This is a genomic window from Streptomyces sp. NPDC042638 (assembly GCF_040647235.1).
Taxonomy (GTDB): Bacteria; Actinomycetota; Actinomycetes; order Streptomycetales; family Streptomycetaceae; genus Streptomyces; species Streptomyces rameus.
The window spans coordinates 1-54,818 of sequence record NZ_JBEZBT010000055.1 but is presented as its reverse complement, the minus strand read 5'-3'; the positions used below and the strand labels follow the sequence as shown (position 1 = coordinate 54,818).

Genomic DNA, 54,818 nt, shown 5'->3' with positions numbered 1-54,818 from the left:
CACCCCCTATAAAAACACCAACCCCCACACATACTCACCCAACCCGCCGCTCTCCCTCGTTGTGCCGGCCGCGGTCCTGGGTGGGGGGGCGCCCCCCGGAAACGGGGGGCCCGCCCCTCACGTCGTACCGCCGTTACTTCTTCTTCGCGCCGCGCTTCTCGCGCACGCGCACCGAGATGTGGATCGGGGTGCCCTCGAAGCCGAACTCCTCGCGCAGCCGGCGCTCGATGAACCGCCGGTAGCCCGCCTCGATGAAGCCGGAGGCGAAGAGCACGAACCGGGGGGGCTTGGTGCCGGCCTGGGTGCCGAACAGGATGCGCGGCTGCTTGCCGCCCCGGACGGGGTGCGGGTGGGCCGAGACCAGCTCGCCGAGGAAGGCGTTCAGACGGCCGGTGGGGACGCGGGTCTCCCAGCCGGCGAGGGCGGTCTCGATGGCCGGGACCAGCTTCTCCATGTGGCGGCCGGTACGCGCGGAGACGTTCACCCGCGGGGCCCACGCCACCTGGCCCAGCTCGGTCTCGATCTCCCGCTCCAGGTAGTAGCGGCGCTCCTCGTCGAGGGTGTCCCACTTGTTGAAGGCGAGGACGACCGCACGGCCCGCCTCCACGGCCATGGTGACGATGCGCTGGTCCTGGACCGAGATGTTCTCGGACGCGTCGATCAGGATGACGGCGACCTCCGCCTTCTCCACGGCGGCGGCCGTGCGCAGGGAGGCGTAGTAGTCGGCGCCCTGCTGGAGGTGGACGCGCTTGCGGATGCCCGCGGTGTCCACGAACTTCCAGGTCACCCCGCCGAGTTCGATCAGCTCGTCGACCGGGTCGCGGGTGGTGCCCGCCAGCTCGTTGACGACGACGCGCTCCTCGCCCGCGACCTTGTTCAGCAGGGAGGACTTGCCGACGTTCGGGCGGCCGATGAGCGCGATACGGCGGGGGCCGCCGACGGCGGCGCCGAAGGTCTGCTCGGGCGCCTCGGGCAGCGCCTCCAGGACGGCGTCCAGCATGTCGCCGGTGCCGCGGCCGTGCAGGGCCGAGACCGGGTGGGGCTCGCCGAGGCCCAGGCTCCACAGGTAGGAGGCGTCGGCCTCGCCGCTCGGGCCGTCGACCTTGTTGGCGCACAGCACGACCGGCTTGCCGGCCTTGCGCAGCAGCCGTACGACCGCCTCGTCGGTGTCGGTCGCGCCGACCTTGGCGTCGACCACGAAGACGACCGCGTCGGCCGCCTCGATCGCGTACTCGGCCTGTGCGGCGACGGAGGCGTCGATACCGAGGACGTCCTGCTCCCAGCCGCCGGTGTCGACGACCTTGAAGCGGCGCCCGGCCCACTCGGCCTCGTAGGTGACGCGGTCGCGGGTGACGCCCGGCTTGTCCTCGACGACCGCCTCACGGCGGCCGATCACCCGGTTCACCAGGGTCGACTTGCCGACATTGGGGCGGCCGACGACGGCGAGCACGGGCAGCGGACCGTGGCCCGCCGCCTCGATGGCGCCCTCGACGTCCTCGATGTCGAAGCCCTCTTCCGCGGCGAGCTCCATGAACTGCGCGTACTCGGCGTCGCCGAGAGCCCCGTGCTCGTACTCGTGCTCGGCCGAGCCGTCGGGCTGGATGTCGTCGTTCATGAAGTCCGTACCTCGTTGTTCATCGTGGTGATCGGTGGAGCACCCCTCGTGGGCTGATCCACTACTCAAGTGTCGCCTAGCGCCCGGTCAGGCGCCTGGCGTTTTCCAGGTGGCTGGTGAGCTGCTTCTGGATGCGTTCGGTCGCCTCGTCCAGCGCCGCGCGGGTGCGCCGCCCGGACCCGTCGCCCGCCTCGAAGGGGTCACCGAAGACGACGTCGACGCCGGAGCGCAGCGGGGGCAGTGCCTTTATCAACCGTCCGGGCCGCTCGGTGCTTCCCAGAACCGCCACGGGGACCACCGGGGCCCCGCTGCGGACCGCGAAGTAGGCCAGCCCGGCGCGCAGCGAGGCGAAGTCGCCCTCGCCCCGGGTGCCCTCCGGGAAGATGCCCAGCACTCCCCCGGCCGCCAGCAGGCCGAGGGCCTGGGTGATGGCGGTGCGGTCGGCGGCGGCGCGGTCCACCTTCAGCTGGCCGATGCCGGTCAGGAAGGCGTCCAGCGGGCCGATGAAGGCTTCCTTCTTGATCAGGAAGTGTGTGGGGCGGGGTGCCACGCCCATCACCATCGGGCCGTCGATGTTGTGGGAGTGGTTCACGGCGAGGATGACCGGGCCGGTGGCCGGCACCTTCCAGGCGCCGAGCACCCGCGGCTTCCACAGCCCGTACATGAGACCGACGCCGATGCGCCGGCCGATCTCGGCGCCCCGCTCGGAGGGAACCGGTGGAAGGCTCACTTCCCGGCTCGCTTCTCCTCGACCAGGGTGACGACGCACTCGATGACCTGGGCGAGGGTGAGCTGGGTGGTGTCCACCTCGACCGCGTCGTCGGCCTTGGCGAGCGGCGAGGTCTTGCGGCTGGAGTCGGCGGCGTCGCGCTTGATCAGTGCCTCACGGGTGGCGTTGACGTCGGCGCCCTCCAGCTCACCGCTGCGGCGGGCGGCGCGGGCCTCGGGCGAGGCGGTGAGGAAGATCTTCAGGTCGGCGTCCGGGAGGACGGTCGTACCGATGTCCCGGCCCTCGACCACGATGCCCCGCTCGGCGGCGCCGGCCAGCGAGCGCTGCAGGTCGGTGATCCGCGAGCGCACCTCGGGCACCGCGCTGACCGCGCTGACGTGGGAGGTGACCTCCTGGGTGCGGATCGGGCCGGCGACGTCCACGCCGTCGACCGTGATCGTGGGTCCGGCCGGGTCGGTGCCGGAGATGATCTCCGGCTTGCCGGCGACGGCGGCGATGGCGGTCGGGTCGTCCAGGTCGATGCCGTTGCTCACCATCCACCAGGTGATCGCCCGGTACTGGGCACCGGTGTCCAGGTAGCTGAGGCCGAGCTGGGCGGCCACGGCCTTCGACGTGCTCGACTTGCCCGTGCCGGAGGGACCGTCGATCGCGACGATCACGGGCTTGGCGGTCGGGGCGGCGCCGTGTTCCACGGGGGACACCTTCCTGGTGAAGGGTGGTGAGCGGGGGTCGGGGGCACGAGGGCGCCCCGGACAAGGTTACTGGCTCGCGGGAGGGGCCCTCGCCGGGCGTCACTGGCGCAGTGCCCAGCCCCGCTCGCGCAGCGCCTCCCGCAGGGAGACCGCCGCCTTCGGCTCGACCATGAGCTGCATCAGACCGGCCTGCTGTCCCGTCGCGTGCTCGATGCGGACGTCCTCGATGTTGACGCCGGCCCGGCCCGCGTCCGCGAAGATGCGGGCCAGCTGGCCGGGCTGGTCGTCGATGAGGACGACGACGGTCTCGTACACGCGCGGGGCGCTGCCGTGCTTGCCGGGTACCCGCACCTGGCCGGCGTTCCCGCGGCGCAGCACGTCCTCGATGCCGGTGGCGCCCTGGCTCCGCTTGGCCTCGTCGGCGGACTGCAGGGCGCGCAGCGCCTGGACCGTCTCGTCCAGGTCGGCGGCGACGTCGGAGAGCAGGTCGGCGACCGGGCCCGGGTTCGCCGACAGGATGTCGATCCACATGCGTGGGTCGGAGGCGGCGATGCGGGTCACGTCCCGGATGCCCTGCCCGCACAGCCGTACGGCGGCCTCGTCGGCGTGCTCCAGGCGCGCGGCGACCATGCTGGACACCAGGTGGGGCATGTGGGAGACGAGGGCGACGGCGCGGTCGTGGGCGTCGGCGTCCATGACGACCGGGACGGCCCGGCAGTGCGAGACCAGTTCCAGGGCGAGGTTCAGCACCTCGGTGTCGGTGTCCCGGGTCGGGGTGAGCACCCAGGGCCGGCCCTCGAAGAGGTCGCCGGTGGCGGCCAGCGGACCGGACTTCTCCCGGCCGGACATGGGGTGCGTACCGATGTACGCCGCCAGGTCCAGGCCGAGCGTCTCCAGTTCGCGGCGGGGGCCGCCCTTGACGCTGGCGACGTCCAGGTAGCCGCGGGCCACGCCCCGGCGCATCGCGTCGGCGAGCACCCGGGCCACGTGGGCGGGCGGGGCGGCCACGATCGCCAGGTCGACCGGCCCCTCGGGGGCCTCGTCGGTGCCGGCGCCCAGCGCGGCGGCCGTGCGGGCCTGCCCGGGGTCGTGGTCCTCGAGGTGGACGGTGACCCCGCGCTGGGCGAGCGCGAGGGCGGCTGAGGTGCCGATCAGACCGGTTCCGATGACGAGAGCGCTTCTCACTGGGCGATGTCCTTGCGCAGGGCCGCGGCGGCGCCGAGGTAGACGTGGCTGATGTCGGCGCGGGGCCGGTCCGACTCGATGTGCGCGAGGACCCGCACGACCCGCGGCATGGCGCCCGCGATGTCCAGTTCCTGGGCGCAGATGAGGGGGACGTCCACGATGCCCAGCCCGCGGGCGGCGGCGGCCGGGAAGTCGCTGTGCAGGTCGGGGGTGGCCGTGAACCAGATGCTGATCAGGTCGTCGGCGGTCAGCCCGTTGCGCTCCAGGACGGCGGTGAGCAGCGCTCCGACCTGCTCCTCCATGTGACCGGCCTCGTCCCGCTCCAGTTGGACGGCCCCCCGGACCGCTCGTACCGCCACGGCGCTGCTCCTCGCTGACGTGCGTCTGTTCTTGGTCCGTCCAGCGTAGTCAGCCCGCGCGGTACGGGCGCGCGCCGCCCGCGCGCTGAGACGATGTGAAAGATCTGGTATTTCCAGTTTGAGAAGCTTGTGCGGAGGTTTGACATGACCCAGCCCGCGACACGGCGCACGGTCCTCGCCACGGGTGCCGGCGCGCTCGCCCTCGGATGCGTGGGATGCGGCGGCAAGGACGGCGGCACCACGGCGCCGGCATCGCCGGCGTCCCCCTCCGGGATGGACACGTCCCACTCCGGCATGGACGGGATGGAGACGTCCCCCGCCGCGCAGGAGGCGGCCCCGACCGGAAAGCAACTGGCGAAGACCAGCGACATCCCGGAGGGCGGCGGCAAGGTCTTCAAGGAGCAGAAGATCGTGGTCACCCAGCCGAAGAAGGGTGACTTCAAGGCGTTCTCGGCGATCTGTACGCACCAGGGCTGCACGGTGAACCGGGTCGCGGACGGCACCATCGACTGCCCCTGCCACGGCAGCAAGTTCCACATCGCCGACGGTTCGGTGGCCCACGGTCCCGCGACCCGGCCCCTGGGCAAGGAGTCGATCAAGGTGTCGGGAAATTCGATCCACCTGGCCTGACCTGGCCGCGTTCTGCGAGCTGGCGCCGCGCGGCGCCTTTCTGTCCCGGCGGGCCTACGACATCACCCTCCCCCTTCGACCGTCACCCGGCGGCCGGAGGGGAAGGTGATCACGGCGTGGTGCTCTAGAGGTCGACTTCCTGCATCAGCATGCCGACCTCGGTGTTCGACAGGCGGCGCAGCCAGCCCGACTTCTGGTCGCCCAGGGTGATCGGGCCGAAGGCCACGCGCACCAGCTTGTCGACGGGGAAGCCCGCCTCCGCCAGCATGCGCCGCACGATGTGCTTGCGGCCCTCGTGCAGCGTCACCTCGACCAGGTAGTTCTTGCCGGTCTGCTCCACGACCCGGAAGTGGTCCGCGCGCGCGTAGCCGTCCTCCAGCTGGATGCCGTCCTTCAGGCGCTTGCCGAGGTCGCGCGGGATCGGGCCGACGATGTGCGCGAGGTAGGTCTTCTTCACGCCGTACTTCGGGTGCGTGAGGCGGTGCGCCAGCTCACCGTGGTTGGTGAGCAGGATGACGCCCTCGGTCTCGGTGTCCAGCCGGCCGACGTGGAAGAGCCGCGTCTCACGGTTGGTGACGTAGTCACCGAGGCACTGCCGCCCCTCCGGGTCCTCCATGGTGGAGACGACACCGGCGGGCTTGTTCAGCGAGAAGAACTGGTACGACTGGGTCGCCACCGTCAGGCCGTCGACCTTGACCTCGTCCTTCTCGGGGTCGACACGGCGGCCCTGCTCCAGCACGATCTCGCCGTTGATCTCGACCCGCGCCTGCTCGATCAGCTCCTCACAGGCCCGCCGGGAGCCGTAGCCCGCGCGCGCGAGCACCTTCTGCAGCCGCTCGCCCTCCTGCTCGGCGCCCGGGAAGGTCTTCGGGAGCTTGACGTCCTTCTTGCCGGCGTACCGCTCCCGGTTGCGCTCCTCGACCCGCGTCTCGTACTCGCGCGAGCGGGCCGGCTCCGTACGGCCGCTCTGCTGGGGCCGCTTCGGGCCGCCCTTGGCGCCGCCGCGGGCCGCGCCGCCGCGCCCGGCCTTGGGGCCGTCCTTGGTGGCCCCGGGGCCCACGTCGTAGCGGCGCTCCTCGGGGCGGGGCTTGCGGGGACGCCCCTGCCCCTGCTTCTGGTCCCTGTCGTTGCCGGCACCGCGGTGGTTACCGCGCCCGCCGCTCTTGCCGCTACCGCTGCTTCGCATCAAGGTTTCCGTCTTAGTCGTCTGCGTCCTGACCGCCGGGCGCGTCGGGCGCGTCCGGGTCGAACGACGGGACCCCTTCCTGGGTTTCGGCCTCGATCGCCTCCGCCTCGGGGAGGAAGGGCGCGAGCTCCGGAAGCTCGTCCAGGCCGCGCAGGCCCATCCGCTCCAGGAAGTAGTTCGTCGTCCTGTACAGGATCGCACCTGTTTCGGGTTCCGCGCCCGCCTCCTCGACCAGACCGCGCTGGAGCAGGGTGCGCATGACGCCGTCGCAGTTGACCCCGCGCACGGCGGAGACGCGGCTGCGGCTGACCGGCTGGCGGTAGGCGACCACCGCGAGGGTCTCCAGCGCCGCCTGGGTGAGCCGGGCGGTCTGGCCGTCCAGCACCAGCCGCTCGACGGCGGGCGCGTACGCGGCGCGGGTGTAGAAGCGCCAGCCGCCGGCCACGAACCGCAGCTCGAAGCCGCGGCCCTGCACGGTGTACTCGTCGGCCAGCTCGCGCAGCGCGTCCGCGACCTGCCGTTTCGGCCGCTCCAGCAGTTTCGCCAGGTGCTCCTCGGTCGCGGGCTCGTCCACGACCATGAGCATCGCCTCCAGGGCGGGCTTGAGGTCGAGCCCGGCCACGGTCCGCAGCCCGGCCTGGATCCCGGCGGTCTCCTCGCTCATGCCTTCTTCTCCTCGGGCTTCTCGGGCGGCCGGTCGAACTCGTCGGTGACCACGGGTGCCCTGTCCGCGTCCCCGCCGGTCCAGCGCACCGTCAGCTCGCCGAGCGCGGTCTCCTGCTCCAGGGCGACGGCCTTCTCCCGGTACAGCTCCAGCAGGGCGAGGAACCGGGCGACGACGGTGAGCGTGTCGTCGGTGTCCTCGATCAGCACCCGGAAGCTCGCCTCACCCAGCTCCCTCAGCCGCGCCACCACGAGCCCCGCCTGCTCCTGGACGCTGACCAGCGGGGCGTGGATGTGGTCGACGTACACCTGCGGCTTGGGCCTGGGCTGCATCGCCTTGACCGCCAGCCGGGCGAATCCCTCGGGGCCGATGCTGATGACGACCTCGGGCAGCAGCTCGGCGTGCTCGGGTTCCAGGCCGACGGTACGGGGGAAACGCCGGGCCTCGTCGTCGAGCCGCTGGTTGAAGATGTCGGCGATCTGTTTGTACGCGCGGTACTGCAGCAGCCGCGCGAACAGCAGGTCCCGGGCCTCCAGCAGGGCGAGGTCGGCCTCGTCCTCCACCTCGGCGGCGGGCAGCAGCCGGGCGGCCTTGAGGTCGAGCAGGGTGGCCGCCACGACGAGGAACTCGGTCGTCTGGTCCAGGTCCCAGTCGGGTCCCATGGCCCGGATGTGCGCCATGAACTCGTCGGTGACCTTCGACAGGGCGACCTCGGTGACGTCCAGCTTGTGCTTGGAGATCAGCTGGAGGAGCAGGTCGAAGGGCCCCTCGAAGTTGGCCAGACGCACCGTGAAGACCCCGTCGGGGACGTCCTGGCCCTCCTGGGGCACCGCGCCCCCCGGCTCCCGCCCGGCATCCCGGCGCTCCCCCTCGGGAAGCCCGGGCCCGCGCCCGGGAATCCGCGTCCCGTCTGCCGGGACCGCCGGGCCGCCCCCGGAGGCCTCCGGTTCGCCCTCGGGAAGCCCGGGCCCGCGCCCGGGAATCGGCGGTTCGTCCGCGGGGACCGCCGGTTTGCCCCCGAGGCCCTGCGGCTGCTCCTCAGAATCCTCAGGATCGCGAGAATCCTCAGCATCGCGCCCGGCGACTCCCGGCTCCGCCCCGGCGGCCTCAGGCCCGTGCCCGGGAGGCTCAGGCCCGCGTTCAGGAATCCGCGGCTCGTGCTCCGGTTCGAGCGGAGCAGCCGTCGGGCCTCGTCCCAGCGCGCGCCGACGGCCGGCGGGTGCGCCGGGGGCAGGGGCTGCGTTCGAGGTCATAGCCCCCGAAGGCTATCGCTACCGCCCGCGCAGCCGTCGTACGAGGATGCTCGCGTCCCCGCGGGACTCCAGGTCGGCCAGGACCACGGCCACCGCCTCGCGGACGATCCGCCCGCGGTCCACCGCGAGCCCGTGCTCGCCGCGGAGCACCAGGCGTGCGTGCTCCAGGTCCATCAGTTCCTCGGCGGAGACGTACACGGTGATCTTTTCGTCGTGCCGTTCGCGCCCGCTGGGCCGCCGGGCCGCCGCCCGCCCGCGCTTGCGCGGCTGCGCGGCGGCCGGGTCCTCCTGCGCCGCCTGGCGGCGCGCCGGGCGGGTGCGGGACTCGGCCGTCTCGGCCGGGTCGGCCTCCGCCGCCGCGTGCTCCGCGCCCTCTCCGTCGCCGCCCTGCACGGGCACCGACTGCGGTGTGTCCTCGGCGGCGGCCGTCTCGTCGCTCTCCCCCGCGGGAGCCGGCACCCGGGCCTCACCGTTGGCCGCACGGCGGGGAGCCGACGGCTGGAGCGCCATCCCCCCTGTCGTGCGGAAGAGTTCGTCGGCCCCCGGCAGACTCACTCGGCGTGACACCGGGCGAGCACCTCCCTGGCGAGCTGGCGATAGGCGGCGGCACCGACGGAGTTGGAGGCGTACGTGGTGATCGGCTCACCGGCGACCGTGGTCTCCGGGAAGCGGACCGTGCGTCCGATGACCGTGTGGTAGACGTGGTCGTCGAACGCCTCGACGACACGCGCGAGCACCTCACGGCTGTGCACGGTGCGCGAGTCGTACATGGTGGCGAGGATGCCGTCCAGCTCCAGCTCGGGGTTGAGCCGCTCCTGGACCTTCTCGATGGTCTCCGTCAGCAGGGCCACACCGCGCAGCGCGAAGAACTCGCACTCCAGCGGCACGATCACCTTGTGCGCGGCCGTCAGCGCGTTGACCGTGAGCAGGCCGAGCGAGGGCTGACAGTCGATCACGATGTAGTCGTAGTCGGGCAGCAGCGGCTTGAGTGCGCGCTGGAGCGTCGACTCACGGGCGACCTCGGAGACCAGCTGGACCTCGGCGGCCGACAGGTCGATGTTGGACGGCAGCAGGTCCATGTTCGGGACCGCCGTCTTCAGCAGGACCTCGTCCGCGGACATGCCCCGCTCCATGAGCAGGTTGTAGACGGTGAGGTCCAGCTCCATCGGGTTGACGCCGAGACCGACCGACAGCGCGCCCTGCGGGTCGAAGTCCACGAGCAACACGCGCCGGCCGTACTCCGCGAGCGCGGCACCCAGGTTGATGGTCGACGTCGTCTTGCCCACGCCGCCCTTCTGGTTGCACATCGCGATGATCTTCGCGGGGCCGTGGTCGGTCAGCGGGCCCGGGATCGGGAAGTACGGCAGCGGGCGTCCGGTGGGACCCACGCGCTCACGGCGCTGGCGGGCCGCGTCGGGCGCGAGCGTGGCCGCGTACTCCGGATCGGGCTCGTACTCGGCGTCGGGGTCGTAGAAGTGCCCCTCGGGCAGTTCGTCGTAGTCGGCGAAGTGGTTGTGGGGCGCGCCACTTCCGTCGCCGGCCATGGCGTTCACGTGATGGCCATCCATGCTCTGGTGTGCTGTCCCGACCACCTGCGGGCCGGAACTCTGGTGGGCTGCGAAGGTGCGCACAGCTACGGAGCCGACAGCCTCGAATCCCGCGGGGCCCTGGCCCCGGACCGGCATTCCTGGTTGACCACCCCCGGGAGAAAATGTCGACTCATTCACAAGTCGTCTTACCTCCTTGGTGACCAGGAAACTTCTAGACAAGGTCAGCGTGGCACCATGCCGACGGTTGGCGACTCTATGGCGTGTCGGCGGTCCGCAGCAACACAATCCGCCGGACCCGGCAGGATGTGTCGGCAATGAAACATCTCGCTGTCAAGGGCGTAAGGCCGTCGCACCGCAGGTTTCACCGGTGTGCGAATCGGTCGAAGGGTTACGTTCGAGGCGAGTTGAGCGAGAGCCGCAAAGTGACCATACACACATCCGGCCGGACCTTGTCGGGCAAGGTCCGGCCGGGTGCGCGCTGTTGACGACGCTTGTTGACGAATCGCCTTTTGGCGTCAGCCGAGCAGGGTCTCCAGCTCGACGTGGTCCAGGCCGTGGGCCTCGGCGACCTCCCTGTAAACGACCTTGCCGTCATGGGTGTTGAGACCCTTGGCGAGCGCGGCGTCGCGGCGCAGCGCCTCCACCCAGCCGTTGTTGGCCAGCGAGACGATGTACGGCAGCGTCGCGTTGGTGAGGGCGTTGGTGGAGGTGTTGGGCACCGCGCCCGGCATGTTGGCCACGCAGTAGAAGACCGAGTTGTGGACCTCGAAGGTCGGCTCGGCGTGTGTCGTGGGGTGGGAGTCCTCGAAGCAGCCGCCCTGGTCGATCGCGATGTCGACAAGAACACTTCCCGGCTTCATACGGGCCACCAGCTCGTTGGTGACCAGCTTCGGCGCCTTGGCGCCCGGGATGAGGACCGCGCCGATGACGAGGTCGGCGTCGAGGACGGCCTTCTCCAGCTCGAAGGAGTTGGACATGATCGCCTTGACCTTCGTACCGAAGATCTTGTCGGCCTCGCGCAGCTTGTTGATGTCACGGTCGAGCAGGGTCACGTCGAAGCCCATGCCGACGGCGACCTGGGTGGCGTTCCAGCCGGAGACACCGCCGCCGATGACCACGGCCTTGGCCGGGGTCACGCCCGGGACGCCGCCGGGCAGCACGCCACGGCCGCCGGCCGCGCGCATCAGGTGGTAGGCGCCGACCTGCGGGGCCAGGCGGCCCGCGACCTCGGACATCGGGGCGAGCAGCGGCAGGGCGCGGTTCGGCAGCTCGACGGTCTCGTAGGCGATGGCCGTGGTGCCGGACTCCAGCAGCGCGTCCGTGCACTCCTTGGAGGCGGCCAGGTGCAGGTAGGTGAAGAGGATCTGGTCCTTGCGGAGGCGGTGGTACTCCTCCGCAATGGGCTCCTTGACCTTCAGCAGCAGGTCGGCGGCGGCCCACACCTCGTCGGCGGTGTCGAGCAGGGTGGCTCCGGCGGAGACGTACTCCTCGTTCGTGATCGAGGAGCCGAGGCCGGCGCCCCGCTCGATGACGACCTGGTGGCCGTTGCGCACCAGCTCGTGCACACCGGCGGGGGTGATGGCCACCCGGAACTCGTTGTTCTTGACCTCGCGGGGGATGCCGACCTTCACGTCGATCACGGTCCTTGGCTCAGAGGGTATGGGGGTGCATTGAAGACGTACCCAGACATGCGGGGGCATACCGGGAGAAGCCGCAGGGGGACGCGGCAGAGCCAGTCTAATGAAGGTGTTCCGGCTGTCTAGCCTTTCATTGCATCAATCTTCGCTGGGTGTGCTACGGATTTCGCAGGCGTTAGCGTCCTGTTCCGGCTCCGCGTCGCCCTTCGGTGTCTCCTCACCCAGCATGCGCTCGGCCGACGCGCGATGCAGACGCGCCGACGCCGGATCGCCGAGCCGGTCCAGGGTGTCGGCGAGCCGCAGCTGGAGTGCCGCCTGCAGCCGGGCGTCCTCGGCCCGGCGCGCCCACTCCACGGCCTCCTGGCAGGTGCGCAGCGACTCCTCCGGCCGCCCCGCGTACTCCTGCACCCGGGCGATCTCGCTCAACGCCCGGGCGCTCGCGGCCACATCGCCGACCCTGCGGTAGCCGGCGAGGGCGGCCCGCCAGTTCCTGAGCGCCTCGCCGTAGCGGCCGGCGTAGGTGTGGGCGGTGGCGATCCGGCCGTACAGCCGGGCGGCCTCCGGGATCTCTCCCCGGGCCAGCCGCTCGGCCAGGGCCCGGCCGAACCAGTCGGCGGCCCGGTCGTGGTCCCCGAGCTCCTGGTGGGCGCCGCCTACGGATTCCATCGCGCGGCCGGTCGCGTACGGGTCGTTCGCCTCGCGTCCGGCGTCCAGGGCGGCCCGGTAGCGGGCCAACGCCTCCCGGGTGCGGCCGGTCTGCGCGTCCAGATCGCCCAGGTTCAGCAGGGCCGCGGCCTTCTCCCGGGGGAGCCCGCGCCGCTCGGCCACGTCCAGCACGAGCCGGTGCACGCCGTACAGGTCCGGTGCGGCCGCCTGTGTGCCGACATGCGCGGCCAGGGCCCTGACCAGCTGGGACATCAGCCGGCGGGCGAGAGTGTCCAGCTCTCCGTCGGCCACCGCCAGGCGCACGGACGCCAGCAGGGCCGGCCGCCGGATGCGCAGCCAGTCGGCGGCGGCCCGCGGGTTGGGGAAGCGCAGCGCCCGGGGCATGCCGCTCAGCTTCTCCCGGGCCTGCGGGCTGTCCGTCTCGGTGATCGCCCGGCAGGACTGGAGCAGCCGCACCGTCCGCTCCAGCATCCGGGCCCGGGCCAGCTGGAGTTCCGCGGGCCGCTCCTGGCTCTCGGCGAGCGCGCACAGCAGCGGGTGCAGACAGCCGGGGACCTCGTACTGGGGCAGCGGGGAGTCCACCGCTCGCAGCAGGCCCAGGGCGACGAGGTCGTCCAGGGTGGCGCGGGCGGCGTCGACCGAGCAGCCGGCCAGGGCCGAGGCGGTGTGCGGGTCGGCCAGTCCGGCCGGGGCGAGGGAGAGCAGTCGCAGCATCCGGGCGGCCGGGCCGGGCAGCTGGTCGTACACGAGCCGGAAGACGCGGGACAGCGGGGTGCCGTCCGCGCCGTCGGCCCCGTCCGCGAACTCCGCGTGCAGCCTCTTGGTGAGGTCGGAGACGGCGGCCTGGGGACGGGCGGCGAGCCACCCGCCGGCCAGCACCAGCGCGGTCGGATGGCCCTGGCACGCCTCCACCAGGCTCTCCGCGGAGCGCGGGTCGACGGTGACGCGGACCGCGCCGGTGTGCCGGGTGAGCAGCTCCACCGCGGACTTGGTGTCGAGCCCGCCCAGTGTGCAGGGGCGGACGTCCGCGATACCGGTGAGCGGGCCCCCGGACACCGCGACGGCCAGGCAGTCCGGGGTGTCCGGGAGCAGCGCGTCGACCTGTTCGGCGCCGGCCGCGTCGTCCAGCAGGAGCAGCGTCCGCCGGCCGGCCAGCGCCGTCCGCAGGGCAGCGGTGAGGTCGTCCTCGGCGGCTCCGGCGGGGGCGGGCAGGTCCAGCGCGGCGAGCAGGTCGCGGGCCACCTGCTCCACGGGCACCGGGGGGCCGCCGGGTTCGCTGAGCCGGGCCCGCAGCACTCCGTCGGGGTAACGGCCGGCGACGCGCCGGACGAGTTCCTCGGCGAGCCGGGTACGGCCGGAGCCGGGGCGGCCCGCGATGAGGAGCACGCGCGCGCGGGGCGCCTTGCGGCCGGAGAGGGTGTCCAGGCCCGCGCGCTCGATGTCGGCGCGCAGCTCCTTCAACTCCCTTGTACGGCCCAGGAAACGGCCCATCGCGACCGGCTGCGCGGACACCTCCACGCCGTCTGGGTCCACCGCCTGATCCGTCACGGGCCACACTCCCGTCCCACCGCACGCGCAAGCCCGCCGGTGTCTTCCGGTACGGGCGTTGATGAGCCTAGTTCACGCTCTGCGACGATCCCGGAGGAGCGCGGCGGACAGATCGCCCGATCGGATCAGGCGATCGTCACACCAGTACGCCGGACGGGTCCGGGTCAGGACGAGAAGGGACGCGCGGGCCACGGCGCGTCCGCGGGGCGCAGCGCGTCCAGGCCGTCCCCGCCCCGCGCCGCCACCAGGGAGAGGACCCCGACGGTCAGGCAGGTGTTGTGCAGGTCTCCGGCCAGGATGCGGCGCACCAGTTCCTCGACCGGCACGCGCGCGTGCTCCATGTCGGTCTCCTCGTGCTCCGCCTCGAAGCGCTCGCCCTCGGCCTCGGCCAGCTCCCTGGCGAGGAAGATCCGGACGGCCTCGTCGCAGCCGCCCGGGCTGGTGTACACGTCGGTCAGCACCCGCCAGTCCCCGGCCTTGACGTGCGCCTCCTCGTACAGCTCCCGCTGGGCGGCGTGCAGGGGGTTCTCGCCGGGCACGTCGAGCAGTCCGGCCGGGATCTCCCACAGCTTGTGCCGCACGGGGTGGCGGTACTGGTTGATCAGCAGGACCCGGTCCTCCTCGTCCAGGGCGAGGACGGCCACGGAACCGGGGTGGACCTGGTAGTCACGGCGGACCACCGAGCCGTCGGGCATGACCACGTCGTCCGTCCGGACGGAGGTCTTGTTGCCGACGAAGGGGGTTTCCGTGGCCCGGATCTCCCATTCCTCGGGGGTGTCCTTGATCGTCATGCCCTGTCCTCCCACACGCTCTTCCCAACAGACCGGCGACAAAAGAAACCGGGGTGCCCACCTTTGAAGGTATGCACCCCGGCCACCGTACAACTGGTCCGTTACTGCGCGATCTTCCGCTCGACCGAGGCCTTCACCAGGCCCGCGAAGAGCGGGTTCGCCCTGGTCGGGCGCGAGCGCAGCTCGGGGTGCGCCTGCGTGGCGACGAGGTATGGGTGGACGTCACGCGGGTACTCCACGTACTCCACGAGCTTGCCGTCCGGCGAGGTGCCGGAGAAGACGATGCCGGCCTTCTTCTCCAGCTCCGCGCGGTAGGCGTTGTTCACCTCGTAGCGGTGCCGGTGGCGCTCCTCGACGTACTCCTTGCCGTCGTAGACCTCACGGACGATGGAGCCCTCGGCGAGCTTGGCCGGGTACATGCCCAGGCGCATCGTCCCGCCCATGTCGCCGTCGCCGGCGACGATGTCCAGCTGCTCGGCCATGGTCGAGATCACCGGGTGGGCCGTGGCCGGGTCGAACTCGGTCGAGTTGGCGTCGGGGATGTCGGCCAGGTTGCGGGCGGCCTCGATCACGATGCACTGCAGGCCCAGGCACAGGCCCAGCAGCGGGATCCGGTTCTCGCGGGCGTAGCGGATGGCGCCGACCTTGCCGAGCACACCGCGGTCGCCGAAGCCGCCGGGGATGCAGATGCCGTCGACGTCGCCGAGCTGGGCCTTGGCGCCGGCCGGGGTCTTGCAGTCGTCGGAGGTGACCCACTTGATCTTCACGCGGGCGCGGTTGGCGAACCCGCCGGCCCGCAGCGCCTCGGTGACCGACAGGTAGGCGTCGGGCAGGTCGATGTACTTGCCGACCAGGGCGAGGGTGACCTCGTGGTCGGGGTTGTGGACGCGGTCCAGCAGGTCGTCCCAGGTCGTCCAGTCCACGTCGCGGAAGGGCAGGTCGAGCTTGCGCACGACGTAGGCGTCCAGGCCCTCGGTGTGCACGACCTTCGGGATGTCGTAGATGGAGCGGGCGTCGGGGCAGGCCACCACGGCCGCCTCGTCGACGTCGCACATCAGGGAGATCTTCCGCTTGATCGCGGTCGGGACCTCGCGGTCGCAGCGCAGCACGATCGCGTCCGGCTGGATACCGATGTTGCGCAGGGCGGCCACCGAGTGCTGGGTGGGCTTGGTCTTCAGCTCACCGGACGGGCCGATGTACGGCAGCAGCGAGATGTGCACCACGAAGACGTTGTCCCGGCCGACCTCGTGGCGGACCTGGCGGACGGTCTCCAGGAACGGCAGCGACTCGATGTCGCCGACCGTGCCGCCGACCTCCGTGATGACGACGTCGACCTCGTCCGTCGCCATGCGGCGGATACGGTGCTTGATCTCGTTGGTGATGTGCGGGATGACCTGGACCGTGTCGCCCAGGTACTCGCCGCGGCGCTCCTTGGCGATCACCGTCGAGTACACCTGGCCGGTGGTGACGTTGGCCGAGCCGTCCAGGTCGCGGTCGAGGAAGCGCTCGTAGTGACCGATGTCCAGGTCGGTCTCCGCGCCGTCGTTGGTGACGAACACCTCACCGTGCTGGAACGGGTTCATCGTGCCGGGGTCGACGTTCAGGTACGGGTCGAGCTTCTGCATCACGACACGCAGGCCGCGGGCCTTGAGCAGCATGCCCAGGCTGGAGGCGGTCAGACCCTTGCCGAGCGAGGAGGCGACACCCCCGGTGACGAAGATGTGCTTGGTCGTCGTAGATTTCGGCGGCATGGCCAAGAGGGGGCTCCCGTGGTCGCTGTCTGTGATGCGGTGCGGCTGCCGGTCCGGAGGTTCCCGGAGGTGCCGTCGCTGCGGTTCGGGGGTTTTTCTCCACCGGTCCACGGGCTACCAGGGTATCAGCGCCTGGGCGGGATGGCTCCCGGCAACGCTCCGCGCCCGGCCGTGCACAGGGCGGTTACACCACGCCGGTCCCTGCCGAGACTCTTCACCCTCTGGTCACTCGTTCGGCCCACACGGGTTGCCCACAGCGGCGCGCACATCATCTACGTGCGTCGTATCCTGCTCGGACACTCGCTGCCGAGCCCGGCCGGAACGACGGCACCACCCCCGCCACCATCACCCGGAACAACGAGAGCGCGGCAGTTCGTTGAGCAAAGACTGTCGTTTTGCCTCAGGGCTCGGCGGGCTGCTTTGCTTCACCGCTCAACGACGCACAACAACGACCCCTTGACCGCACTAGCGACAGCCCCCCTGTGCGGGGGTGACGTGGCCGTTCGACTGGAGTTGCACGTGGCCGGGCGCATCGAAGACTACGCACTCATCGGAGACATGCAGACCGCGGCGCTGGTCTGCCGGGACGGCACAGTCGACTGGCTGTGCCTGCCCCGCTTCGACTCGCATGCCATCTTCGCCGGCCTGCTGGGTACCGAGGAGCACGGCTTCTGGCGGCTCGGCCCGGCACACGCCGCCGAGTCCGAGCCGCCCGCGGCCGCCCGGCGGAGCTACCGCGGCGACTCGCTGATCCTGGAGTCGGAGTGGGACACCCCGCGCGGCACCGTCCGCGTGACCGATTTCATGCCCCCGCGTGACGGTGCCCCGCAGCTGATCCGGATCGTGGAGGGCGTCACCGGCCGGGTGCCGATGCGCTCGGCCCTGCGGATGCGGTTCTCCTACGGCCGGGTGGTGCCGTGGGTGCACCGGCACGAGGGCCGCACGGTGGCCGTCGCGGGGCCGGACTCGGTGTGGTTCGACACGGAGGCCGAGACCTACGGGAAGTCGCTGACGACGTACGCGGACTTCACGGTCGCCCCGGGTGACCGGATCGCCTTCACCATCTCGTGGGAGCCCTCGCACAAGCAGCCGCCGCCGCTGCCGGAGCCGGAGACCTCGCTGGAGGCGACGGAGACCTTCTGGCGCGAGTGGGTCGAGCACTGCACGTACCACGGGCCGTACCGCGAAGCGGTGGTCCGTTCGCTGATCACCCTCAAGGCGCTGACGTACGCCCCCACGGGCGGCATCGTGGCCGCCCCCACCACCTCCCTGCCGGAGGACATCGGGGGCGTGCGCAACTGGGACTACCGCTACACCTGGCTGCGGGACGCGGCGATCACCCTGTCCTCGCTGCTGCGCACGGGCTACCGCGAGGAGGCCCGCGCCTGGCGCGAGTGGCTGCTGCGGGCGGTCGCCGGCGACCCGGAGAACCTGCAGATCATGTACGGCATCGCGGGCGAGCGCGAGCTGGGCGAGGCCGAACTGGACTGGCTGCCGGGCTACGAGGACTCCGCCCCGGTCCGGGTCGGCAACGGCGCCGCGCACCAGCTCCAGCTGGACGTGTACGGCGAGGTCACCGAGGCCCTGCACCTGGGCCACATGACCGGCCTGGCGCGCAACGACTACGCCTCCCTGCTCCAGCTGAAGCTGATCCGCTACCTGGAGGACCACTGGCAGGAGCCGGACGAGGGCATCTGGGAGGTGCGCGGGCCGCGCCGGCACTTCGTGCACTCCAAGGTGATGGCCTGGGTCGCGGTGGACCGCACGATCAAGCTGATCGAGTCCGGTGACGCGGACGGCCCGCTGGAGCGCTGGAAGGAACTGCGCGACGACATCCACCGGGACGTGTGCGAGAAGGGCTACGACAAGGAGCGCAACACCTTCACCCAGTCCTACGGCTCCCAGGAGCTGGACGCCTCGCTGCTGCTGATCCCGCAGATGGGGTTCCTGCCGCCGGACGACAAGCGGGTGATCGGCACGATCGAGGCCATCCAGCGCGAGCTGTCCACCTCCGACGGGTTCATCCTGCGCTACCCCACGGAGGGCAAGGACGAGGGTGTCGACGGCCTGCCCGGCGACGAGGGCGCCTTCCTGGCCTGCTCGTTCTGGATGGCGGACGACCTGGCGATGATCGGCCGGGTGGACGAGGCCCGCAAGCTGTTCGAGAAGCTCCTCGGGCTGCGCAACGACCTCGGCCTGCTCGCCGAGGAGTGGGATCCGCGTCTGAAGCGCCAGGTGGGCAACTTCCCGCAGGCGTTCAGCCACGTCCCCCTGATCGACACCGCGCTGCGGCTGACCGCCTCGGGGGCGTACGGCGGCTGAGCGCGTGTAGGTTTCCAGATCCCGTGGCCACTTTCCATCAGCGATGGCCACCGCGTGGCCAATAGGCCACGGACATGGAAATCACGCTCCGTGGACGAGTAGTTCCCCTCTTCGTGTACAGGACTTCCCCGGTCGGCGTCTCCACTGCCGACCGGGGCAGAACCCCAGCGTTCGGCGGCGGCCAGTGGGGCCGCCTCGGAAATCCCGAGGGTTGGTGGTCCGATGGGTACAACGGTGGCCGCGCCGGTACGGCTGAGTGTCCGGCGTGGCGACGGGGCCGTGGTAGAGGACCTGGAGTGGTCGTCGGTGCCGCTCGGGCTGCTGCGGGAGGCCCGGCCGTGGAGGACGTTCCGCTGGTTCAAGGGGCAGCAGCACTACTCGGGCATCTACTGGTCGGCCACCGTGGGCGATCACGTGATCTACGAGTCGCGGCTGGAGCTGGGGCGGCTGATGTTCGCCGACTTCGCCCCGGAAGTGCGGCACATCGTCGCCCAGCCGTTCCTGCTCAAGGCCGATATCGATGGCAAGGTCCTCAAGCACATCCCGGACTATCTGCTGCTGACGGACGACGGTCTGGTGGTTGTGGACGTCAAACCGCGGCACCGGCTTGAGAAGCCGGAGGTCGCCTGCACCTTCGCCTGGACGCGTGAAGCGGTCACGTCGCGCGGGTGGCGGTACGAGGTGTGGAGCGAGCCGGATCCGCACGTGTTGGAGAACGTTCGGTTCCTGGCCGGCTATCGCCGCGCCTGGCTGTTCGACCCTGGCCTGGTGGCCGCTTTGCGGGCCGCTGATCTGGACGGGATGCCTTTGGGCGATGCCCTCCGGCTGCTACCGGAGTGTCCCCGGCCGCTGGTGAAGTCGGCGGTGCTGCACCTGCTGTGGTCCGGGCATGTGACGACCGCGCTGGACCAGCCGCTGAGCGCGGGGCACGTGCTGCGGAGGGCCGCATGAGCGGTGCGGGGACGAAGCTGGGGGTCGGGACGTACTTCCGGCTGGACGGCGAGACGGTCGAGGTCGTGGAGTTCGCCAGCCTGGCCACGGGCATGGAGGTCGTCCTCAAGGATGGCCGTGACCGACTGGCCCGGATGTCGCTGCGTGAGTTGCTGACCTCCGATCGCGCCGAGCTGATCCACGACACATCGGGCCCGTCTTCCACCGACGACGAAGACCTCGCGGCCGTCGTGCTGAACCGGCTGACCAAGGACGAGAAGAAGGCGGTCTTGGAGCGGGCCGAGCATGTCCGGGAGATGCTGACGGGTTACCGCTCCGGCAGCGAGGACCTTCCCCGGCCCGACGAGCCACGGCCTCAATATGCCCCTGGTCTGCCGCTGAAGGTTCGGTATGAGGCCAAGGCGGCGGAACTGGGGGTGTCCGCCCGGTCGACGCGCCGGTGGGCACAGGCCTTCCGCGAACACGGCGAGGCTGGCCTGGTGCCGAGGACGGCGGGGGCGGACGGCGGGCTGAGCAATGCCGATCCGCGCTGGGTCGAGGCCGCGGAGGAGGTGCTGAACGAGTACGAGGAGGAGTCACGGCCCTCGGTGAAGGTGGTGTTGGAAGAAGTCGAGGCCCGCGTCAAGACCAAATTCAAGCTGGTCAAGGTACCGGTGCCGCCTCAGACAACGGCCTACCGGTGGATGCAGGAGCTGGAGCGGCGCCATCCGACGTTCCGGCTGAGTACCCAGCGAAACCGAGACATCGCCGACCGCCCGCGGGGCGTCTACGGGAAGCTGCGGCCTACGCGTCCGGGCGAGTACGTGCTGATGGACACCACGCGACTGGACGTGTTCGCACTCGACCCGGTGACGCTGCGGTGGATGCAGGCGGAGCTGACCGTCGCAATGGACTGGTACACCCGCTGCATCGTCGGTCTGCGGGTGACTCCCGTGTCGACGAAGGCCATCGACGCGGCAGCCGTCCTCTACCAGGCCTATCGCCCCCAGCCGGTTCCTGAGAGCTGGCCGAGCGAAGCGGCCTGGCCCGAGCACGGCATTCCGCGCGGGGTGCTGCTGGAGGCCGAGGCCGTCCACGGACCCCTCACCGGAGTCTGGGGCCCGAAGGTGGCTCCGGAGACGTTGATCGTCGACCACGGCAAGATCTACCTGTCGGCGCATTTGACCAGCGTCTGCCGCCGGATGGGCATCTCGGTGCAGCCGGCGAGACTGCGCACGGGCCGGGACAAGGGACCGGTGGAGCGGTTTTTCCGCACGCTTCGGGAAGATCTGCTGCAGCGGCTGCCCGGCTACAAGGGACCAGACATCCACTCGCGCGGCCTGAACCCGGAAAAAGACGCCTTCTTCTTCCACCACGAGCTGGAGGCGATCATCCGCGAGTGGACAGCAGTGACGTATCACCGCAGGCCACACGAGGGCCTCCTCGATCCGCACCTGCCGAAGGTGGAGTTGTCTCCTGCGGCAATGTTCGAGCATGGGCTCGCGCGGGCGGGTTACATCGAGGTGCCCCGCGACCCGCACCTGGCCTACGAGTTTCTCGACGTCACGATGCGCACCGTCCAGCACTACGGCGTCGAGATCAACAGCCGCCGCTACAACGGCGACTGCCTCGACGGGCTGCGGGACATGGCCGGCTCCGACATCGACCTGGACAAACGACGGCTGCCGTTCTTCGCAGACCCCGACGACGTCACCCGGATCCACTTCAGGGACCACGAACGCGTCTGGCACACCCTTAAATGGGAGCACGCGCCCAGCCTGGCCATGCCGCTGAGCGAGGAAGCGCTGCAGTTCGCCCGGCGTCTGGCGGCGAAGGAGTACACCTACCCCGATGACCGGCTCGCCATCGCCCTGCTGCTGAAGCGCTGGAACCTGGGGCTGGGCACTTCCCTGGTCGAACGGCGGATGGCGCTGCGACTCTCCCGCGAACAGGTCGCCCTGGAACTTCCCGAGCAGCCAGCCGACGACGTTAGTTCGCTGCCCTCGGTCGCCCGCGTGCTGTCCCTTCCCGAGCAGCCGGCGCCTCCCGTGATCGAGGCCGTCCAGGACCAGGAGCCAGAGGCGGGCGATGACGACGCCGACGGCCTGGAGGAACTGGAACAGGAACTCGACTTCTACGCCACGGCCTTGAAGGACATCGATGACGACGAGTAGGCCGACCCGCGCACAGGCCGAGGAAGCCGATCTGCGCTCCCGGCTGGATCACCTCACGCTGTCCCGCAAGGAAGGCTTCGGCCGCCTCGCCGAAGCCCCGCGCAGGAAGCGTCCGGAGCATCTGTCCCGCCGCCAGCTGAAGAAACTGAGTGAGGCGGCTCTCGCTGAATACAACCGCGACCGCCGCAAATGGCACGCGAACCTCGGCCCGCTGCGGACCCCGCAGATGAAAGCCCTGCACGAAGACCTCTGGGACATCTTCGACAGCAACGACCAGGACAGCGACAAGGTGAAAGGTGGCATCGCCCTCGACGCCTTCCCCGGGCTGGGAAAGACCACAGCCGTGCTCGCCTTCGCCAAAAAGGTCCACCGCCGCATCATCCAAGAAGAAGGGAAATACACCGAAGAGGGTCACGAACGCTGGCCTGTCTGCCGTGTCGGCTTGACCAGCAACACCGGTATGCGCGATTTCAACCGTGCCATTCTGGAATATTTCGCACACCCCGGCCGTTTCCGCGGAACCGCCGCCGAGTTCGGCTACCGAGCTCTCGATTCGATCCTGTCGGCGGAAACAAAACTTTTGATCGTTGACGACCTACACTTCCTGAAGTGGCGGAACAAGAACGGGATCGAAGTCAGCAACCACTTCAAATACATTGCCAACGAATTCCCGGTCACCTTGCTCATGATCGGCGTCGGCCTGGAAAAGCGGGGCCTGTTCAGCGAAGGGTCAAGTTACGAGGACGCAGTCCTCGCGCAGACCGGACGCCGAACTACCCGGCTCAACATGGACCCGTTCACCATCTCCTCCGAGATGGGACGGAAGGACTGGCGCGACACCCTCCTCGGGATCGAGGAACGCGTCGTTCTCGCGGACAAATACCCCGGAATGATCGCGGACGATCTATCCGACGAGCTCTTCGCCCGCAGCACCGGACACATCGGCTCGCTTATGACGCTGATCAACCGAGGCTGCCAAAGAGCAGTACGCACCGGCGCCGAACGCCTGGACAAGGAACTGCTGGACCAGGTGAAGAACGACGCCGCGTCCGAGCAGGCACGCGAGGAACTCCAGCACGCCCTCGCCTCCGGCCGGCTGGTCAGCCGGCCAGGGAACCGGGTCGCGTGAACGAACTCCGCACCCTGGCCATCCGCGTCCTGCCGCTGCCCGGGGAAAGCATCGACAGTTGGCTGGAAAGCCTCGCCCGACGCTCCTGGACATCGCTGTCGACATTCCTGGAGGCTCTCGGCCTGCCCATCTACGAGCGCACCCACCACCTACTCATCGCCCCGTCCTCCGAGATGCTCCGTCAGCTGGAGATCCAGACAGGACTGGTCCCAGGACACCTGGGTCAGACCGTCATCGCGGCCGGCCTTGTCGGCCGTTACGCACCTCGCTGGCGGTTCTGCCCGCAGTGTTTGCGCGAGTCGGACGGACGATGGCTCACACGCTGGTGGCTGCCCTGGTCCCTCGCCTGCGCTAAACACGAGGCGCTCCTGCACAGCATCTGCCCGAGCTGCCGCAAGGAGCCACGCGAGTTCCTGCCCAGACCAGTGCACCTCCACCCACCCGGGCACTGTATGCGCCCCACCGGCCGGCGGAGCGTCTGCGGAGCCGATCTGAGTGCCGTCCCGGCCCTGGGCCTCAAGCAAGGGCACCCCCTCGTCCAGGCCCAGCTCGAACTCGACCGTGTCGCGATCGACAGAAACACGAACCCCGACTTCGTATTCATGCATACGGAAGAGCGCCTCACCCGGCTGACGCAGGTGATGGAAAACTCGGACCTTCCGGCTCTAGACAGCGTTCTCGGAGAGGCGTGGGATCGGCTATTCAGCACGACGCCCATCCCGCTCACCGAGTTCGCCGCCTGGCGACTGCGCGAGCATGGAAGCAAGACCCTCACCCGTGAATTCCTCCAACAGGAATACCAAAAGGGAGGCAAGCCGCTTCGCCAGATCGCCGATGATCATTCACTGCCCCGCAAATATGTGGTCCAGCGAGCCAGAGAACTCGGCATCCCCGTCTATCGCGGTAACCGTCCACACATCTTCGATGATGAATGGCTGCAAGATCAGTACGTCAACCAGGCTCGCTCGACCGAAGACATCGGCCGAGAAGCAGGAACGGACGGCAACGTCGTCCGCCGGAGGCTCGAACACCTCGGAATCCCGCGCCGCCTCTTCGGTGTTCACAGTTGGCCTGCCATGAGCAGGAAACTCGGCGATTCCGTGCCAGCCGACATCCGGCAGGCAACGGAAGGAAACCTATACGGGTGGCTCCGCCTTCGCCGCTTCCAGATCCTCATGGCCTTTCCCACGCTCACGACCGCTGCCAGCTATCTCGAGGTCAGGCCCAGCAGACTCACCGGGCAGTTCAACCGCCTGGAATCAGATCTCAACGCTGAACTTTTCCACCGCTCCGTTCGCCATGCAGCACAACGGCCAACCAACCGCGGCGCTTCACTGCTGCGGGATCTGAACGATCCACAGGTTGAGATGCTCATGCGTGAAGCCCTCGGGCCGAAACTCGAACCAATGCCCGGGCGCGAGGAACTCGAAGCCGCCGCTGCGGTGGCCGACGGCGCGGATGCACGTTTGACCGCCCTGGATTCCCGCCTACCAATCCCTGCCCACCTCCACGTTCCACCGCCCATACTCCCTTTGCTGGAACACCTCTTCGAACATGCTGGCCGAGAGACCTACGCAGCGCAGATCCACGCTCTCACCGGCATGCACGTCGCCACCATCCAGCGTCAACTCAAGCGCTTCGCAGAAGCTGGCTGGCTCACCGCTCGCGAGGAGCCCCGCAAGGAACGTCCGCACGGCGGGCGATGCCGCATCTACTACTCACTGACCGCCCCTGCAATCCAAGCCGCCCGTCTGCACAGACAAGATCGCTGAAGGAAGAGGGGATGCAATGCTGCCCTCCCACAAAAGGGATCAGGTCCAAGCACACGGTCTTCGGCCAGACAGCAGACCTCGAACCCTGCGCTGCACCCAACCCGCACACGCTAATCGGGCTTTCCTGGCATTGTCTGGGCTCGTCGGGCCCCTGGGGCCGTCCGACCTACGGAAGATGAGCGCCGCCTACCGTTCCACTTGGGAAACCGCGTTCACGGACGCCACCGACTCACAGTCGCCGTTGGGCGGCTGACGCTTCCATGAACGCCGTGTCCGGATCCTGACGCCCGAATTCCTGCAGCGCGAGTACACCGAGGGCGAGAAGAGCTTCGCCACCAGCTCGTCGATCAACTGGTCATCCACAATTTCGCACGTCCCATCGGTGCACCCTCCATGATCGGGAGTTACAGGAACCACTTAATATCCCGGAGCACCCTTATTGGCATCGTCACATGCGAGTGCCGGAGCCGAAGATGATTACGGGACGGCGCTTCAGTATCTCGCGGTTCGCGATCGTTAAATGCTCGAAGCCGCAGATGGAGCAACGGCCCAAGACAATCCCCCTAGATCGAGTCGGTGGCGCGCACGTGTTACGGCCACGTATGCGAGGCGGGCGTCAGTGTCCTTGACGGGTTCCGGGATTGGGCGGCCCTCTGCGTCCTGTTGGTCGGTGTCCTTAGGGGGCGGAAAGTCCTCACCAATGCGGACAGTCAGCCATTCACGGCCCTTGGCTTTATGGGCAGTGGACACAATGACGTCGGCCTGGTCCTCGTCAGTGAGCTCATCGACAGCTGTGAGAATGGCGTCCGGACCATGCGTGTCGACGAGGTCGACGAAGGGCTGGAGGTCTCCGCCGGCAGGATCATATGCCGCGTAGTCCTGCACCTCCCCCCAAGAGGCGAAGAGGACGAGCTCCGGATGGTTGGTACGGCGGCCTTCCTTGAGGTCGCGAGCCGCCAGCGCGAGTGCGGCCAGCGTGTGGCCGCCGCGGGCCAGGGCGACCCGGCGGCCTGCGGAGAGGAGGCGCATGATCTCGGCCATGGCGCCGATGTTGGTGCGGCACAGCACCGCGTCCGGGTGTGTGACGTCGCCGACCTCGGTGGGGATCGAGTCACTGCCGGTGAGACGGATGGGTGCCTCGGCAAGTTCGAGCCAGTGGTTGGCATGTTCGGCAAGACGTGGGCCGAAGCGGAAGGAGCGGGTGAGCGTGAGCGCTGTGGCGTCGAAGTCGGTCATCACGTCGCGCGCGCCGCGCCAGCCGTAGATGGCCTGGGCTGAGTCGCCGACCATAACGAGCTGGGCATGGCCGCGCTGGGAGTTGAAGACCTGTTCCAGCACCGGGTTGGTGTCCTGGGCCTCGTCGAGGAAGAGGAAGTCCGCCTCGATCTTGGGCTGGGTCAGGGCCCACATCTTCAGGTAGTGGTCGTGTTCGAAGCGGACAGCGCCTTGGTCGGGGTCCTGTAGGTCAGCCCAGGCCTTGGCCGCGAACGGCAGGACGACGTCACTTAGCTCGGCGTGTTCGGCGGGTGCCACCAGTCGACGAAGACGCGGCACGTGGTGGCGGGCCAGAGCTCGGTCGGCGGAGTAGCAGAAGCGCGTCACGGCACGTAGCACCGTGTGGGAGAGCGTCTTGTGGCTGATGTCGTGATCGCCGATGCGGATGGGTCGGGTGATGCCGAGGGCCTGCCCAGTCTTCCAAGCCGGTTGGCGCGGGCCGTGGAGTCGACTGGCATAGCGGTGCCCGAGTGCCGCGTACGCGGTCGCGTGGGCCGTCTTACACATCACCGTTCGGGGGAAGCGTGTGGCGGCATCATGAGCGATGTCCTTGTTGAAGGCGAGGTAACGACCGCGACGTTTGTTGCCAGCGGCGAGCATCGCGAGAGTTGTCGTCTTGCCGGTACCGGCTCCCGCTTGCAGGACGAGGTGGTCTCCTGCTCGGAAGGTGTCGGCGGCTTGGACCTGTTCGTCGGTCGGGGTAGGCACAAGGGCTCCTCAGAAAGATGCGGAGGATGACTTACCGGTTCGCGGGCGGCTGTGGCGGCTGAGCAGAGGACTCGCGCACAGCAGGAGGTCTTCAATCGCGCGGTGGGCGGTCACGGTTGGGGCGCCTTCCTGCCATAACCGGCATGCCCCTGACGTCGGGCGAGCGTCGGGAGCCGGGTGTGGATGTGCTCGTGGTGGATGAGCGGGTCAAAGGACTCCCACTCGGCCAACGCCACATCGGCGGCTGCCGGGATGGCGGCGTGCTCGGGGCAGCGTTGAGCCCGCCAGCGCAGCTGTTCGGCATAGGGCAGGCCGACGAGCGAGTAGACGACCATATCCTCGCCAGGCAAGGGGAGTTGGCCACGCGACCTGGTGGCGGGCACGAGAGTCCAGACGCCTGCTCGGGTCTCAGGCCTGAGCACTGGGCTCGTGCAGCGGCGGCGTCGGCGGGTCTGGGCGACGCACTGGATCTGATCCACCGGATGACTGGCGAGGTAGTGGAGATACAGAATTTGCACGACGGGACGGGCCGGACGGCAGGTAGGGCTCGGTGAGGCTTCGGTGTTCGGCAGGACGGGAGGGGGAACGAATCTGCCGCTGTCGATCAGGCGGCGCGTGCGGACCGCCAGAGCGCGGCGCAGTCCTGCCAGTTCCGGTGCGGCCGGAAGGGAGTCGCGGGCCGGACACACCACGGCGTGCGGCAGGCGACACCATCCGCTGCCATCGCCCGCTGGATGTGCGATGCCGCCGCTGACATGCCAATGGCATGTTGGCGGCACCTTCTCGACAGGCAGCTCGTGAGGATGCAGGCGGACGGGCCGCTCATTGGGGCGGTGGTACCACTCGATTCGATTACCGCAATCCCGGCAGTGGTCACCCTGACCGCATCGCAGCAGACGGCTTGCGCTGTCGTTGCTTACGCGTAGGGAACGTCTCGCACTGACACGGAGGAGGCTGCCGTCCCAACGACGTGAAGGAGGGGGTGTGGAGCGCATGCAGGCGAAGCTGCCAGGCAACACGCGGTCCAATCGGAGTCACGCCGCTCGTGTCCCCCGGACTACCGCATCCAGTGATACTGACGTTCGAGCACACGATCGCGCGTTCGTGTCGAGTCACCAATCCGGGCGGTTGGTGATTGCCTCTTCGGAGGCCATCATCCGTCGGCGTTCCCCGGAGGCTGGTGCCCATTACACAAAGCGGCGAAGAGCTCGTCGAGTGGGGTGCCCAGGGCGTGTGCGAGGGCGTGCCAGGTTTTCAGAGTTCCGATGGTGCGACCCTGCTCGATCTCGATGAGAGTCCGCCGGGCGAGGCCACTGCGGGCGGCAAGCTCGTCATAGCTCCATCCGCGGGCCGCCCGGAGGCGCGCGAGCTCCAGGCGCAGGGCCTCGAAGTCCGGATCGGGCGGGAAGATCGTCACCTGACCATCCGACGGGGCAGACCCCTGCCCTGTCAGTGCAGACCTCTGCCCTATTTCACCTGGCGGCGGCGCGGGCGAGAGGGCAGAGGTCTGCACTACCGTGTGCGGCCGTCACTCCCTCAGGAGTGGGCGGCAGCGCGGGACTGAATCGGGAGGAGCGCGCCCTATGAGGCTCCGCACAACACGCCCAGCAGCGCGGCGTGCCTGGACCGTGGAACTGCGGCCCGGTTCCAGCGGACCGCAGCTCGTGTGTCAGCAGTGTGATTATCAGGGCGTGCTGCTCACTGCCGTGTCCGGCCGCTCAGCGGCGCTCGAGCATCTGGCGGGACATGCCAGGCGCGATGTGCTGCCGCCGTACATGCGGACCTGCCAGTGCCATGAGCGAGGCTGCCGCTGGCACCCCCGTCACCGCGGTTGCGCCGGCCCTGTCCGTTTGCTTCTCGCCCGCGAACGCGGCGGACGGCTCTGGCGACTTGCCGATGCATGTACGGCCTGCGCGTCGGTGACGGAGCAGGCCGCCGTGGTTCCGGAAGTTTTCCTGCGTGTGGTCATGACGTCGTCGGGCTGCGCCTCGCGGCGTCGCAAACGACGGCCCAAGGGGCCGGGTGACCAGATTCGAGTGCGGGAGATGCTCAGCTACCTGGCCGCAACTCTGCCGAACCGCACTGCGGCTGCGGCCCGACTGCTCGCAGTGCAGTGCGCACTGCGCATGGACTCGGAAGGGAAGGTCCGGTTGCCGGCTGGGGTGCTGCGCAGTCTTCGTATCGGCCGTGACCCGCTCCCATGGAGTGAGTTGGAGCAGGCACGATGGCTCTGCAGAACGCCGACTGCCCCTGGGGCTGCCGACGGCGCGGTGGTCGCCCAGATCCTCGATGAGGTGTTGTTTGCTCAGTGTCCCGCACGCCCGGATCGTCAGAGTGCTGCTGACTGGGCCCTACGCATGGCGCGGGGCGGCCGTGCGGGCGCCAGCGACCCATCCTTGCGGCTGACCGCCCTCTGCCTTGCGGCGCACACAGACTCTGCCGGTCGAGGGTGCGTTGAAGTGGACTTGATCGCACGTGAGTGCGGACTTGTTCCTGCGGTTCTGTTCCCTGTGCTCGACCAGTTGGCGACATCCTTCGCCTCCTGGCGAGTTGCACCCGGCTCAGGAGATCTGTACTGGCAACTGCTACCTGGGTGCGGTCTGCGTCAGCGGGTTACCGACCAATCCGAAAAGGATGTGGCTTCGGAGGGCTGAGGCAATCCGGCGGCTGCCACACTCCGCTGCCTTGCTGCTCCGCCTCACCCTTTGAAGAGATCTGTGACCTGTTGGCCGAGCGGACCTGCTTGCAGCGCGGGATGGCCGTGTCTGCGCGATCGGTGCGTGAGCTCGGGCTCGACCACCTGCCGTGGATCCGGCCAATGCTTCCGAACACCACCGCTGACACAAGAGTCACCGCGGTGACACGGGTGCAGTTGAGCACGTCGATCGGAACGGATCGAACCAGACGCAATCTGACGCATCGCCAACCACTTTGAGCCAAAAGGGAACTCTGACCCCGTCCGCGTCGGATACTGCTTTGGCTCTTCGAAGCTGCAGGCATATGCCGCCACGGGAGCAGGGGTTGGGAACGATTGTCGGGAGTGCGATGCAGCTGACCTACGCCAAAGTGATCAACTTCCGTGCCCTGGACAAGGCAGAGGTACGGATTGATCCGAAGACCACTCTCATCGTGGGACGCAACAACAGCGGCAAGACGTCGTTCGTCAACCTCTTCGAGAAGTTCTTCGGCGAGGACGACACACGGTTCGTGCTGGAGGATTTCTCCACCTGCCGCATCCCCGACATCGAGCAGGCACTGCAGATCTTCGCCGAGGCGCAGGGACACGCAGCTGCGGGCGACCAGGAGACGAGCGAGGGCCTGCTGACCAAGGCGTACGACCTCGTCCCAGCCATCCGGTTGGAGCTCACGATCGAGTACGGCGAGGACGATGACCTCGCTCCTCTGGCGGACGTGATCCTGGACCTCGACGACTCCTGCTTCACGGTCAAGATCGAAGCGGTCCTCGAGGCGGCGAGGCCGCAGGAGTTCCTCAAGGACTTCTGGACAGCGAGTCAGAGGCAGAACTTCGACCCCCTCAAGTGGCTGCGCAAGAACTTCGCAGACTACTTCTCCCCCGTCTATCGCGCGGTCAGCCCGGTGGACGAGAAGGTGACGAAGGAGATCAAGCGCAGCGCCGCACAGGCGATCATCTCGGTCAAGTTCGTCTACGCGCAGACAAAGGTCGACGACACCCCGGGAGACAAGGCCCGCACGCTGTCCAAAACGTTCGAGACCTACTACAAGGTCAAGAGCGGCCCGGACGGCCGTCACCAGAGCGTCGAGCAGATCGAGGACGCCCTGACTGCCGCGTCGCTGGCGCTCGACAGCAGCTACGAGTCGCTTTTCGACCCCGTTTTCGAGGACCTGCGGAGCTTCGGGGTGGGAACCATCACGCCCGTTGAAAAGCCCCGCATCGTGTCCCTCATGGAGGGCTCAGGCATTCTGCGGGGCAGTACGCGGCTCCAGTATCCGTCCGGAGACGGCGGCTTCCACCTTCCCGAAGGCCACAACGGGCTGGGCTACAGCAAGCTGATCTTCACGATCCTACAGATGATCAGCTTTCACCAGGCCTATGAGCGCGCCGCCCCGAAGCCGGCGCTGCAGGTGCTGTTCATCGAGGAGCCGGAGGCCCACCTGCACCCCCAGATGCAGGAGGTCTTCATCAAAAACATCCAGGACTTCATCAAGCGCAAAGCCCCATGGACGGTGCAGGTCGTCGTCACCACGCACTCCTCTCACATCGTCGCAAGCGGCGGCTTCCACACGGTGCGGTACTTCGACCGTTCCGAACCCGATGGCAAGGTCAAGGACCTCTCCACGTTCCAGGCCAAGGTCAAGGCGACCCCGCACGGAGACGAGACCCTACGGTTTCTGCATCAGTACATGGTGCTGCACCGGTGTGACATGTTCTTCGCCGACAAGGTGATCCTGATCGAGGGCACCGCGGAACGGCTGCTGCTGCCCGAGATGGTCCGCAAGTGCGCCGAAGGGCTCCTGCACCAGTACGTGTCTGTCATCGAGGTCGGTGACGCCTACGCCGTCCGCTTCAGGGAACTGCTGGAGTTCCTCAACGTGAAGACCCTCGTCATCACCGACATCGACTCCATCCGTCCAAGAGATCAGAAGGCCTGCCCGCCGGGCACCGATCAGGCGGTCACCTCGAACTCGACGCTCAAGAAGTGGCTTCCAAGGGAATCCAGCATCTCCAAACTCCTTGCCGCAGACCCTGCTGCCAAGGAGCACGGCCACGTGCGCGTGGCCTACCAGGTCCCTGAAGAAGACGGAGGCATCTGCGCCCGAAGCTTCGAGGATGCCTTCATCATCGCCAACGCGGAGATCCTCGCCCGAGACCTCAGACATCTGGCGCTGAAGAGAGCCTTCCTGCAGGAGGTCGGGGCCGACCCCACGACGGCGGAGATCGAGGCCGGCGCGTTCGCCATCGCCAAACGGCTCTCGAAGCACAAGACCGACTTCGCGTTCGACGTCATGCTCCTTGAAGGCTGGTCGGTCCCCCGCTACATCGCCGAAGGACTTCAGTGGCTCGCCTAGACACCCTCACAGCCGTTATTGAAGAGCTGGAGGCCCGGCGCAGCTTCCTCTTGGAAGCCGGAGCAGGCGCCGGCAAGACGACGACTCTCGTCCGCGCCTTGCAGCACCTCCTCAGCCACCGGCGCACAGAGCTTGAGGCAAGCGGCCGGCGAATCGCCTGCATCACGTACACGAACGTGGCCAAAAAGAAGATTCTCGAACGCATTTCGGCGGACCCGCTTGTCGCTGTCGGCACCATCCACGAATTCCTCTGGAGCGTTATCCAGGCCTATCCGCGTGAGCTCTGGCAGCAGGTCCTCGACTACAACAAGGGACTGTCCAAGCCCGAAGACCTCGACGAGGTAACCACTCCCCCAGTCATCGAGTACTCGGACCGGGGGCGGAGACTGAGCGAGGGGCGCATCTCCCACGACGATGTCATTGCACTGTCCCTCCGCCTCATCGCAGCCCATCCAAAGCTCATACGCATCATCACCAGCAAGTATCCCGTCATCTTCGTCGACGAGTACCAGGACACCTCACCCAAGACGATTGAGCTGTTGCTGGACCACCTGGCAGGCGCAGGTCAGGTCCCCTGTGTGATCGGTCTCTTCGGCGACTCGATGCAGAAGATCTACCGGTCCGGCGTCGGCGCGGTTCAGCATGCAAAACTTACGCCGATCACCAAACACGAGAACTACCGGTGTTCGCGCCCCGTTATCGACGTTCTCAACAGAATGCGACCCCAGCTCATCCAGCGGGCCTCCGGAGAACAGCAAGAGGGCGAGGTGTACCTGTTCCTCAACACGCACGCGCCTCCCGGCCCACCCCGGCTTGCTGCCGCAGAAGCGACTCTCGCAAGCAGAGGCTGGTCACGCGAGAACACCAAGTACCTCCTGCTCACCCACCGCGGCATCGCCGGCACGCTGGAGTACGCCAGCTTGCTGGAGCAGTACCGGCAGCTTGGCAGCCACGGCCCCGATGACCTCATGGCGCGCAACGAGCCGTACATCCAATACCTCACAAGGATCGAGGCGCTGTGCAGGGCCTACCACACCAGGGACTTCGTGGAGCTGACCAGCCTGCTGAACCAAGGTAGGCGGCGCATCGCCAAGCATGCTGACAAGCGGACCATCAGCGAGGCCATCCGCAAACTCGACACCGTACGCACGGCTGGGACCATCGGTGACGTACTGGATCTCATGGCCGACGGTCACCTTCTGGCCGTTCCAGGAAGGGTGCGGGATCTCGAACGCCGCAGAACTGCGACCGGCCTGGACGAGCGCCAACAGCAAAAGGCCGACTTTTCCAACAACCTACGCGGCATTCCCTATCGTGAGGTCATCAACGTCACCCAGTTCATCGAGGAACTCACCCCCTTCTCCACTCAGCACGGTGTGAAGGGAGATGAGTTCGGGAACGTTGTCGTGGTGGTCGACGACTCCGCGTGGACGATGTACAACATCGGCAAAATGCTCGCCGGCACCGACAAGCCCGACCGCACCGAACGGTCACGAAACCTGTTCTATGTCTGCTGCTCACGAGCCAAGCGCGGTCTGGCAGTGGTCTTCCTAAACGACCTGCCCGAAGGAGGAGAATCAACCGCTCGTGACTGGTTCGCTGCCGGGACTGTCCATCCCTGACGTCCGATTCTCCCCTCGTGAGTCGTTTCACCGACTGCCACAACGGTGTGACCCAGATGTTGCGCTGCTCGACGCGATCCCGCCGGTCTGCGGCCGGGTCGGCCGCTGAATGGCTTCCGGCGCCCGGATCCGTCGGGAGCGACGAGCCGACATCCAGAAGCGTTCCTGAACCTCGCCTGCTTCCTCATCACTTACCGACAGCTGGGCCTACCGCGTCGCCGTTGGTAGAGGCCGTCTCCGAACCCCTATGGGAACGCCACATCATGCGGACGTTTACACCTGTCGTGCTGGAGGGACAGTCGGCGGAGGTCCCGCAGTGCAGCGACGGAGTTACAGTCGGCACGGACTGTCGACACGCCATCGTCCCATCGATCTCGACGGGTGGATCAGGTCTCACCTCGGTAACAGAACAACCTTGCCATCTGGGACGATGACCGAACCCGTGCACGGTCGGGCAACGGAAATGAGGGTAGGAGAGAACGATATGCAGCTGGTCTTCATCGACGACAGCGGGCAGCGGCAACCTCGACGGGAACACCTCGGCGAGCTCATCTCCGTAGGTGCGGTCATGTTCCCGGAAGACCAGGTCGCAAAATACAGCCGCGAGGTCGACAAGCTCCGCGTGGAGATCGGGATGCCCGATAAGCAGGAGTTCAAGTGGAACTCTCCGAAGGGCAGCTTCATGGCGCAGGCCAGCGGTGAGGTGGTGAAGGCCACCCGGCGCCGAATGCTCGAGATCGCTGCGGACTGTGGCGTCCGTACAGCTGTGGTCATCTGGGATCGCGGCATGGTGCCGTGGACGAAAGAGGACGTGGCGACGGAAATACTGGGCTACTTGTATGAGCGCATCGAGATACACCTGGAGTCGAGTGAGGAGCGAGGGATCGTCATCGCTGACATCCCTGGCGGCGGCAGCAAAGACCACTCGAAGTGGTTGTCACAGGCACTCGACCTCACGACGCTCGGAACTCGCTACGCCAAGCCCGAGCGGGTAGTGATGCCCATCGTCACGGCCCCGTCCGACCACGTTCCGCACCTACAACTGGCGGATCTGGTGACAGCTGCGACCACCGCAGCGGTATCAGGGCGTGAGGCCGGCCTGGAACTCATCGACGCTCTCAAGCCGCTCGCTCGGCGCAACGCCTATGGGTACATCGGAGGAGCGGGGTTGGTGCTCTGGCCACCGAATCTCAACGACCTCTACTACTGGGTTCTCGGAGAAAGCACTTACGTCAAGAGCGGCACAGGCCACCCCATCGGGCCGACGCATGAGCTGTTCGCGCAGCCCGGACGCCCTTTCCGGAGCAGCAACGGAATGCCGCAGCAGGATTTGCGGTAGCCCGACATTCTGTCCACTGACCAGTCCGATTGAGGCTGGAACCCCATGTCCCCGGTCGCTGGCCCGGCATCGTCGAGGCAGCTCGGCGCGGACGCGGTTGCGAACGCCGGACGTTCACAGCAGTCGCCGGGACTGTCAGCACACCGGAGTTCCCTGCCGGTGTTTCCAGGGCCGCGGTTTGACTAAAGCGACCGCCGCTGAAGGTGACGGTCACGAGCGCGTGTCAGCTCCGATCTCCAGTCTCAATTCGCAACTCGTTGTCAGTGGGAATGGAGCGATCGTCGGTGACTTACGCCAACCGGGCTGTCTCGTCTCACCGAAGGCTGAGCGTTCTCACCGAACTCTGACCGCCTTGCGGGCCTACTGAGCCAGGGGTACCACGCAGGTCGGAGTTGCTCACCACCGACGGCTCGCAGGTCAGGACCGCATAGCCCGGCTTGCCGGCTGACAGCCCTCCGCCGCGACCGCGCTTGTACCTTAAATCAGCCTGTGGGCGGCCCGGTTGATTGCTTGTTCACCTGATCTACTGAACTCCGCCGTCCTGGTTCGGCATTGCGCGGGAGCGGGTGGCAGATTCCGTGGTGCACGTCGGTGGCTCATTACCGGCGTCCGCCTCATGCCGCCGTCGGCGGAGCAGGAGCAAGCTGCGAGATGTCCAGGCGCCACCGAGGCGCTGTTGGGGGCTGATCGTTCTTCGGACGTTGGCAGATGGGCTGTACGGGGCGAGGACCGCCGCACACCCTTCTGCAAGGGGTGTCTGCCTGTTTCTCGTCGGCACGAGGCTTCGGCGCTCGGGCGCGTGACACGCTCCCGAGAGACGGGAGCTTCTGTGTTCGCCCGGCCGGCCCGGGTGGAAGGACAAACACCATGGTCGCGAAACGACCTGACGGCATTTTCCCGCGCATCGGCACCGACACCTACGGTGGCCGCCTTGCGGAAGCCATCGAGAACACCTGCGCTGAACACGGGGTCGTGCCCCCTCCTCGGCAGGCGATCACCGAGGGGCTGGCCACCGCTCTCCCGGACACCGAGATCAAGGGCCTGATCGCCAGCCGGAACAACAAGAAGGTGCTCAAGCCCTCGGCCTACCGTCTCGTGCAGGCTGGCGACGAGCAGGTACTCCTGCTGATGTGTGACGTCCATGGCGCTGCGGTAGTCCCGTGGGACCTCAACGACCGCACCGTCAACTGCTGGTCGCCGCCCGTCGCTGAGGCCAGCCAGCGCGTCAAGGACCTCATCGCCGCCGAGCTGGCGCTGCACGAGGCCAGGAAGGCCGAAAAAACTGCGGAGAAGGAGCGGGAGAGCTGCCGCCGCGCGGCCGGCGACGACACGTACGCCGCACAGGCCCTGGCGGCGGCCACGCAGAAGCACGAGGACGCCGAGCGCCTCGTGAGGCAACTCGAAGGCGAGCGCCAGGCCCTCCTCACCGCCCTCGGCGGCCGGCGGCCACGTCCTGTGGTCCGGGCCGCCGAGGAGGACGGGGAACCGAAGGCGGCGCTCACTCTCGCCGAGCAGCCGTACGAGGTGGCCGTTCACATGCAGCGGTACGCCGCCGAGAATCTGGAGCGTGCCGGCAAGACACGCGGCTACGACCTGGCCGAGTCCCTCGTAGACGCGGGTCAGCTCTCCAAGGGCATGAACGTCCTGCAGCAGTGGCAGATCACCCGCCCCGACGGCACGGTGTCGAAGCTGTGGAGGCTGGCCGCCGTGACCGGGAACAACCGTGCACTGGCCCGTCTCAACATCTTCCGTGTGCGTCCGGAACACCTGGTCACGGGGATGCCCCAGTCCCTCCTGCCCATGCCGAAGGGCAAGAAGGCCGATCCCGAGCTGCTGCTGCTGAGCCAGCGGGAGATCCTGAACCGGCTCTCCGACCGGCTCAACGAGGCCGCCGCCAAGCCGGAGCCGGAGGCGACCGACCCGTCGGTCCGGGCCCAGAAGATCGCCACGGTCTCCGCGGAGATCGTGATCGGCTGCACCAAGCCGGCGGCGCTGGAACATGTCCTGCGGACGCTGAACGTCAACGACCACCTGCGCGGCATCCAGCCCTACGACGAGGATGCCCGCCTGATCGCCCTGTTCGCAACGCTCGTCGACGCCTACGCCAGGGAGTCGCTCCTCGCGGACGCGCTCGCCGAGGCGTTTCCCGACGCGCGCAGCGCGGATCTGCTCGACCTGGTCGGGGTACGCGACGCACTGACCGCCAACGGACCGCTCGACCCGCTCGAGCCGCTCGTGCCCGCGGGCGACGACATCTCCCCCAGCGTGCTCCGTGACATCGCGGTGCGCGCCATCACCGCGCTCGTGTTCCCCGAGATCCCGCCCGAGGCCCCGAAGCGGACAAACGCACGCACCGTCCGCGACACGGGGCGCTTCTGGCCGATCGTCAGGGGCACGCTGCAGGAGCCGGCGTGGAGCCAGACCAAGGCGAAAACAGCAGAGGCACGCACCCGCCTGTGGTCCGCCGCCATCGCCCAACTGTTCCTGCACCGGGGCAACATCCTCTCCGCCCTCGGCCTCTTCGGCGTCCCGGAGACCGCCAAAGGCGCCGGGCAGGACCCGCGGTCACTCAAGGTGCTCCTCCTCAGGTCAGAGGCCGGCGACGCGACCGCCTGGGCCGCCCTCGTCCAGCGCATGGCACCGGCGCTGATCCACGCTCCGCAGCCGTTCATCACCGCTGGCCAGGGCAGCGAAGCAGGCGAAGGACGCAAGGGTGTGCGGCGCACCCCCAAGAGCGCCCTCGCCGCCCTCACCCTGGCGTACACGGCAACCAGCGCCCCGAACATCAGCCGGGCGCTCCTCCTCGCGTTCGCGAAGGCCGTGCTCGAGCACCCGGACGCGAGGCAGCCGCCCGAGGCGGGAGGCGGTGAGCCTCTGGTCTGCTACGGGGAACGGCACTGGGTGGAGGGCCGGACGCCGATCACCGCGGGGATGGTGATCGCTCCCGACACCGAGGGCCGGCCCACCCATTACGTCGCCGACAAGGCTTGGTTCGACGAGACGTTCCCCGTGGAGCTCGGCCGCCCGGCCCCGGGCAGCCCCGGAAGCACCACCACATCCCCCACGGCCGGGACCAGCACGGATCCCACTGCCACCGTGAACGGCGCTCCGCCAGCCGACCCGCAGGACCAGCTGGCCACGCTGCGCCGGGAGCTGCCTGCTCGTGTGGAACTCGTCGAGAGCGGCTACCAGCAGGCCGTGGACTCCGCCCACACCCTGATGACGGATTTCGAGGAGGCGCACCGCCTGCGAGTCCAGCTCGGAGAGGACGCGCTCCCAGCCGAGCAGCGGATCGAGTGGATGGAGAAGCTGACGAAGGTCCGGGCCGCAGCCCAGGCCAGCGTGACGACGCTCGAACAGGTGGAAGCGCTGATCCTTCAGGTCTGACCGGCGCGGTAGAACCCGAGACCGGCATTTGCCGGCGGGCTCCTCAAGGCAGTTGAGGAGCCCGCCTCCTGTTCTCGCCAGCCGCGTGACCGGGCGGTCATGCGGCTGGTTCTGGTTCAGCCACGTGCCGAGAGCGGGCAGACCCGACCGAGGCAGTCAAAGCTCGGTGAGAAGGCTCAACCTTCGGTGATGACCTGTAGCGTCAAAGGTTGAGCGATTCTCATCAAAGGGTGAGTGAGGGCACGGTGCAGGTGAGCTCTCCGGTTACCGGCTGCCGAGGCGGCCGACCTGCCAGTGCCCCCGGCCTGTGACGTCCACGAACATCGCGTGGGAGGTCAGCACGTCCCGGACAGCCGCCATCCGCTCGGTGTGCCCGGCACCGGGGACAGCCTCCCCCAGTCGCTCCACGATTGCCGTACGGGTCAGAGGCTCCCGCGACCTGACCAATGTCCGTGCGACCCGATGCAGCAGCGTGTCGCCGGGCGCCCCCAGCTCCGCCTGCCGCCACCGGTCTTCGCCGCGGGTGTGCCGCTCGGCGTGGGCGGCCATCCGCGTCGAGGCGTGCTCCAGGATCACCGGCCACACCGGCTGCCGCTGCGGGGGGACTCGTGGGTGCTTCTGCTGCCGCCAGTACAGCGCCCCACCCACCGCCCCGGCCACCACCGCCGCGGCCGCCAGATGCTTCGGGCTGCTCTGCCGGATCACCCCTTTCACCAGGTACTCCGTGATATTCAGGAAGACGCTGGCCTGCCGTTCCAGGTCGATCATCTTGCCCTCCGTCACCCCCACGTCGCCCAGGGCCGAACGCAGCTCCCGCCACTCCTTGACCGCGAGCCCGCTGTCGACCAGGTCCGCATCGGTTCCGATGATGACCACCGGGGCGATCACCCCGGCCAACAGCAGCATCGGCACATCGGAGGCATCCCGTCCGGCGAGAACCTGAGCCTGCGGGGTCATCGGCAGGCCGGCGGTGTCCACGACGTACAGGATGGGCGCGTACCGGGACTGCCACAGCGCCAGTGCCCGCCCCAGGTCGAACCGCCCGCCCTCCTGGTGCCGGTCGGCCAGCACCCGCGGCACTTCCTCCCACACGTGAACAGGGATCAGACACCGCACCGTCCCCGCCCGCGCCCCAGCGACGAACGACGACGGGTCCCGCCGACGGGTGGCCGCGATGATGTCCGTGGTCAGCACGGAGGTGTCCAGCAGCGCGCGGCGCAGCGGCCCGCGCTTGTACAGGGTGCGTCGTATGGACGGCATCAGCTCGTTCATCCGCGCATCGTAGTGCGGGCGTTGACCCCGCCGGTGCGGAATTCCGACGCCTTGCGCGGGCTGCATCGAGCCCTTCTGAGAGCGCTGAGCCCTACCTCCAAAACCGGTTCCGGCGCTCCCGGGACCCCTACAGTCCCTTGCCGGTCAGCGAGCAGGCTACGGCCTCGGCGCAGGCCGCGAGGGCAAGCGCTCAACCTTCGGTGGGAAAAAGCCCTTCTCCCAACCTTCGGTGAGAACGCTCAGCCTTCGCTGCGAAGGGACAGATGAGACGGGACACGGGCGGCCGCAAGCTGCGGTGCTTCCAATCCCTCCAGGGAACCGCCGAAATGTGCTGATCAGCGGGAAGATCGAAAGCGCCAAGGTGCTATCCCGCCGACCTCAGATCGTTTCCTACCGTGCAGGTGGTCCCCTGTTTCCGTCAGTCGGAGGTACTGCTGGCGCGCGCTTCCTCAATGAGGGCAGTCAGGCTCTTGGTGGCGTTGGGAGCCATGCGGGAGACCTTGCCCGCGAAGGTGTCCCACATCTGTGGGTTGTCGCCCAGTTCCTCCTGCAAGAGGGTGGCAACCCCAGGCGCGTGGGATGCACTCGTCAGCACAAGGGCAGCCGGGAGTTCCCGGAGGAGATCAGCATCCGCGAACCGTGATTCGATGATCGCCTGGGCTATCTGCCGCTTGTGCGCTGCAGGGCCCTTCAGGGGAAGGTACGAGGCCAGCTCGCTCCGCGGATCGCCGCTTTCGGCCAGGGCATCGTCGGACGGGAGCGTTGGACGCTTCGCCTCCTTGGACGGGGGCCTCACATCACGCTGAACTGGTTCCGTCTTGCTGACTGCCTGCGCAACAGTGCGCTCCACGACCTCCCGCACCTGTTCGTTCGGATGCTGGGTGAACCGAGCAGCAGTTGCCGGGCCGAGCCAAGGTGCTACCAGCGCCAACGCGTCGGAAGGGAGCAATGGGTTCCCCGCAAGGGCATCAGCGGCTTTGCTGCGGCCGATGCCCCAGTCGGGGTCCGGCCGTCTATCGCGTTGCCAAGATGGCAAAGTAGCAGTCGCCAGGCACTCAGCTGCGTCACTCAAGACCTCCGGATCTGTGCACACGGCAGCCAGGGACTCGAAGGTGGACCACTCCCACTTTGAGATGCCCTTCTTCCGCCACTCGGCCACGCCTGCCAGGGCCAAGGAACGCGTGAGTGGGCGCAAGACGGGTCCGTGCAACGCGAGAGCACGAGGGTGACGGGAGACAATGTCCGCCAGTCTCTCGAGCTCCAAACGTGCCGCCCATCCCCGAAGGTCGGGATCAGGTTCGGGGTCAGCCTTGGGAAACGCCTGTTTCAGGCAGGCTAGCAGCGTCCGATCAGGCAGTTCCTCGGCTCTGGCCAGGATCATGTTGACGATGAGCTGGTCGCTGTCGTGACCCGAGCTACGAGCGATGAGTTCCGGCCAGAGACTCTCGGCAGGCTGGGCGGACAGCAGAGCCCAAACGTCGTTGTGCCAGGACTCCACCTTGGCCATCCACGCGTCTCGTTCGGCCTTGCGCCCGCTATCGGACGCTACGCCATGCTCCAAATCCTGCGGTTTGTCCCGTACCGCTGCGTCGATCAAGGCGATGCGTAGCTCTGGGCCGAAGTATGTCCATGCTTCGGCCACACGCCGGGCCGCGGCGTGATCCAGTCTTTTTACGAGCAGAAGCTGGGCTTCCTGCAGATCCCAGCGGGTGCGAGCAACTTCGGTCAGAACAGTTTCGGCGCCGAGCTTCTCTGCGGCGATCAGCAAGGCTTCGGTGGTTACCACCGGCGTAGCCAGCACAGCCTTGATCAGCTGCCTGTCATAAGCCTCTCGGATCAGGAGTGCGCGGGTCTCCGCTGTCACATCGGGTCGAGCGAAGAAACGAGCAGCGGTCGCGGGGTCACCGCGATGGGCCACGATTTCAGCCACCGTGCGCTGCTGGGCTGGGGACAAGGATGGAGCGTCGACCAGCGCTACCCAAACCGGTTCAAGTGCCATGCGAGGACGCTAGCGGGGCTCACTGACGCCATGTCGGGAAACGCATGAACCGAGCGTCAGGCACCCGGCATGTGCGACGCCGAAGCAAACACCTGCGCTCTCGTCGCCCGGCGAGCCCGCCGCCGAGAAAGTCACCCACCTCGGGGGGCCTGTGGACCGGACATCCTCGATCGGCTGGGGCGTCGCAGTGGTGTGGGGCGCCCAATACCCTCATCGATCGACTCATCGAGGGGAGGCGTCGTCGACTCGGTGTCAGCCGAGGAGGCTGAGGGTCCCATAGGTACGACACCAGGTCGTGATGGACTGGCCGGGGTGGTGTGGACCAAGCGTAGTTCGGGGCGTGGCGCTGGCGATTTTCTGCCGCCGCCCGGGACGCTGACCGGGACAAGCCCGAAAACGTAGTCGTTGAGATCGTCGAGGTGAATGCCCATGTGGGCCGCGATGTCAGCGGGGGCCATGCTCTTGGCGCGCAGGGCGTCGAAGACCTTGGCCAACAGTTGGCTGCTCTCCCTGGCCAGCAGGGACCCGGGCTCACCGTTGCGGTAGCCCATCTGGGCGAGTTTCTTGACGGTCTGGGTGTGGCGCCACTCGGAAAGTAGGCCGAGGTCGCGGAGGCGGTAGGCAAGGGCCATGGCAGAAACGCCCCAGCGGCGCTTGGCGCTGAGGATTCGCTCGACGGACGCGTCGTTGAGGCGTTGAGCGATGATGCCGGCCCGGGGCATGAGGAAGGCAGAGGCGAAGGAGTTGGCCTCCGGCTCGCCCTCCCGGCCGCCCGGAATGCGGTGCTCTGAGTGCAGGACCAGGTGACCGAGTTCGTGGGCGGCGTCGAACCTGCCACGCTCGCCGGTCTTGCGGGTATTGAGGAAGATGTACGGCGTGCCTGAGTGGACGGTGGAGAAGGCGTCCGCGTCCAGGCAGTCCGGAGCCAACGAGAACACACGTACGCCGTTGGCCTCCAACAGGTGGACCAGGTTGGGGACTGGGGCCTCGCCCAGCCCCCAAGCAGCTCGGACCTGCTCAGCGGCCTGTTCCGGGGTGAGGTGTGGGTAGGTAGGCACGTTGGGGGCCGGCAGGCGGAAGCGCTCCTCCATCCAGGCGTTGAGCGTAGAGGCCACGGCACCGGAGCTGAGCGTGGCGTCGCGCTCCAAGGCGCTCATCTTGGTCGGTGCCCGGAAGCTGACCGCGTCCAGTTGCATCTCCGGCGCGGGCGGGGCCTGGAAGAACGCCACAGGGAAGCGAAGAATCTCGGCGAGCGCGGCCAGCGTGTCCGCAGACGGAGCTTTGCGGTGCTTCTCGAATGCGTTGATGCTCTGCGCGGACAGGCCGGAAGCGGCCGCCAAAGCGGCCTGGGTCATACGACGACGCTTGCGCGCGAGAACCAGCCGCTCTGGCGTGAACACCTTGCCTCAACTCCCATGTCTTACCCTGACCAGCTAATTCTCCCCCAGAAGCTCCACGACGACCTCCGGGCCCTGGTCGTCCCCGGGCTCGTCGAGCGAAATATCGAAGCCGGGGTCATCCATCGGCGGGAGGCTGATGGGTATGCGGGTCAGCCACTCGTCGACGAACTTGCCGTTCATCTTCACCGGCAGCGAGAGCTCCGCCTGCATGATGCCCTCCTCCCGCTTGTACAGCAGACACCAGGTAGGGAGCTGGTCCAGCTCCACCCCGTACTCCACCTCGTCACGGGAGAGGAAGGCCAGCTGGCCGTTCTTCTCCACCATCCGCGCCATGGCGGGACCCTTGGGATTCTTCGACCGAACGCGGCGGTTCAGGTCGGCGACACCACCCTCCGCGCTGATGGCCGTGATGGCGTGCGTCCGGTCGGGGTGAATCACCCGCAGGATGCTGTCCCGCGAGGTACGTCCCCACCCGTCGGGCACCAGCACCTCCGCCAGGTAGCGGTTGGCCCGGCTCCAGAACAGGAACCCGCGTGCCGCCGGGGCATCGAAGTCGGTACACCCTCGCACGTCCTCCAGCGCCATGCTCAGCACCAGGGTGAACAGATCTGCGGACACATCAAGTTCGGCGAGTTGCTGAGCGTACTGCTGGGGGTCGAGCTCGGCCAAGATCAGGTCCTCCAGGCTTAGTCGGTTTCAGAAATGATACCTCAGCCGAGGTCGCATTTCTGAAATCACGCACATCATCGCACACCAGTTCGGCCGTGTCATCCCAACGCAACTGGCCCGGTACGTCTGATCCTTGTCGCTGCGTCAGGTGGCATGCCGGTCGGATCCGCCCCGAGTACATTTCCGATGTGGACCGCTCCGCGGCTCAGCATGACTCCAGCGCCGGAGCATGCAGAGGTCCGAGGAAAGGCTGCGCAGGCGGGCCTGAAGACGAGCGATGTCGTGTCGTCGAGAGTGAGATTGAGATGCTGGCCAAGGACGACGATCACCACATCCCCACAGCGCAGCTGAGTGCCGTACCCCAACATCTCCGGCGCGCTGATGAAGGGGGGCTATGCCGGGCCGGGAGCAAGTAGGCGAAGCGTCGTGGCCACCGGCTCAGCGGCCTGCCGTTCGGCTAGCAGCGCCAAGGCACGGCGTCCTCTCTCGGCACCCTCGTTGTCTGATAGGGAAGCGTGCAACGTGATAGCCGCTTCCAGTGCCGCACGTGCTGGTTCGTGTTCTCCGCAGCACAGAAACAACAGACCGAGTTCGTGGTGGAAGTAGGCCCGATCAGCAACAGCCCCGTGCTGGTGCTGAGCTGCATGCCGTCCATATCGCAGGGCACGCCTCCAGGCATCCCAGGCACCTGTGGCAGCGAATTTCACGGAAGCGCTCCGAGCGAGTCGAACTGCCGTCGAGGCGCAGGAGTGGTTGATGGGAGTAGCGAGGCCAGCCAGCGCAGACAGGATGGCTGGAGCTTCGAGGGCTGTTTGCCTTGGGGTGACGCCGGCGTCCCCGGCGTACCAGGCGTAGTGCCCCCCGATGGAGCACAAGCGGTCGATCGCGCCCTCTGCGTAGCCCTGGACTTCCAACTGCGGCATGACTCGGTCGGCAAGCCGATAGCGGGCGCCGACCGCCGTGACGAGACCGCAGTGGACCAGCTCGGCCACCGAAGCGTCGGCGTCCGATCTGCCCAAGAGTGCTGGCAGATGCCAGCGGTGCGGCACCTCGCCGCCCAGGGCCATGGCCAGTCGCAGCACTTCGCGGGCTTCCTCGCTCAGGCGGGAAGCGAGCGCGGATACAGCAGCCGCTCCTTGCGCCGCTGGCGGTAACGACTGGTTGTCGCGATGCCGCAGGAGCGCTCCGGCTTGTACGAGGCTCAGTGCCAGGCCGTCGGCGATGAAGCAGACATCACCCGCCCAGAACTCCTCGTTCTCCGTGAGTTCGCGGCCCACGGACCAACGCAGCAGGTCCCGGCATGCCTGCTGGCTGAGAGGGCTCAGATGAACCTCTTCAACATGGGAGTCGGCGGACGGCACCGGTGTCTCCGGCGTGGCGGCAAACACAAATGCGCACTCGGGAGTGGCGTCGAGGAACTCGTCGAGTTCGGCGCCGCCGAATCCCAGATCGTCGATTACGACGATCGCACCGATCGCTTGAACGAGCCTGTGAAGCCGCGCCTGGCCGATCCGGTTCCGTCGTAGGTCAAAAACGGCCCCACACAGCTCGTACAACAACTCCGCCGCGCCCTTGCCGTGACCGTCGAGACGTACGACGCCGTCGGGGGCAACGTCGGTGCAGTCCTCAGCCACGATGTCGAGCAGGGTGGTCCGTCCGGATCCCCGCGCACCGGTCAGCCTTACCGATCGGCCGCGGGTGAGGTTGCGGACCAAGCGTTCCCGTTCATTGTGTCGCTCGAGCACCGGCGGTGTCGCCAACGAGGAGCCGGGCAGCAAGAGCGCGTCGGCATGCTGCCGATTGTGCTGTGACCGCTCCGTAGGGCTGTGTCGTTGCGGGGTGTCGGGCGCATCCTCAAGAGGACACGCCCGGATGGTCCCGCATTCGTGCGGAGCGACCGTGAGCGCAAGAAACCCGGCTGACGGCGACGGCTGCGTGGCACTCGACCGGGGGGACGGGGGAGGAGGGCTCGGCGGGCGTTTGCTCCTCCGGGCCAGCACGCTTCTGAGCAAGCTGTGGATGTCAGGCCCGTCCTTGAGCCCCCTCAGGAGCACACTGGTCGTTTCGATCTCTTCGGGCGTCTGCAGGGAAACGGCGCGTTCCAACTGGGCGACCAACTCTTCGTGCGCTCCGCGATGCCACAGCGAGTCGGCAAGCCTCAGGACATGAAGCGGACCGAAGCCGGCAGCCTCCGCCGCGGTCGCGGTTTTGTGCGGAGGAGACGCAGTGGGTGCGTCCGTATGGTCCGCAGGCGCGTCGGCCGACTCTTCACCGTCGACGGGCTCCTTATCGCCAGGCCTGTCCTTGCTGGTCGTCCGGTTATCCGCCGGATAACCGGACGTCGCATCGTCATCGCGTTCTGACAATCGCTGAATGGTCTCGGCCTGCGTGTGCAGGACTACGTCGATCTTCGACAGAGCGTCGTCGATGTCCTCGGACAGCTCGGCGACGCTCTCGTGCCTCTCACTGAACCGCGTCTCGTCGGTGGAGCCCGCGGCAGAAAGTCCCTGCTCGGCACGCAGCTTGGCGAGTTCTTCCTGGAGTTCCTCGATCTCCAACTGCGCGGCGATATATCGCTGCTCGGCGTCGGCGCGCTGTTCCTGCGCGGTCTCCAGTTTCTGGCTGGCCCGCTCGCGTTGCTGCTTGGTACGCCACAATTCCCGGCTCAGATCGTCGAGCTTGGCGGTGTACGTCATGTGGTCGCGCTGCAAGTCGTCCCGCTGGGTTGTGAGGTCGCGCATCTGCCGGTCGAGCCGCGCGATCATTCTCAGCAGGAACATCACTAAGAGCGCGCCGTCCTTGCGGAGCGCGTCCAAGTCGTTGAACAGGCTCTCCTTCTGGGCCAGCAGCGACTCGACCTGCCGCTCCGAACGGACCAGTGCAGGCGCATGAGGAGCCGCGGCGGCGGTCCTGTGCAGTCGTTCTGCCCGCTTGAGCATCATGGGTCGCCGGGGCGCCGGCACCGTTGCGTTCACGAACCGTTCTATGACAGCGGGCAGGGGCAGCAACTCACCCCGCAACGCCTCGCTGAGCCGCTGCTCGGGGAACTTGATCTTTCGAGCAAGATCCTTTTGAGTGATGCCGCACTCGTCCACGAGATCTCGCAGGAACTCGGCGAAAGCCCGCATCTCACCGCTGACGCCCTCTTTGATCTCGCTCCGCGGTCGCGGCACCCGGCCCCCTCCCCGTTCCGGCTCGGATAACCAACCGTTATCCGGTAATTCAACCGCGCTGATCCCTGGTCTGACCAGGCCGCCAGTTGTCCGGAAGTTATCCGACACATGCGTGAATCGGAGGGGCGGTCGACTCTCGTACCCAGGCCGCCGCAACCGTGGCGGCCAAGGACAAGGGGTCCGCCCGCGAGATGTGGAGTCGCGACGGGCGGACCCCGGGACCAGAAGGCCCGCCTATGACGGTACACATCGACCACCCGGTGAACTTGTTGATCTTCGGCATCGCGGTCCTTGCCGGGTACGTCACGTACAAGCGCACCCAGCCGCAGCCTCCGCTCCCGCCAGGTCCCGGCGACCTCACTGCCGCGTTCACTGTGGGCGCGATCACTCTGGCTGCACTCGCCTTCCTGCTGGGCATACCGACCAGCTGACCGGCCGGACCGACTCGACAGCCCGGGCATCCCTGCCCGGGCTGTCTTGCGTGCGGAGGATCGCCGACGGACCGATGCGGCGGTTGTGCCGCAGCCCATCACTTGGAGTCCCGACCCAGCACCTAGAAACTGGCGCCGCCGGTTTGGCTCTGTACACGAGAACGGGAGTCGTTGATCAACGACTCCCGGAGTCACTGCGAGACCCCGCCGCTTGATCAATGTCGATGAGTTCGGGAGTCGCTGACGGCCGGGGTCGGCGGTTCGAGGGTCCCCCTCGGTAAAGCGGGCCGGGCTCAGGGCAGTCGCGTGCGGCGCGTGGCTCACTCGTCGGCCGGCGCATGGCCGGCGAGGCGCTCGGGATCGTGCTGCACGCGCTTCATGGCGGCATCGGCGAGTGCCCCTCGCCGATGGGTGAGTTCCCGGTCGAGCGCCTGCACGGCGTTCTCAGCGAGCCCATCGTCGGTCATCTGCCAAAAATGCGGCTGGTAAGGCTGGCGGACGCGAGTCGGCTGGGAGAAGAGCGCCGTTATGACGGGGTCGGCGATCGCGTCCAGGGCAGTCTTTAGTCCCTCGGGAGGTTCCGCGTGGCGGATGAGACCGAACTCGAGAAGGCGCTGACACCCGTCCTCCCAGGCATCGTCACGCAGGCCGAAGGCCTGCATGCGGGGCCGCGTGGTGAGGAAGACGCCCGACACGCGGTGCTTCCTGGGCGCCCACTGGCTCATCCATCTCAAGATGAGCCAGGTGGCGACCTCGGAAGGATTGAGCACCTGGATCCAGCCCTTCAGGAAGAAGTCCTTGGGGAGCGTGATCGTCCTGGCGGCGGTCCAGCTACGGACGGGGACCGTGTAGAAGTCTGGGGTCGGCATATCGCCCCGCCCGCCTTCCTCCATGAGCGAGAAGTCCTCGTACAACCGCTGTCCGCGCGCGCCCCGGGGCATGCAGACCAAGGCGTCTTCATGGCCGAGTTCTTCCAGAGTTCTCAGGGCTCCCTTGACTTGCCGAAGCCGCAGGTCCTCCAGCTTCCTCGTGCGCCACCGCTCCTCCGCGCGCGCACTGCCGCGGAGCTCTGGAGGCATGTTCTTCAACGCGGCGTCGTACGCCCCCGACGCCGTGTCGTACGCACCGTCGATGGCAACGAGGGCGGACCACGATTCGGCACCCTTCAGCGGGCGGACGTTCTGCCAGGGGTCCCCCGTGTCCAGTCGGCACTGCGCCTCGAAGAGGGCCAGCAGGTAGAAGCGCAGCGCTATCCCTCGCGGAAGGACTAGCTTGGTGAGTCGCGACCGTTCCCCGTCGGCCCGCAGCAAAGCGGTGCGCAGGACGATCGAGTCCGGCTTCTTCCCTGCCTTCCAGATTCCGCCCAAGGCCTCAGACGCTTGCGTTACCGAGCCGGTCCTCCGCATCTGCTGCAGCCGGCGCAGTCTGCGCTCGTTCGTCTCCCGTGCATCAGCCACGAAAGAAGATTAGCGTTTTGATCCCGTCGTCTTGATCCGGGTAAAGGCCCTTCACTAAGGGCCTTTACCCGGATCAAAACGTTGATCACGTGCCGACGAAGGCTCCTCCAGGCCCCTCACCATGGACTTTAGGCCCGCTCAACGCGGGCTCGGCGGTCGCGTCGTTCGCACAGACGCGAACGGCCCCGGGGTCCATCCGGGGCCGCCTGCTCGAGGATTCCTTCAAGGAGAACAGTACGTGGCAGATTCCAATAACCCCCAGCCCCTGCCCCAGCGCTGGGCGATCATTCTGCTCGCCGGCGTCCTGGCGGGCGCCCTCGTCCTGAGCCTGGCAGGCCCGCTGCCCGGGCTCGGTGCCGCAGGCGCGACGGTGCTCGCCCTGCACAAGCTCGTGGCGTAGCGAAACCGGTGGAGGGGGCTGCCGGCACCCTCCACCGGCGCCGTGAGGTGCCCCTGGCCGCTCTGTGCCCAACAGGGCAGCACCGCGGGTGCCTCCCGAACTCGTGAACATCGACTTGGTCGGCTTTGAAGTGCCTCCCGCGCTCATTGACAAACGACTCCCGTTCTCGTGGACAAAGCCACCGGTTCCCCCGGGCCGCTCATTCTCGTGGCCGGCGGTCCTTCTCGGCAGACACAAGGACCACGAGCCGTTGCCGTCGGCGGCGGCCGTCCCTGACACGGGCCGGATGGCCGATCGGGCCTGGTGGCCCCGCCCTCCGCATCCACGACGGCATGACGCTGGTACCGGGAGCCGACCGAGCTTCTGGAGTTGCACGTCATGGTGCAGCCCGTTGTCGCCGGAGTGGACGGATCCGCCGAAAGCCTGACCGCCGCAGAGTGGGCGGCCCGTGACGCCGTACGCCGCGACCAGCCGCTGTGCCTGCTGCACGCCTGGAACTGGCATCCCCGCCAGCAGGACAGCGAATCCGCGAGCGCCCTCAGCTGTATCTCGCGCGGCGTTATCTGCGCCAAGCGGTGGAACGGATCCGCGCCAAGTGCGCGGACGTCGGACTGTCGGACGAGCAGGTCGAGGACCCTGCGACCGAGGCCCTGGTCAAGGCGGCCGAGCAGGCCGAACCGAACTGCTCGTCATGGGATCGCGCGGGCTGAGCGGCTTTCACCGGATTCCACCTCGGTCCGTCTCCCTCGGCGTCGTGCGAGGACCACGCGTCCCCTCGTCCGCGCGGGCGAGCAGGCGGAGTACGAGCACGTCCCGGCCTACGACCGGAACCCGTCGGTGCGCACCGGGTACCGGGACGTGGCGCTCGGCATCGACATAACCGAGCCCTGCGACGAAGCCATCCAGTTCGCCTTCGAGGCAGCCCGACTGCGAAAGGCGCGGCCGCGGGCCGTGCAGGCCTGGCGGCACCCAGCTCGGACCGCCGGTCGTCCGGCGGGCGACGGGCCAGAGCGGGGCGTCATTGAGCCGTCTAGGCGAGAGCCAGGTTCGTGGACTGACTTCCGAGCTCGCTCGACTCTCGAGCCTCGTCAGCCGTCCCTAGCTGCCCCGGCCCCGGAGCCGGATCGGCGCCAGGGCCTCCCTACATGCACTTGACAGGGAACGGAGCAGCCCTGAGGAAATGGACACGATCATGGAACAGAACCGTGGACAGCCAGTTGGGGCCCGCATCTGAACCTGCAGGTCACGGGCGCAGCCGGTGGTCAACAGCGAAGGGAACCTACAGCGCGACCGGGTGACCGTGCCCGCCTAGGCTGGAAGCGGACCACAGCCCCGTGCCGGAGAGGGGCGGCCATGGCTTTCCGGTCGAAGGCGGGCGCGGCCCTCGCCGCGCTGCGCGAGGACCTGGCCGGCGACGTGTTCGCACCGGGGGACCCGGGCTACGACGACGCTCGTACGGTCTTCAACGCGATGATCGACCGTCGGCCGGCGGTGATCGCCCAGTGCGCGCACGTGACCGATGTGGTGCGGGCCGTGCGCTTCGGCCGGGAGCTGGACCTGCGGATCGCGGTCCGCGGCGGCGGGCACGGCGTGGCCGGTACGGCGCTGGGCGACGGCGCGCTCGTGGTGGACCTGCGCCGGATGCACCAGGTGACCGTCGACCCCGCCGCCGAGGCGGTCCGGGTCGAGGGCGGCGCCACCATGCGCCATCTCGACCGCGCCACCCAGCCGTACGCTCTCGCGACCACCGGCGGCCGGGCCTCCGCCACCGGCGTGGGCGGCTTCGTCCTCGGTGGCGGCACCGGCTGGCTGGACCGCGCCTTCGGCCTGGCCGTCGACAACCTCCTCGGCGTCGAACTGGTGACCGCCGACGCCGAGCGGGTGCACGCGAACGCCGACGAGGACCCCGAGCTGTTCTGGGCGCTGCACGGCGGTGGCGGCAACTTCGGCATCGCCACCGCGCTCACCCTGCGGCTGCACGAGCTGCCGGAGTTCTCCCTCGCCCTGCTGCTGTACCCGCCGCGGCTGGGACCGGACGTGGTCCGGGCCTTCCGCGGGATCGTCTCCGGCGGCCCCGACGAGGTGGGTGGCGCGGTGCTGTACCTGACCGGGCCGCCCGAGCGGTTCGTGCCGCCGGAACTGGTGGGCAGGCCGGTGTGCGCCGGACTGCTGACCTACGCGGGCGGCGAGGAAGGGCTGCGCAGGCTCGCCGTACCGCTGCTGGCGCTGCCGCACGAGGCGGAGGTCGTCGGCACGATGCCGTACGCCGACGCGCAGCGCATGCTGGACGTTCCCGCCGGCCGGCGCAACCACTGGTCGGCGGAGTACGTCACCGGCCTGCCCGACGAGCTGGTGGAGGTGTTCTGCGCCGGCGCGGCGGGCATGCCCGTGTCCACCGGCACCCGGCAGCTGCTGTTCCCTCAGGGCGGCGCGATCGCCGCCGGCCCGCACGAGTACCCGGTGCCGTACCGGGACGCGCCGTGGGCGGTGCACCCCCTCGCCGTGTGGCCGGACCCGGCCGGCGACGAGCGGGCGACCGCCTGGGTGCGGGACGTGTGCGCCGGCGTCCGGCCGTGGAGCACGGGCGCGGTGTACCTCAACTTCATCGGCGAGGAGGGCTCCGAGCGGGTACGGGCGGGCCTGGGCGAGGGCAACCTGCTGCGGCTGGAGAAGGTGAAACGGGCCTACGACCCCGACAACGTGTTCCGCTTCAACCACAACATCAGGCCGGTGTAGCGCGGAGCTGTCGTGTGGGCGTTTGCGCAGGTAGCGTCCGCTGCATGGACAGCCGTACGGACCACCGATTCGACACCCAGGGCGCGGGCATCACCGTGCGGCGGGCCCTGGAGCTGCCGGGCCTGCGCAGCGGGCTGCCGGAGATCCTGGCGGGCGCCGACCGGCTCGGCCGCACCGTCCGCTGGGTGCACGCGGGCGAGGTGCCGAACATCGCGTCGCTGCTCAAGGGCGGCGAGCTGCTGCTGACCACCGGATACGGCCTCGGCACCCGTCCGGCCGAGCAGCGGGCGTTCGTCCGCACCCTGGCCGAGCGGGGGATCGCCGCCCTGGTGGTGGAGCTGGGACCGCGCTTCGCCCGGCTGCCCGCGGCCCTGGTGGACACGGCCCGCACGGCCGGGCTGCCGCTGGTCCAGCTGCACCGCGAGGTGCCGTTCGTGACGGTGACCGAGGAGATCCACACGGAGATCGTCAACGGCCACTACGCGCTGCTCCAGCGCGCGGAGGAGGTGCATCGGCGCTGCACCGAGGCGCTGCTGGGCGGCGGCGGGGTGCCGCAGGTGCTGGGCATCCTCGCCGGCTTCAGCGGCAACCCGGTGTTCCTGGAGACGGCCGACGGCCGGCTGCTGTACGCGGCCGGGGAAGGGCCCGAGGGCGCCGACCCGCTCCAGGTGTGGGAGGGGTTGCGCGGCCCGCACAAGGAGGCGCCGCCGCCCGCCGGTTCGGTGCTGGTGGACGTGCCCGGCGGTGGCGCCGGTACGGCGGGCTCGGTGCGGGCCCGGCTGGTCCTGCTGCCGGTCCGGGCACCGCTGGCCCCGGTGCACCGGATCGCCGCCGAACGGGCCGCGGGCATCCTGGCCGTGGTGCTGATGCAGGCCCGGCAGGAGGAGGAGCTGGCGGCGCGTGGGCGCGGTGACTTCCTCACCGATCTCGCCGAGGGCCGTATCACGGCGAAGGACGCCCCGGCGCAGGCCCGGGTCCTCGGCTTCAAGCCCGGCGACAGCCCGCTGCTGCCGGTGGTGATGCGGATCGGGGACACCCTCTCCCCCGGCGGGGGCTGGGCGGTGCTCGCCCGGGCGGTCTCGGAGGAACTGGCCGCGGTGGGCGTGCCGGTGCTGCTGGGGGTGCGGCCGGTGGAGGGCCGGGTCCTGGTGCTGCTGGGGCTGCGCTCGGAGTCGGAGCGGGCGGCGACCGCGGACCGGGTGGCGGCGGCGCTGCGGGCGGGCGTGGACCGCGCGGGCATGCGGCGGCCCGGCTCCCCGCCCCCGGTGGTGGTCGTCGCCGCGGCGGGCGGCTGGGCTGCGGCCTCGGCGGGGCTGCGGCACGCGGCGGAGACGGCGACGGCGGCCGAGGGCCTGACCGACCGGCCCTGGTACGACGCCCGGCGCCTCGACATCGACCTGCTGCTGTGGCGGCTGCGCGACCACCCGGACCTGGCGGCGTTCGTGGACCGCGCGATCGGCCCGCTGCGCGACCACGACCACCGCTCCAGGCCGCCGCTGCTGCCGACCCTGGAGACCTATCTGGCGCACGCCGGCCGCAAGGCGGAGACGGCCCGCGAACTGCACCTCAACCGCCAGACGCTGTACAACCGGCTCGCCCGTATCGGCGAGCTGCTGGGCACCGACCTCGACGACCCCCAGACGGTGCTCGCCCTGAGCCTGGCCCTGCGCGCCCGCCGGCACGTCCCGTAGCCGGGGTCTTCGGTCTGGATCCGGACGAGAGGCCCTAGGCGAGCGGGCGGGGCTGGGTCAACTCGTCGTAGACGCTGAGCACCTGGGCGACGGTCTCGTCCTCCGTCGGCCAGGTCGCGGCCTGCCGCAGCCCGCGCTCGCGCAGCACCGCGCACCGCTCCGGGTCGGCGAGCAGCCGTACGACCGCGTCGGCGAGCGCCGCCGGATCGCCGTAGGGGACGAGTTCGGCCGCGTCGCCGACGAGGTCCGGGACACCGCCGACCGCGGTCGAGACGAGCGGTACTCGCGCGTGCAGCGCCTCCTGCGCGAGGACGGACCGCGATTCCCAACTGCTCGTCACCAGGGCCAGATCGGCGGCGGCGAGCAGCTCGGGCACGTCCTCGCGGCGCCCGATGAGCCGCACCGGCAGTTCCTCGTCCTCGATCCGCCGCTGCAGGAACGGCCGCAGCGGTCCCTCCCCCGCGATCACCACCAGCGGCACCGGGTCCAGGTCCCGCCAGCGGCGTGCCGCGTCGAGCAGGACGTCGTAGCCGCGGTGGCGGTCCAGGGAGCCGACCGCGATGAGCAACGGCCGGCCGATCGAGCCGAGTTCGGCCCGGACCTTGGGGCGCGTCCGGTCGGGGTCGTCCAGTTCGACGGGCCGCCGCTGCCCGGGCAGGCCGACGGCCGCGAGCCGGGCGTCCCGCGCCCCGGTGCGCCTGGCCCGGTCCACCAGGTCCGGGCTGGTGCCGAGGACCACGGCCGCCGTCCGCACCACGCGCCGCTCCAGCATCCGCAGCAGATGCCCCCGGGGCCCCTCCGCCTGGGCTCGGTTGTGCCAGGTGACCACCAGCGGGGTGGTGCGCCCGCCGAGCGCGAGGACCGTCCGGAAGGAGGCGTGCAGCCCGTGCGCGTGCACCAGGTCGGCGTTGGCGCAGGCGGTCCGGAGCGCGGCCACGGAGACGGGGTCGCTGCTGCGGGGCACGTGGACATGGTCGGCGCCGGTCCCGGTGAAGTCGTAGGCGCGGTCGGCCTCCAGGGGGGCGCACACCGTGACCCGCACGCCCCGCGCCACCAGTCCCTCGGCCAGCGAGCGCACATGCGCGCTGCTGCCGGCGTTGCCTCCGCCCAGCACCTGCACGGTGCGCAGCGGCGACTGGCCGTGCGGTGCGTTGCTGCTCAGGGGGCTCACGGGCCGGCGCTCCTGGTTCGGCGTGGGCGGTCACGAGGAAACGTACAGAAGGTAGCGGGCTCAGAAGGGGCGGAAGGACGTTCCCCGCGCGCCTCCCGCGCGGACCGTGTTCCCTCAAGCATGCCAGGGTGAACGGTCGTTACGGGAAATCCGGAGGGCGCACAGTGCGGCGGGCCGGGGCAATGCGCCGGAGCACGTCACCCACACGGGTGAGGGAACCCCGTGGCACGGCGAACCCGGTGCGACCGCGTCCGGCGAGGTCAGACCGTCACGGGGAGCGCGCCCACGCCGTACCCCTGTCTCCGGACACGGCGCCGGCCACGACGGCGACGGCGTGCACGAGCGGCCCCGGGCGCCGGTTCCCCGCCACGACGGCCGCCCCCAGCGCGGCGCCCCGAGTTCATCATCAGCCGGTGGTTGGCGCGGAAGACCGGCCGGCCGGGCACGGCGAACCG

General features: G+C 68.7%; 39 protein-coding genes and 2 pseudogenes. 16 read left to right on the top strand and 25 right to left on the bottom strand.

Annotated features, from left to right (window positions below; all coding sequences use genetic code 11):
* Window positions 1-133: 133 nt before the first annotated feature.
* From der to aroH, 5 genes are all read right to left on the bottom strand, one after another.
* Complete coding sequence (gene der, locus AB0B40_RS31615) at window positions 134-1,615, bottom strand: ribosome biogenesis GTPase Der (RefSeq protein WP_345048858.1); 1,482 nt, start codon at window positions 1,613-1,615, stop codon at window positions 134-136.
* Between the two features lie 76 nt (window positions 1,616-1,691).
* Window positions 1,692-2,345, bottom strand: coding sequence for a lysophospholipid acyltransferase family protein (locus AB0B40_RS31610; protein WP_345048857.1), 654 nt, complete (start codon window positions 2,343-2,345; stop codon window positions 1,692-1,694).
* The gene (gene cmk / locus AB0B40_RS31605) at window positions 2,342-3,037 is read right to left on the bottom strand and encodes a (d)CMP kinase (protein ID WP_345048855.1); all 696 of its coding nucleotides are present in this window, start codon (window positions 3,035-3,037) and stop codon (window positions 2,342-2,344) included. Before cmk ends, AB0B40_RS31610 begins: the two co-directional genes overlap by 4 nt.
* 99 nt (window positions 3,038-3,136) lie before the next feature.
* Window positions 3,137-4,222: a prephenate dehydrogenase gene (locus AB0B40_RS31600; protein WP_362266938.1), complete on the bottom strand. Its 1,086-nt coding sequence runs from the start codon at window positions 4,220-4,222 to the stop codon at window positions 3,137-3,139.
* Window positions 4,219-4,581, bottom strand: a complete 363-nt coding sequence (gene aroH, locus AB0B40_RS31595; RefSeq protein WP_345048853.1) for a chorismate mutase — start codon at window positions 4,579-4,581, stop codon at window positions 4,219-4,221. The genes AB0B40_RS31600 and aroH overlap by 4 nt, the downstream gene beginning before the upstream one ends.
* Window positions 4,582-4,725: 144 nt before the next feature.
* Between aroH and AB0B40_RS31590 the strand changes: the two genes are divergently transcribed.
* Window positions 4,726-5,211 (top strand): Rieske 2Fe-2S domain-containing protein, encoded by a 486-nt coding sequence (locus AB0B40_RS31590; RefSeq protein WP_362266936.1) that lies wholly within the window; start codon window positions 4,726-4,728, stop codon window positions 5,209-5,211.
* A 124-nt stretch (window positions 5,212-5,335) separates the two neighbouring features.
* Here the strand turns inward: AB0B40_RS31590 and AB0B40_RS31585 are convergent, their stop codons facing one another.
* The 9 genes from AB0B40_RS31585 to AB0B40_RS31545 form a co-directional block, all read right to left on the bottom strand.
* Window positions 5,336-6,397 (bottom strand): pseudouridine synthase, encoded by a 1,062-nt coding sequence (locus AB0B40_RS31585; protein WP_345048850.1) that lies wholly within the window; start codon window positions 6,395-6,397, stop codon window positions 5,336-5,338.
* A gap of 13 nt (window positions 6,398-6,410) precedes the next feature.
* The gene (gene scpB / locus AB0B40_RS31580) at window positions 6,411-7,061 is read right to left on the bottom strand and encodes an SMC-Scp complex subunit ScpB (RefSeq protein ID WP_362266934.1); all 651 of its coding nucleotides are present in this window, start codon (window positions 7,059-7,061) and stop codon (window positions 6,411-6,413) included.
* Window positions 7,058-8,314: a segregation/condensation protein A gene (locus AB0B40_RS31575; protein WP_362266932.1), complete on the bottom strand. Its 1,257-nt coding sequence runs from the start codon at window positions 8,312-8,314 to the stop codon at window positions 7,058-7,060. Before AB0B40_RS31575 ends, scpB begins: the two co-directional genes overlap by 4 nt.
* A gap of 18 nt (window positions 8,315-8,332) precedes the next feature.
* Window positions 8,333-8,881 carry a hypothetical protein gene (locus AB0B40_RS31570; protein ID WP_362266929.1) on the bottom strand — a complete coding sequence of 183 codons (549 nt, stop codon included), beginning with the start codon at window positions 8,879-8,881 and terminating at the stop codon, window positions 8,333-8,335.
* Window positions 8,866-9,999, bottom strand: a complete 1,134-nt coding sequence (locus tag AB0B40_RS31565) for a ParA family protein (protein ID WP_345056052.1) — start codon at window positions 9,997-9,999, stop codon at window positions 8,866-8,868. The genes AB0B40_RS31570 and AB0B40_RS31565 overlap by 16 nt, the downstream gene beginning before the upstream one ends.
* A gap of 380 nt (window positions 10,000-10,379) precedes the next feature.
* Window positions 10,380-11,495, bottom strand: a complete 1,116-nt coding sequence (ald, locus tag AB0B40_RS31560) for an alanine dehydrogenase (RefSeq protein WP_345056094.1) — start codon at window positions 11,493-11,495, stop codon at window positions 10,380-10,382.
* Window positions 11,496-11,639: 144 nt separating this feature from the next.
* A complete protein-coding gene (locus tag AB0B40_RS31555; RefSeq protein WP_362266928.1) occupies window positions 11,640-13,715 on the bottom strand; it encodes a tetratricopeptide repeat protein in 2,076 nt (691 codons plus the stop codon).
* A 164-nt stretch (window positions 13,716-13,879) separates the two neighbouring features.
* Window positions 13,880-14,506 (bottom strand): NUDIX hydrolase, encoded by a 627-nt coding sequence (locus tag AB0B40_RS31550; RefSeq protein ID WP_345056056.1) that lies wholly within the window; start codon window positions 14,504-14,506, stop codon window positions 13,880-13,882.
* A 101-nt stretch (window positions 14,507-14,607) separates the two neighbouring features.
* Entirely contained in the window at window positions 14,608-16,257 is a 1,650-nt protein-coding gene (locus AB0B40_RS31545; protein ID WP_345056058.1) for a CTP synthase, read from the bottom strand.
* Window positions 16,258-16,776: 519 nt separating this feature from the next.
* Here AB0B40_RS31545 and AB0B40_RS31540 point away from each other — a divergent pair.
* The 5 genes from AB0B40_RS31540 to AB0B40_RS31520 all read left to right on the top strand — a co-directional run bounded on the left by AB0B40_RS31540 (window position 16,777) and on the right by AB0B40_RS31520 (window position 24,584).
* Window positions 16,777-18,579 carry a glycoside hydrolase family 15 protein gene (locus AB0B40_RS31540; RefSeq protein WP_362266942.1) on the top strand — a complete coding sequence of 601 codons (1,803 nt, stop codon included), beginning with the start codon at window positions 16,777-16,779 and terminating at the stop codon, window positions 18,577-18,579.
* Window positions 18,580-18,813: 234 nt separating this feature from the next.
* Window positions 18,814-19,530, top strand: a complete 717-nt coding sequence (locus tag AB0B40_RS31535) for a TnsA-like heteromeric transposase endonuclease subunit (RefSeq protein ID WP_362266926.1) — start codon at window positions 18,814-18,816, stop codon at window positions 19,528-19,530.
* 65 nt (window positions 19,531-19,595) lie between these two features.
* Window positions 19,596-21,683 (top strand): transposase, encoded by a 2,088-nt coding sequence (locus AB0B40_RS31530; protein WP_362266924.1) that lies wholly within the window; start codon window positions 19,596-19,598, stop codon window positions 21,681-21,683.
* The gene (locus AB0B40_RS31525) at window positions 21,670-22,812 is read left to right on the top strand and encodes a TniB family NTP-binding protein (RefSeq protein WP_362266922.1); all 1,143 of its coding nucleotides are present in this window, start codon (window positions 21,670-21,672) and stop codon (window positions 22,810-22,812) included. Before AB0B40_RS31530 ends, AB0B40_RS31525 begins: the two co-directional genes overlap by 14 nt.
* A complete protein-coding gene (locus AB0B40_RS31520) occupies window positions 22,809-24,584 on the top strand; it encodes a TniQ family protein (protein WP_362266920.1) in 1,776 nt (591 codons plus the stop codon). The genes AB0B40_RS31525 and AB0B40_RS31520 overlap by 4 nt, the downstream gene beginning before the upstream one ends.
* Before the next feature lie 516 nt (window positions 24,585-25,100).
* Here AB0B40_RS31520 and AB0B40_RS31515 read toward each other — a convergent pair.
* From AB0B40_RS31515 to AB0B40_RS31500, 4 genes and pseudogenes are all read right to left on the bottom strand, one after another.
* Window positions 25,101-26,567, bottom strand: a complete 1,467-nt coding sequence (locus tag AB0B40_RS31515; RefSeq protein ID WP_362266919.1) for a UvrD-helicase domain-containing protein — start codon at window positions 26,565-26,567, stop codon at window positions 25,101-25,103.
* Between the two features lie 110 nt (window positions 26,568-26,677).
* Entirely contained in the window at window positions 26,678-26,917 is a 240-nt protein-coding gene (locus tag AB0B40_RS31510; RefSeq protein WP_362266946.1) for a hypothetical protein, read from the bottom strand.
* A gap of 261 nt (window positions 26,918-27,178) precedes the next feature.
* A pseudogene (locus tag AB0B40_RS31505) lies at window positions 27,179-27,562 on the bottom strand (DUF6083 domain-containing protein); the annotation flags it as partial.
* Window positions 27,563-27,720: 158 nt separating this feature from the next.
* Window positions 27,721-27,984, bottom strand: coding sequence for a helix-turn-helix transcriptional regulator (locus AB0B40_RS31500; protein ID WP_362266917.1), 264 nt, complete (start codon window positions 27,982-27,984; stop codon window positions 27,721-27,723).
* Between the two features lie 1,628 nt (window positions 27,985-29,612).
* On the opposite strand from AB0B40_RS31500, the gene AB0B40_RS31495 reads away from it, so the two are divergent.
* From AB0B40_RS31495 to AB0B40_RS31480, 4 genes are all read left to right on the top strand, one after another.
* Window positions 29,613-31,616: an ATP-dependent endonuclease gene (locus tag AB0B40_RS31495; protein WP_362266915.1), complete on the top strand. Its 2,004-nt coding sequence runs from the start codon at window positions 29,613-29,615 to the stop codon at window positions 31,614-31,616.
* A complete protein-coding gene (locus AB0B40_RS31490) occupies window positions 31,604-33,238 on the top strand; it encodes an ATP-dependent helicase (RefSeq protein WP_362266913.1) in 1,635 nt (544 codons plus the stop codon). Before AB0B40_RS31495 ends, AB0B40_RS31490 begins: the two co-directional genes overlap by 13 nt.
* Before the next feature lie 484 nt (window positions 33,239-33,722).
* Complete coding sequence (locus tag AB0B40_RS31485) at window positions 33,723-34,577, top strand: DUF3800 domain-containing protein (protein WP_362266911.1); 855 nt, start codon at window positions 33,723-33,725, stop codon at window positions 34,575-34,577.
* Window positions 34,578-35,444: 867 nt separating this feature from the next.
* The gene (locus tag AB0B40_RS31480) at window positions 35,445-37,964 is read left to right on the top strand and encodes a hypothetical protein (RefSeq protein ID WP_362266909.1); all 2,520 of its coding nucleotides are present in this window, start codon (window positions 35,445-35,447) and stop codon (window positions 37,962-37,964) included.
* 264 nt (window positions 37,965-38,228) lie between these two features.
* Here AB0B40_RS31480 and AB0B40_RS31475 read toward each other — a convergent pair whose 3' ends face one another.
* From AB0B40_RS31475 to AB0B40_RS31455, 5 genes are all read right to left on the bottom strand, one after another.
* Window positions 38,229-39,236 carry a PIN domain-containing protein gene (locus tag AB0B40_RS31475; RefSeq protein ID WP_362266906.1) on the bottom strand — a complete coding sequence of 336 codons (1,008 nt, stop codon included), beginning with the start codon at window positions 39,234-39,236 and terminating at the stop codon, window positions 38,229-38,231.
* A 418-nt stretch (window positions 39,237-39,654) separates the two neighbouring features.
* A complete protein-coding gene (locus AB0B40_RS31470; protein ID WP_362266904.1) occupies window positions 39,655-41,235 on the bottom strand; it encodes a hypothetical protein in 1,581 nt (526 codons plus the stop codon).
* A 131-nt stretch (window positions 41,236-41,366) separates the two neighbouring features.
* The gene (locus AB0B40_RS31465; RefSeq protein WP_362266902.1) at window positions 41,367-42,635 is read right to left on the bottom strand and encodes an XRE family transcriptional regulator; all 1,269 of its coding nucleotides are present in this window, start codon (window positions 42,633-42,635) and stop codon (window positions 41,367-41,369) included.
* A gap of 33 nt (window positions 42,636-42,668) precedes the next feature.
* Window positions 42,669-43,304: a hypothetical protein gene (locus AB0B40_RS31460; protein WP_362266899.1), complete on the bottom strand. Its 636-nt coding sequence runs from the start codon at window positions 43,302-43,304 to the stop codon at window positions 42,669-42,671.
* Window positions 43,305-43,696: 392 nt separating this feature from the next.
* Entirely contained in the window at window positions 43,697-46,477 is a 2,781-nt protein-coding gene (locus AB0B40_RS31455) for a hypothetical protein (protein WP_362266898.1), read from the bottom strand.
* A 236-nt stretch (window positions 46,478-46,713) separates the two neighbouring features.
* Here AB0B40_RS31455 and AB0B40_RS31450 point away from each other — a divergent pair, with 236 nt between their 5' ends.
* The gene (locus tag AB0B40_RS31450; protein WP_362266895.1) at window positions 46,714-46,908 is read left to right on the top strand and encodes a hypothetical protein; all 195 of its coding nucleotides are present in this window, start codon (window positions 46,714-46,716) and stop codon (window positions 46,906-46,908) included.
* 320 nt (window positions 46,909-47,228) lie between these two features.
* Here AB0B40_RS31450 and AB0B40_RS31445 read toward each other — a convergent pair whose 3' ends face one another.
* Window positions 47,229-48,365 (bottom strand): hypothetical protein, encoded by a 1,137-nt coding sequence (locus tag AB0B40_RS31445; RefSeq protein WP_362266893.1) that lies wholly within the window; start codon window positions 48,363-48,365, stop codon window positions 47,229-47,231.
* A 238-nt stretch (window positions 48,366-48,603) separates the two neighbouring features.
* Here AB0B40_RS31445 and AB0B40_RS31440 point away from each other — a divergent pair, with 238 nt between their 5' ends.
* The 5 genes and pseudogenes from AB0B40_RS31440 to AB0B40_RS31420 all read left to right on the top strand — a co-directional run bounded on the left by AB0B40_RS31440 (window position 48,604) and on the right by AB0B40_RS31420 (window position 53,192).
* On the top strand, window positions 48,604-48,765 hold the full coding sequence (locus AB0B40_RS31440; RefSeq protein ID WP_362266891.1) for a hypothetical protein: 162 nt from the start codon (window positions 48,604-48,606) through the stop codon (window positions 48,763-48,765).
* A 378-nt stretch (window positions 48,766-49,143) separates the two neighbouring features.
* Window positions 49,144-49,284, top strand: a pseudogene (locus tag AB0B40_RS31435) (universal stress protein); the annotation flags it as partial.
* 56 nt (window positions 49,285-49,340) lie between these two features.
* Window positions 49,341-49,475, top strand: coding sequence for a hypothetical protein (locus AB0B40_RS31430; RefSeq protein WP_362266944.1), 135 nt, complete (start codon window positions 49,341-49,343; stop codon window positions 49,473-49,475).
* A 643-nt stretch (window positions 49,476-50,118) separates the two neighbouring features.
* Window positions 50,119-51,501 (top strand): FAD-binding oxidoreductase, encoded by a 1,383-nt coding sequence (locus AB0B40_RS31425; protein ID WP_345056060.1) that lies wholly within the window; start codon window positions 50,119-50,121, stop codon window positions 51,499-51,501.
* Window positions 51,502-51,545: 44 nt separating this feature from the next.
* Window positions 51,546-53,192: a PucR family transcriptional regulator gene (locus tag AB0B40_RS31420; RefSeq protein WP_362266889.1), complete on the top strand. Its 1,647-nt coding sequence runs from the start codon at window positions 51,546-51,548 to the stop codon at window positions 53,190-53,192.
* 34 nt (window positions 53,193-53,226) lie between these two features.
* On the opposite strand, the gene AB0B40_RS31415 is transcribed toward AB0B40_RS31420, so the two are convergent.
* Window positions 53,227-54,363, bottom strand: coding sequence for a glycosyltransferase family 4 protein (locus AB0B40_RS31415; RefSeq protein WP_345056064.1), 1,137 nt, complete (start codon window positions 54,361-54,363; stop codon window positions 53,227-53,229).
* Window positions 54,364-54,818 lie beyond the last annotated feature (455 nt).

What these genes read in the sequence shown, in the direction of transcription:
- AB0B40_RS31590 (WP_362266936.1), top strand. Translation starts at nt 4,726, where the DNA reads ATGACCCAGCCCGCGACACGGCGCACGGTCCTCGCCACGGGTGCCGGC.
- AB0B40_RS31475 (WP_362266906.1), bottom strand. Translation starts at nt 39,236, where the DNA reads ATGAACGAGCTGATGCCGTCCATACGACGCACCCTGTACAAGCGCGGG.
- AB0B40_RS31565 (WP_345056052.1), bottom strand. Translation starts at nt 9,999, where the DNA reads ATGCCGGTCCGGGGCCAGGGCCCCGCGGGATTCGAGGCTGTCGGCTCC.
- AB0B40_RS31585 (WP_345048850.1), bottom strand. Translation starts at nt 6,397, where the DNA reads ATGCGAAGCAGCGGTAGCGGCAAGAGCGGCGGGCGCGGTAACCACCGC.
- scpB (WP_362266934.1), bottom strand. Translation starts at nt 7,061, where the DNA reads ATGAGCGAGGAGACCGCCGGGATCCAGGCCGGGCTGCGGACCGTGGCC.
- AB0B40_RS31420 (WP_362266889.1), top strand. Translation starts at nt 51,546, where the DNA reads ATGGACAGCCGTACGGACCACCGATTCGACACCCAGGGCGCGGGCATC.
- AB0B40_RS31550 (WP_345056056.1), bottom strand. Translation starts at nt 14,506, where the DNA reads ATGACGATCAAGGACACCCCCGAGGAATGGGAGATCCGGGCCACGGAA.
- AB0B40_RS31425 (WP_345056060.1), top strand. Translation starts at nt 50,119, where the DNA reads ATGGCTTTCCGGTCGAAGGCGGGCGCGGCCCTCGCCGCGCTGCGCGAG.
- AB0B40_RS31495 (WP_362266915.1), top strand. Translation starts at nt 29,613, where the DNA reads ATGCAGCTGACCTACGCCAAAGTGATCAACTTCCGTGCCCTGGACAAG.
- AB0B40_RS31575 (WP_362266932.1), bottom strand. Translation starts at nt 8,314, where the DNA reads ATGACCTCGAACGCAGCCCCTGCCCCCGGCGCACCCGCCGGCCGTCGG.
- der (WP_345048858.1), bottom strand. Translation starts at nt 1,615, where the DNA reads ATGAACGACGACATCCAGCCCGACGGCTCGGCCGAGCACGAGTACGAG.
- AB0B40_RS31450 (WP_362266895.1), top strand. Translation starts at nt 46,714, where the DNA reads ATGACGGTACACATCGACCACCCGGTGAACTTGTTGATCTTCGGCATC.
- AB0B40_RS31480 (WP_362266909.1), top strand. Translation starts at nt 35,445, where the DNA reads ATGGTCGCGAAACGACCTGACGGCATTTTCCCGCGCATCGGCACCGAC.
- AB0B40_RS31525 (WP_362266922.1), top strand. Translation starts at nt 21,670, where the DNA reads ATGACGACGAGTAGGCCGACCCGCGCACAGGCCGAGGAAGCCGATCTG.
- AB0B40_RS31545 (WP_345056058.1), bottom strand. Translation starts at nt 16,257, where the DNA reads ATGCCGCCGAAATCTACGACGACCAAGCACATCTTCGTCACCGGGGGT.
- AB0B40_RS31485 (WP_362266911.1), top strand. Translation starts at nt 33,723, where the DNA reads ATGCAGCTGGTCTTCATCGACGACAGCGGGCAGCGGCAACCTCGACGG.
- AB0B40_RS31470 (WP_362266904.1), bottom strand. Translation starts at nt 41,235, where the DNA reads ATGGCACTTGAACCGGTTTGGGTAGCGCTGGTCGACGCTCCATCCTTG.